The organism is Shewanella sp. SP1S2-4, assembly GCF_031932075.1.
Classification (GTDB): domain Bacteria; phylum Pseudomonadota; class Gammaproteobacteria; order Enterobacterales; family Shewanellaceae; genus Shewanella; species Shewanella baltica.
The window spans coordinates 1-57,671 of the sequence record NZ_JAUOET010000017.1; the positions used below are offsets into that span (position 1 = coordinate 1).

Consider the following 57,671-nt stretch of genomic DNA (forward strand, 5'->3'; position numbering starts at 1 on the left):
CCCTTACTTCGTGGGGGAGGCCCTGCCAACTCACCTCTAGCCTACGCCTCATATGATGTTCTTGTTCATCAGCTCGCAAATTTGCTAGCGGCTTCCTTCAGACCAATCCTCGCGGATAAGCCCTTGCCATTCGCTAGTAGTTAACGTTTAATAACAGCATGTTATTGAACGGTGACCTTCCTACAGAGGACTTTCACCTCATTAGTTCATGCCCATGCTGGGCGTACACAAAGCGTTTAAGAGGGATTCATGCCGCGTGGCATTTTTTGTAAGCGATGAGTTTTATGGTGAAGGTCGTCTGCGGAAAGTTGATTTAGGCGGCATTCACCCCTTAACGCGGCGTTACCCCATAGAAATATTAATCCGAAACCAACTGATTAGAGTAAAAAACCTAACGCGTTTTTGTCCAAAAGTATGTTGCGTATGTCTTGTAAATCTACAGATTACGCGAATGCTCGAAAGGTGCGCCATGGTGATTAGCGAGACGACCGTCCGCCCCATGGACGGGGCGGTCGAGCATCCAAGGACGGACTGGCTGCGAGTCGACGAGCGAATGCCATGGTAAGCCTGTACGAGTGGATATTCGTAAACGCTAAACTTCTAACAACTGAAATTACTGATCCCAAACACTACTTTCCAACGCATTTCTGTCCCAAAGCTTGCTGGGTATCTCCTTCATACAGACTGGTTACACTAGTGCCAAAAAGGTGAGCCATGGTGATTAGCGAGACGACCGTCCGCCCCATGGACTGTCTGTGAGTCGACGAGTAAATGCCATGGCAAACCTGTGTGAGTGGATATCAACTGCATACCGTTCTATTTTTTCGAATGTTTAGGTCGTGATTTCGCGTTATTCTTTTGTAAACTTCCTTGTTATTCTGCCTCCATCAGCAAAGCGTTTGCGTCTTGTGTTAGCCGTATGATCTTGGCGTTTCACGTATCGCTTTGCTCAACTGATAGGAGAGCAGCAATGAAAGTATTAAGTCAGTTTTCCGCCAAAGCCGCGATGGATGGCGATGGTGTCAATATTCGCCGTGTCGCCGATTTTGTGACGACTAAATTTGATCCTTTCTTGATGATCGACGAAATAAAATCCGATGATGAACAAGATTTTATTGGCGGCTTCCCTGCACATCCCCATCGCGGGATGGAGACCTTCACTTATATTCGTAAGGGCGGTTTTGAGCACCGTGACCAAATGGGCAATGTGAAGGCGATTCGTGCCGGCGATGTGCAGTGGATGAGTACCGGGTTCGGGGTAGTGCATTCTGAAATGCCACTTGCCGATGCTGTCGATGGTCTGCATGGATTCCAAATTTGGGTCAACATGCCCGCCAAAGACAAGCTGCGTCCAGCGAAGTATCAAGATACTGCGGGTAGCGCGAGCGTTGAAGCGACCAATAACACTGGCGCTAGCTTAAAAGCCTTAGCGGGTGATTGGGGCTTTAAAGATCAGCCACTGATTAGTGCGGCTATTCAAGGATTAGCGGGCGAAGCTGCCATTGCTGATTTGAGCCTAGCGCCAAATGCTGAGGCCACGCTTGATTTGTCTCAACACGAATTTGTCGCCTTGTACTTGTACCAAGGTGACTTAAGCAAGGGTGAAGATTCACAGTGGTTATACCATGAGGGCGAGTTTTTAGTGGTCGATAGCCAAAGTGTGCTTAAGCTTAAAGCCGATGAGCGCGGCGCTGGGATGTTACTGTTTGCGGGGAAACCTATCCGTGAAAAAATCGTCCAGATGGGTCCCTTTGTGATGAACACCCAAGCGGAAATTCAGCAGGCGATTCGCGATTATCAAGAAGGGCGTTTCGGCCACATCGCTTAATTTGTTAAATCTGCCGCGCTGAGCTAATTCTAAACCCAAACCTAAATCTAAGTTAGCCCTAAGCCCTGTATTCCTACAGGGCTTTTTTGTAGTTGTTTACGCCTGCTATGTCTATTGCTGAAGGACTTGAGGCAAAAGCCGCGCTTTGTTGCTACAATAGCCGTGCTTTTGGGTTGAGCGAGCCTAGCGCTTTATTCTTAACTCAAGCTAGCCTGAATCTTGATAGACCAGTTAAATCGATAAGTAACGCAATTTTAGTAACCTAGCAGCCGCTTCGTTACCCACCACAGGATATTCACCTTGAGCAACTCTGATACTAAGCCTAATCCATCAATGGCTTTTTCGACTCTTAAGCTAAAACCCGAACTGCTTGAGAACCTTTCTTCTATGGGCTACAACGAGATGACGCCAATTCAGGCGCAAAGTTTGCCACCCATTTTAGCGGGGCAGGATGTGATAGGTCAGGGTAAAACTGGCTCGGGTAAAACGGCCGCCTTCGGCTTAGGATTACTGAACAAGTTAGACGTTAAACGCTTTCGTATTCAAACTTTAGTATTATGCCCAACCCGCGAGTTGGCCGACCAAGTGGCGCAGGAAATCCGTACCCTTGCCCGTGGTATTCATAACGTTAAAGTACTGACACTTTGCGGCGGTGTGCCTATGGGGCCACAGGTTGGCTCGCTGGAACACGGTGCGCACATTATTGTGGGTACGCCGGGCCGTATCGTCGATCACTTAGATCGCAATCGCCTAGATTTAAGTAATCTCAACATGTTGGTGCTCGATGAAGCCGATCGCATGTTAGAAATGGGCTTCCAACCCGCCCTCGATGCGATTATCGAACAAGCCCCGCGTGAGCGTCAGACGTTGCTATTTAGCGCGACGTTCCCTGAGCAAATTCAATCGATTGCTAAGCAAATCATGTATGACCCAAGCATGGTTAAAGTTGAAGGTAATCACGACAGCTTGAGCATCGCCCAACATTTTTATCATTTAGACGATGACAAGGCGCGTATGCAAGCGCTGCAATTATTGTTGTTAGAACATAAGCCTGAAAGCGCAGTGGTGTTTTGTAACACGAAACGCGAAACTCAAAAAGTGGCCGATGAGCTTGAAGGTTTAGGCTTTAGCGTATTGGCTTTGCACGGTGATTTAGAGCAAAGAGACAGGGACGAAACCCTGCTGCAATTTGCTAATAAGAGTGCCTGTGTATTAGTGGCGACTGACGTTGCCGCCCGTGGTTTAGATATCGATGCGCTGGATGCCGTGTTTAACTATCACGTCGCCTACGACACCGAAGTGCACATTCACCGTATCGGTCGTACTGGCCGTGCGGGCAGTAAAGGCGCTGCTTATACCTTCTATAACGATCAAGACGGTTACAAGATTGCCTTGTTAGAAGAGTATTTAGAGCGCGAAATTACCAGCGAATCACTGCCATCTGAAAGCCTGCTCGGCAACACGCCTGCAGCGCCAACCATGATCACTTTGCAGATCGATGGCGGTAAGAAGGAGAAACTGCGTCCAGGGGATATCTTAGGCGCGCTGACGGGCGAAAACGGTATCGAAGGCTCACAGGTGGGTAAAATCCAAGTGACCGATTACCGCGCCTATGTGGCCGTTAATCGTAAGGTTGCCAAGAAAGCGCTGAACAAAATTACTGGCGGCCGCATTAAAGGTAAATCTTACCGCGCTTGGCCAATGAAGTAAGCTTGGCTTAGCTTGAGTTGAATCGTACCTCGATTTAATTCACTTCACCTTTAAAGGGAATAAACTCAGGTTTATTCCCTTTTTTGTTGGGTGTGATTAATGCAATGACTGAGTCTTTTTGTTTGGTAAATGCTAATTAAGGTGGGCAGTTAAGTAACACTTTGTATTCGCCTGCTTAATTAATATGCCCCTCAGCTTGCCTGTGGTAGAAGTGATTCTGAGTAAAAAATAAATGAGCAGATTAACGGCTTTGTCAGGTGATAAGGCGTGCATCGGTTTGGAGTATTTATGTTTCGAAGGACGATTTTACTAAGCATCTTTTTGAGCGCAGCGAGCGCTGCATCAATTCAACCAGAGTTGCAACCAGAGTCACAACCAGAGCGGCAATCAGAGTCTCAGCCAGCGTCGCAACCTTTACAGCACTACATTTACATTAATCATCGTGAGGCCAACGGAGAAAACATTCGTGCCGACAAGGCGCTGCGCGATCCTCGTTTTGGCGGTGCGCAGATTGTTTATACCTGGCGCAGTTTAGAGCCTAAGCAGGGCGAATATGATTTCAGCGCGATTAAGGCCGATATTGCGTATCTCGATTCGATAGGCAAAAAATTGTGGATCCAGCTGCAAGATAAATCTTTTACGCCGAGGTTTAACGTGCCTCAGTATTTACTTGATGATCCGATTTATCAAGGTGGTGCGTTGAAGCAAAGCATGCTGAGCGCGCCAGAGCGTGATCCTAATAAACCTGTGACGGATGACGAATATGGTTGGTCTGCCAAAATGTGGGAGCCTGCAGTACGTGCGCGTTATCAGCAATTGGTGCGTCAGCTAGGCCAAGAGTTTGATGGGAAAATCACTGGTATTAACTTTAGTGAAAGCTCAATTGAAGTGGGGACTGAAAACGCCGACGGAACAACGACCTTCCCCAGTGATTTTAATCCTAAAGACTATATCGATGCGATTGGCGAAAACATGCAGGTATTAGCTGAGTCATTTCAGCATTCAACCGCTATGGTGTATTTGAACTTTTTACCAGACGAATGGCTGCCATGGAATGACAAAGGCTATATGCGAGGCTTATTTGCGCAAGCCAAAGCGCTCAATATGGGCGTAGGTGGCCCAGATTTAATGCCATATCGTAAAGGCCATATGGGGCAGAGTTACGCCTTTATTAAAGAATATCCAGCGGCATTGGTGAAAGGCATGGCGGTGCAAGACGGTAATTTGCGGCAGATTAATCCCAAGACAGGTAAAAAGAATACTGTGCCTGATCTGCTGGATTTTGCACAAAACTACCTAGGGCTCGACTACATTTTTTGGGTTGAAGATGAACCCTATTTTACGGATGAAGTCCTACAGCAGTTGCCAGATGTTAAGGCGAATTAACTTAGGTTGCTGTTTAAAGTTTTTTTAAGGCAGTTGTTTAAAGTGGCGATTGTTCAAGCGAGTTATTGGTCAAAGTGTGGATAACGCGCTAAACGTATTGTGCAGCTTGTTGAATATATAAACAAAGACAAACAAAGACAAACAAAAACGCCCAATTCCATGCGGAGTTGGGCGTTTCTTTTTAGGGCTTAATGCGGCTAAATCGCCAAGCGAGTTAGCTCAGCGTGTGCATTAATCCTGTGAATTTCTTGGACGACTCGCACCGTTATTTGGGCGACGGGTATTTTTCTTTGGGCCATTGGCGTAAGGGTTCTCACCCGCTTGGCCACGATTTTCGCCAGAACCTGAACGGCTTTCACTTGGACGACTAGCGCCAGCGCTATTGGCACGGCCATCGTTTGAACGTGGCGGACGTGGTTTAGCTGAATCAGCACGAGGTGCGCTACTGGCTTCACCGCTGTGTCTTGGGTTCTTGTCGTTTGGCTTGTGGCCGCGCGCGACGTCACCGCTGCGTTGACCGTCTTTATGCTCGGCGCTTCTTGGGGCACCATCGCGTGAGCTAGGTTGGTTTGAGCTGCGAGTGTTTCTACGGCTGGGTACTGATTTACCGCTGCTTTTTCCGCCGCCACCTAAACGTGACTCAGGCAATACATGGTTAAAGCCTTCAACCATTTCTCGGTCTAATACGCGATTGATCAAACGCTCGATATCGTTCAGCAGTTTGATTTCTTCGTTGCTCACCAGTGACACGGCTTGACCCGATGCGCCAGCGCGGCCAGTACGGCCGATACGATGCACATAATCTTCAGGCACGTTTGGTAAGTCGAAGTTAACCACTTGTGGCAATTGGTCAATGTCCAAACCACGGGCGGCGATATCGGTCGCAACCAGTACGCGAGCTTGACCATTTTTAAAGTCGGCCAAAGCTTTAGTACGTGCGGTTTGGCTCTTGTTACCGTGGATAGCGGCGGCTTTAATGCCTGCATCTTCAAGGCTTTTCGCCAGACGGTTAGCGCCATGTTTAGTGCGCGAGAATACCAGCACTTGTTGCCAATCGTTTTGCTTGATGAGTTGGATCAACAGTGCCGATTTCTGGCTCTTATCGACTGGGCAAACCCATTGTTTTACTGTGGTCGCCGCCGCGTTACGTGGCGTGACCGAAATTTCGACCGGATTATTCACTAAGCCTTTTGCCAGCTCACGAATTTCATCGGAGAAGGTGGCTGAGAACATCAGGTTTTGGCGTTGCTTAGGTAAAATGGCCAGGATCTTACGGATATCGCGGATAAAGCCCATGTCGAGCATGCGATCGGCTTCATCTAATACTAAGATTTCAAGCTGGCTGAATTTCACCGCTTTTTGATTGTACAAATCCATCAATCGACCTGGTGTGGCGACTAATACGTCGACACCGTGGCGCAATTTCGCGATTTGTGGATTGATAGGCACGCCACCAAATATCACCGCTGAGCGCAGTGCTAAATTCTTACCATAGGTTTCAACACTTTCTGCAACCTGAGCCGCCAATTCGCGTGTCGGAGTTAACACTAATGCGCGCACTTGGCCTGCTTGGGCACGGTTACCTTTACTCAGGAGTTCGAGCATAGGTAGGGTGAAACCTGCTGTTTTACCTGTTCCTGTTTGGGCGGCCGCCATCACATCTTTGCCTTGAAGCACAGCTGGAATTGCTTGAGCTTGGATTGGCGAAGGTGTGTCGTAGCCTTGTTCGGCAACGGCTTTAAGTATCGGGGCCGATAAGCCCAGGGAGGTAAAACTCATAGATTGGTCTCTTGTGGCAACGCTTTGCTGCATTTATGGTCAATAGCCAGGTCTGCTGGCGGGCGTGCAGCTTACAGGATCGGGGGCCTAAGTGCCATCGAATAAAGACTTTTACAGCGGGTTTCATTCATATTGGCACATAAATCGCTTGTCAGCGGCTTTCACTCGGTCTCGCTTATCTTTTAGGCGCAAGTTTCCTCAGTCGAATTTGAGCTTATTGAGGGCGAATCTGCGTCCTACTAAGTGCCGTTTTGTATTGCTAGAGGCTTTGGGTCGCACTTTATACTGTTATTTTTGGGGGCGGTTGAGCTTAATGGATTCTTCAAATGTACAGAATGGCTATCAGGCTGATTCAATCAGCGAAACAGGCCAGTTAAAAGTTAACTCGTCGACTCTTTTTATCTAAAAATTAGAGTGAGTTAGCGGTAGATCACGCTAGATTAATTTGAGTGGTATAAACTCAAGACTATAGGAGTAGAATTTATCAATATCTATTCTCTGCATGCTTGCGATGACTCTCGTGTTTATTTTAGGATGAGCTAACGCGGGAAACGGTTAAACGCCTCTCATTTATAGGTGGACTATGACAGCGATACAGCATATTGAACGCCTTGCTCGAGGTCGCAGTGAACAGGCCGTCGCTGTGATTAAAAATGTGCAGCAGATGTCGAACATCCCCATGCATGAGATGCAACTCGCCCTCAAACAATTACTCAACTGCGGCCGAATTGCGCTGCATTTTCACCCCGATAGAATCGACAGCCGTGGTATGACAGTGGCCGAAGGTTTGCTGCGTGATGGTCAATACCGCAGTCAGTTTGAGACCCATATTTCCAACGGTCAGTTATCCCCTGAATTAGGCGGTCCACGGGATCACTGGGAAAATCAGCTATTTGGTGATGTATACAAGGGCACTAAATCTCGGCCTAAATATGGCGCACTCGATCTGGGCATGTGGCAGGACGGCCCCGCGCCGCGTTTTGGTAGCTGTTATTTGCTGACCCACGCCAGTGTGATGGCACGTTCAACCTTTTGTTATCTCGACTCCTACCGCAATCCGAAAGAGAAGGGCACGCTATCATGCTTCGATGATGTGTTAGCGGCGCTGCTGACCGAGAGTTTTGAGCGTCACTATGCCTTAGGCAAATCCGACTTTAAGCCACTGAATGTGATTCATTATTTGGGGCATCAGCTCAATGCTTCCTTGCTGTCACGTTTCGAGCGGCCGTTATCGAATAATCTCGATCATTATATCGAGGCGCAGATCCACGGTGATGTTTCCCTCGATGAAGATATCGCTATGCTGGTGGCCGATCCAAGTTTTAAAGGCACTGATATTGGCGCCAGCTTAAGCAAGATTTGCGACAGATATGATATCGAGCTGCAATATCATGATGGTTTTAGCTTACATACGGCGCAGATCCCAAGCGATTTTCGCGGGCCGACTATGCCATCGCTGGCCAATCGAATTGCCATAGAAGACAGAGTCGATGCCTATGCCATAGGTGTGGCAGCGCGGGATTTATATCATTCACCCCAGCATTGGCGCGAACGCGGTAACCGTGCTCAAGTCGCCCACGAACTTAAGTTACTCTGGCATGTGTTAGTGAAATACGGCGCAGTGCAGTGAGTGTTACGTTTTTAAAAAACGTTTGATTGTAAGATGTGGCACTAACAAAAACAGCGAGATAACCTCAGGTTAGCTCGCTGTTTTTCTATTATATTTCAGCTTTAAGGTCGTTCTAGCAACCTGTGTCGACCTTGTTATAGGTGGGGATTCCCGTCGTTTCCCACTTGTAGTCGATATAGCAATTTGTCGCTTCGACTTGCGCTTGAGTCGGCGTGTCAAGGTTCAGTTTTTGCTTCGGTGTGGCAATGACTTGGTAGGTACCGCCAGTAGTATGGATTCGATAGGACCATTCATCGACATTGAGCCCAGCAGCCTTAAAAATCTCTGGCGGCGTAGTATAAGCGGCGCTTGGTGCTGTACCGCTGGCACTGGCTGCCCAAGGTTGGTAGTTTTCGCCACGGATCCCGTCGTAAACGACTCGATTGGTGGTGCCGCTGTTAGCAATTTCCGACTTAGCTTTGAATAGGGTGACGGCGGATTTCATCGAAGCCTGTGCACCTGAAAGCTGACTCTTATAGGCATCTGATTGTATATTAATGAATTTAGGTGCAGCAACTACAGCTAATACTCCTAGAATAATAATGACCACAACGAGTTCAATCAGGGTAAAACCGGCATTTTTATTTGGCATAGGTAGGGGATAATTAATACAAAGAGGTTCATGCTACCTAAGTTTCCCCAAACAGGCTAGTGCTAGGGAAAGTTCCGTTAACTCAGGGATTTGTTTATCTTTAGCTCGTTTTTGTGAGTCTGCTAGCAAAAGTCTGTAATAGGGTTTCATCTGCTTTAGATGCCTGCGATACTGCGTCCCTATCGGAACTTTTTAGCTGTTGCAAGCCCCCTTAAACTGAGTAGTTATCGATAGCCGATCCCCGCTACGAGTCGCTTAATTGTTTTCTTGTTGGAGCACCATGGATAAGTCGTTAGAAAAATCCCTTCTTGTTTGGCTTAAAGCCCAGAAAAAAGCCTGTGGTTTGTTCCTTAAATTGTCGTTATGGCTTGGGATGATAAGCGCCGTCGCTATGGTGGCGCAGGCTTATATTATCGCGACGATCCTGGATGGCGTGATCATGGGGCAGCAAGTCGTACCGCTAACTGACAATGCCCAAATGGTCAGTTCCAGCGTGAGTATTGATACCTATACTCCTCATTTGATTGCGTTAATCGCCTTGATGTTACTGCGCGCCTTGCTGGCTTATGGTCGTGAACGTGCCAGTTTTGAGGCGGGTAAGCGTCTACGTGGTCATATTCGCGCGGCAGTGATGGATAAGTTGACTAAGCTAGGTCCGGCGTTTATTAAAGGTAAACCCGCAGGCAGTTGGGCCAGTATAGTGTTAGAGCAAGTCGAAGATTTACAAGACTTTTATGCCAGATACCTCCCACAAATCAGCCTTGCTGGTTTTATTCCCATCCTCATCTTAGCGGCGGTTTTCCCGATTAACTGGGCGGCAGGATTAATTCTGTTACTCACAGCGCCGTTAATCCCTATGTTTATGATCTTAGTTGGCATGGGCGCTGCCGATGCCAATCGCAAAAATTTCAGTGCGCTTGCAAGATTAAGCGGCCACTTTATGGATAGATTAAAAGGCTTAAGCACCTTGAAACTCTTCCACCGTGGTGATGCTGAGCTAAAGGTAATCGCCACTGCTTCGGAAGAGTTCCGTAGTCGCACTATGTCGGTACTGCGCATGGCTTTTTTAAGCTCGGCGGTATTAGAGTTTTTTGCGGCGGTTTCGATTGCTGTGCTGGCGGTTTATTTTGGTTTCAGTTACTTAGGTCACTTAGATTTTGGCTACTATGGCGCGCATGCCAATATCAGCTCAAGTACAGATCCTCAAATAGTCGGTATTCCATTTAGCCTGTTTACTGGGCTGTTTATTCTGATTTTAGCCCCTGAGTTTTATCAACCGCTGCGGGATATGGGTACTCATTACCACGCTAAGGCGCAGGCCGTCGGCGCCGCGGAAGCCTTGATTACCTTGCTCGAACATCCTGAACCTGAGTTTGTCGGCCAAGTGCGTATAAATAGCATAGAAACCCTGAGTGCTGATCATCTTGAAGTGTTTAGTGTTGATGGCACGCGTTTACTCGGCCCGCTGAGTTTTGAATTAAAAGACAATCAACGTTTAGCCTTAGTTGGCCCAAGCGGCGCGGGGAAAACCAGTTTACTCAATGCCTTATTGGGATTTTTACCCTATAAGGGGCATTTGCTGATCAATGGCCATGAGTTATCCGCACTAGATTTAGCCCATTGGCGACAGCATTTAGCTTGGCTGGGACAGGAACCGCAGTTATTCCACGGCACAGTGCGGGATAACGTTGCCTTAGCCGACCCAACTTTGCCCGACGATAGACTGTGGCACTTGCTCGCAGAGGCCAATATCAGCGACTTCGTTAAGGCGCAGCCACTGGGATTAGATGCGCCGGTCGGTGAGCAATCTTCCGGTTTATCCGTCGGCCAAGCCCAGCGTATTGCTTTGGCCAGGGCGCTTGGGCAAAAGGCGAGTTTGTTTGTCCTCGATGAGCCTACGGCCAGTTTAGATAGTCAGAGTGAGCAGGCGGTGAGTTCTGCGTTAAATCGGGCCATGACGGGTAAGATGTGCATTATGGTGACCCACAGATTAGATCAGTTAGATCAAATGGATACTATTCTTGTGCTCGATAAAGGCTTGATAGTACAGCGGGGCGACTTTACCTCTTTGTCTAACACGCACGGCTTATTCCAAACCTTACTGCGTGAGAATATTGAGTCCGTGGCGGATATTGAACTTGTACCGTTATCGGTCAGCGGCAGTGATACTCCACTCGACAGTGCCGCCGAGCCCACTAAAGGAAAGGCCCAATGAAAGTGCTAATCCCCTTTATTCGATTGTTCTCGCGCCAGTGGCTGATGATGTCCGTGGGCTTGCTGCTGACCATTATTACCTTGATGGCAGGTATAGGTTTACTGTCACTTTCGGGCTGGTTTCTTTCTGCTACCGCGGTCGCGGGTTTGACGATAGTCACGGCCCAGTCCTTTAACTTTTTCACTCCTGCTGGCGGCGTGCGTTTTTTATCCATTGCCCGTACTGCCAGTCGCTATGGCGAGCGTTTAGCGACCCATGAGGCGACCTTTAAGCTGCTGACAGAGCTTCGCGTTTGGGCGTGGCGTAAACTCTTGCCGCTCAGTGCTAAAAATCTGCAGGGGCTACGCCGTGGCGACATGCTTAATCGCTTAGTTGCCGATATCGATACCCTAGATCATCTATATCTGCGACTGCTCACGCCTATGGCGGCATCACTGCTGATGACTGGGCTCTTGTATCTATTTCTCGCATGGTTCGATGCCAAACTTGCCCTCAGTCTTTGCCTGTTTTTAGTCGCCATTTGGCTGGTGATGCCACTGTTATTTTATCGCCTTGGACACGCGCCGAGCCGGACCATGCTCGAAACCAAGCGTCATTATCGGGTGCAATTATTGGATATGTTGCAAGGCCAAGCCGAACTCAGCCTATTTGGCGCCAACGACAGATTCAGGCAAAAACTGAATGATGCGCAGACAGAGCTGTTTCGCAGCCAAAGTGCGATGGCCAATATCACAGCGCTCAGCCAAGCCATGTTGATCCTCTCCACTGGCTCAGCCTTGATCATGATGCTGTATTTAGCCGCTCAAGGCGTGGGTGATGCCGTGCCGCCGGGCCCCATGTTTGCGCTTATGGTGTTTGCCACTATGGCCTGCGTTGAGATGATGATGCCGATTGCGGGCGCGTTTCAGCATTTGTCTGGCTGCGTATTGGCGGCGACACGGATTAATGAAATCACTGAACAAGAGGCCGATATTCAATTTGTTGCCGATACTGGCCTGAGGGCAAAATCTGGCGCATTGCAGATTGAAGATATCCACTTTGGTTATCGAGACGATCAATACGTGCTGCAAGGTTTGTCCCTTGAGATAAAAGCGGGGCAAAAAGTCGCGTTACTTGGGCCAACGGGTTGCGGTAAGTCGAGTTTACTGGCGCTGATTACCCGCGAATGGCAAGCGCAGCAAGGGCACATCAAGCTCGATGGTCTTCCTCTTTCAGATTACAGCGAGCGCGGCCTTAGGGATGCGATAACTGTGATTAGCCAACGCATCTATCTGTTTGCGGGCACTTTGCGGGAAAATTTAGTATTAGCGCTACCTGTTATCGAAGACGAGAAACGCACGGCCCACGACGCGCGCTTGATTGATGTGTTACAGCGGGTTGGACTTGGCGCTTTACTCACGGGAGATAAACCGCTGGATAGGTGGATTGGTGAAGGTGGACGTCAGCTTTCGGGTGGCGAGCAGCGCCGAATTGGTGTTGCAAGAGCGCTGCTGCGTGATGCGCCGCTGCTATTGCTCGATGAGCCAACCGAAGGGCTTGATAAGCGCACCGAACGAGAGATTTTAAGTTTACTGTTTGAATTTGCTCAGGATAAAACCTTGCTGATGATTAGCCATCGTTTAACTGCTATGGCGAAGATGGATCACATTCATCTACTCGGTCAGGGTAAGATTATTGCGTCTGGCACTCACCAGAGCTTAATTGAAGACAGTGCAGATTATCAGGCCTTATACCAAAGACTCGCTTAAGCCTCCTGTATTCAAGCCTTTAACGCTCAAACCTTTGACGTTCAATATGATGAATAGCGATATATTTTACCCATTAAAAGCGGATATAAATCGATGAACCCTGCGATGCCAGAAGCGTTAGCCCCACAAATCAATGCCCATTTTAATGGTAAATTTGAGGTCGAGCTTAAATATCGCTTATTGGATCGCCACGCTTTTTTCGCTGCCTTGCAGATGAGAAATCCTGAGATCATGCTCGAAGATAATCTTGAGCATGACTGTTACTTTGATCTGCCATCACAATCACTTAAAGTCGAGCACAAGAGTTTGTGTATCCGTGAGATGCAGCCATCGGGGATTATGTTGTGGATAGTGAAAGGACCGGAAAAAGACCGCTGTGAAGCCGTTAATATCACAGAAGCGACCAAGGCAAAGAGTATGTTGCATACCTTAGGTTATGAGTGCGTACTGGAAATTAAAAAGCGCCGCAGTATCTATTTTCTCGGTGAATTTCATCTAACAATCGATCATCTCGAAGGCTTAGGGGATTTTGCCGAGCTTGCGATTATGACTAACGATGAAACCTTGTTGCCTAAGTATGAAGCGCAATTACAACAACTCGCCGCCGATTTGGGTTTAAGTGAAACGCAGCGGGAGTTGTTATCCTATCGGCAGTTGCAGCAGGCTTTAAATGATCAGTGATGGTTCAATCTTGTTGGATTAAAAGCTTAAAGTTCATGGCTTAACGTTTAATAGCTTAAAGTTTAGCGGTGTAAGTTTAATGGCCGGATGCTAAATCTGGCTAAGCAATCTCTCGCAACAAACCGCTATGGCTAAGTTCAAATCCCTTTGAGCGTCACTGTCCATATCGCATTCAAGGTTTGTTTTAACTCGCTATCGACGACTTAAACTTAAGCCTTGTGTTTAAACTTAAGCATCGCATTTACATTCAAGCCACTTTCACAAACTCAAACGATTAAGCAGCGGTTACCCCGCTTTATTTGCCGTTAATTGCCAAATGCGTTTTAGCCTAAGCGTTGTGAAAAGGCGAGATAGCGTTTCACTTCCGCTTCAGGAAATTTCAATTCGTCACCATCTTGAACACTCGAGAGTAAATTCTCCCGAGCGAAACGTTTGATGGTCGCAGGTGTTTTATCTAACATTTTGCACACTTCATCTAAGGTTAATAAGTTATCGCTCATAGCACTCTCCCAGTATTTCAATAGAAACATAACCCAAAGAGTATAGAACAATAATTTCAACCAAGATGATACCTGCGACCTAAACCGCTAAGGTTATGATTCTATTTTATGGTTGCGTGCCGTTTCCCGCACTTGACTCTCTATTTGCAGATGCCCTTTTGCCGCTGTGATCGCCAGAACTGCGCGGGACTTAAACTCGCGGCGATATAAGGTTGCGACCACAAATAAGCTCGCCGAGATAAAGAGTATCGGGTGTACAAACCAGCACAATACTGCCATCGAAAAGTAATAGGCGCGTAAGCCATAGTTATAGGAGTGCGCCGCTTGATCTTGTACCGTCGCCATCTGTCTTGCGTAGGCTTTGAGATTGTCGTTCGAGCCATCGCTGTCTAAAGGACCCGCGCCTATCATCACGTTCACAAAACCGTATTGGCGCATCGACCAAGTAAACTGGAAGAAGGCCATCACAAAAATACTGACTAGCAAGGCGAGCTTGACTTGCACCAGCGCATGATTCGGTGGTGTGGCGAAGGGAATCGTCGCAATAACACTTTCTAGTCGTTCAACTTGCGCAAATAAGGTCAGTACACCCGCGAGCACGAACAGCGTGGTCGAGGCAAAAAAGGCAATATTGCGCTCAAGGTTGGCCAGCAGCGCCGCATCACCCACGCGCACGCCGCGGGTCATCACCTCAAGCATCCAGTAAATTCTATGCTTATGCAGACCACGGGCAATACAGTCGGTATCTTTCGCCTTACGACGGGCAAAGGCGGTATAGCCAGCCCAAGAAACGATAAACCACGCCAATGCAGAAATATCTAACAGCGAAAATGTCATAGCCACCTTATTTTAAAGTCAAAAGTAGAAGTCAAAACCATCAAGCTCAATTACTGTGTGATTATGAGGGCTTTTATCAGCCGTACGCAATCCCCCGCAAGTGCTTTGAAATCACAAGGATTAAAAATTTGAGCTAGCTCGCACTCGTTCGATATTAAAGGCTAGATATTTCATCCTGAGGTTTAGGAATACATCTTTGTGAGAGATAAACCGCAGCCAATAAAAAAGCCAGACTTAGTCTGGCTTTTTTATGTTTACTGGCGAGCGATATTATTCTTCGCCATCACCCAAAGACAGTAACGTCGCGTTACCACCGATGGCGGTGATATTGTTAGTGCGAGTCTTTTCAGTCACGAAGCGAGTTAAGTAGTGTGGGCCGCCGGCTTTTGGACCTGTGCCTGACAGACCTTGACCGCCGAAAGGCTGAACGCCAACCACTGCGCCGATTTGGTTACGGTTGATGTACACGTTACCTACGTTCACTTTATCCGCGACTTCGAGGGCATGGCCTTCGTTACGGCTGTGGATACCTAAGGTTAAACCAAAGCCTGTGCTGTTGATTTCATTGATCACGTGGGCAAGTTCAGATGCCTTGTAGCGGATAATGTGCAGGATTGGGCCAAAGTGTTCTTTCTCAAGCACTTTAATCGAATCGATTTCAACCGCAGTGGGCGAAACGAAGTGACCGTTCTCTGTACCAGCAGGCAACGGCATTTGCTTGATAAGCTTGCCGACTTGCTTGATATGGTCGATGTGCGCATCTAAGTTGGCTTTGGCGGTGGCGTCAATCACTGGGCCTACGTCAGTTTTCACTGAGCTTGGGTTGCCAATCACTAACTCATCCATCGCGCCTTGCAGCACTTCGATCACGCGATCGGCAATGTCTTCTTGGAGGAAGAGTACACGCAGCGCCGAGCAACGTTGACCTGCGCTAGTGAATGACGATGAAACCACATCGTTAACCACTTGCTCAGGTTGTGAGGTTGAGTCCACCACCATGGCATTTTGACCGCCAGTTTCGGCGATTAATGGAATAATCGCGCCATCACGGTTAGCCAGTGTACGGTTAATCAGTTTTGCCGTGCCAGTTGAACCGGTAAAGCACACACCACCGATACGTTCATCGGCCGTAATTGCGCTACCCACAGTCGCACCTGTACCCGGTAGGAATTGCAGCACCTCGACAGGAATACCTGCTTGGTGAGCGAGTTGCACTGCACGGTAACCAATAATCGAGGTTTGCTCCGCGGGTTTTGCGATAACTGTGTTACCCGCCGCTAATGCCGCTGACACTTGACCTAAGAAGATAGCCAGTGGGAAGTTCCACGGGCTAATACACACGAATACGCCGCGACCTTGGAGGAACAGTTCGTTCAGCTCTCCCGTTGGGCCAGGAAGCAGTTCAGGCTTCGCCATCATTTTCTTGGCTTGTACTGCGTAGTAACGACAGAAATCAACGGCTTCACGGACTTCGTCGATACCGTCTTGAATGCTCTTGCCCGCTTCACGGGTACAGAGGGCGATCAATTCTTCGCGGTTTTCTTCTAATAAATCCGCTAGCTTTTGCAGTGCTGATGCGCGGGTTTCAACTGGCGTACGTGCCCATGAGGCAAACGCCGCTTCAGCAGACGCGAGTGCTTGTTCTATGGCCGCATCATCGGCAAAGGCCACTTGACCCACGGTTTGGGTGGTGTCGTATGGGCTGACTATGGTTTTGTGCTCACCGGTTAAGGTTTTGCCGTTAACCAGAGGGCCCGCTTGCCATTGGGTATTTTTAAACTGTTCTATTGCCGCGAAAAATGGCTCAGATTCGGAAATGATGTTCATATTGAGTCCCTTGGAATTTTTGCGATCACTACCGAAAATATCGGCAGGTAAAACGATTCTATTGTTAGCCAGGGTTTTATAGCCCGTCAGCGTTTTTAGCGGATGCACCACTAATGACTCGATGGGGGTTTTAGGATCAACGAGCTTGTGGACGAACGAAGTGTTGGCCCCGTTTTCCAGCAGACGACGCACTAAGTAGGGCAGTAGATCCTTATGGGCACCGATGGGCGCATAAATACGTACCGATTTGGCGCCAGCTTCCGACAAAATCGTGTCGTACAGCTCTTGTCCCATGCCGTGTAAGCGTTGGAACTCATGGTGACGATCGCCCGCCATATCTGAAATCGCCGCAACGGTTTGCGCATTGTGGCTAGCAAATTGTGGGTAGATAGCGCCGCGAGTCGCATCCGATAATAAGTAGCGGGCGCAGGCGAGGTAAGAAACGTCAGTACCGGCTTTGCGAGTGTAAAGTGGGTAAGCGGCTTCGCCAGCTTGTTGGGCCCATTTCAGTTCGCTATCCCAATAGGCGCCTTTTACCAGACGTAATGGAATTTCATCTCCTTGCTCTTTCGCAAGGCGAGTTAACCAAACCAGTACGGGCAGGGCACGCTTAGAGTAAGCTTGGACCACAATGCCGAGTAATCCCCAGCCTTTTGCTGCATCTGAATTAAACAGTTTTTGGAACAGTTTCAGTGACAACTCGAGGCGATCGACTTCTTCAGCATCGATAGAAATACCGATATTTAAGCCGCGAGCCAGTTTTATCAGGCGGATAACTGTGTCGTACAGTTCAGTTAAAACGCGGTCTTCATTGGCCACTTCGTAACGTGGGTGCAATGCCGATAGCTTGATTGAGATCGTTGGGCGCGGTGATTCATTTTCGTTATAGCTTTGAGCACCGAGCTCGGTTATCGCATTGGCGTAATCGGTATAGTATTTTTCGGCATCTTTGCGCGTTAACGCCGCTTCACCCAGCATGTCGTAGGAATGGGTATAGCCTAACTTACGCTTGTCTTCGCTGTTCTTCAGGGCTTCTTTCATGTTGCGGCCCAGTACGAACTGCTTACCCATGATCTTCATCGCGGCCATCATGGCTTGGCGGATTACTGGCTCGCCGAGACGATTAACTAAGCGGCTCAGTAAGTTGCTTGGGGTGCCATCGATTTTTTTATCGAGTTTAACAATCTTACCTGTGAGCATTAAGCCCCAGGTCGATGCGTTAACGAGTACAGAGTCACTCTTGCTCATGTGCTCATCCCACTTAGCGCCTGAAAGCTTATCTTCAATCAGTGCATCGGCAGTGGCCGCATCGGGAATACGCAGCAGCGCTTCGGCTAAACACATCAGGATAATGCCTTCCTGTGTTTCTAAGCTGTACTGTTGCAAGAAGGCATCAATGCCGACCATCAACCCTTTTTTATCGAATTGACGAACCTTGTTAACCAGTTCGTGGGCACGACGAGTGACGCGCTCTATGGCTTCATCACTGGAGGGAACTAGTTGGATCAACTCTGACAAGTATTGTTCTTCATCGACAATGTAGTTGTCGCTGATCGCTTTGAACAGTTCGTCGAGATTGGCAGAATCGTAGCGGCCTGCCAGCACTTCACTCGCTTTGAACATAGTTATCGCTTCCATCTTGGCCGTTATTGGGGCGCTATTGTTGAAACAAATTGGGAGGCGCCAAACGCATTTGATATTTTGTATACAATATGAAGGTTTGCGCGCGCAGATTATACAACCAAAATGTGACGGACAACACTATAGCGTGAAAGATTGTGAAGCTTGTTTGATTGGCTTGTTAATAATACCAATCGTATTAAATATCTGTTCATTCAGCGGGAGTTCAACGCGCTTTAGACAAGGCGAAGGCTTGAAGGCATAGTGGTGCTCTGTCGAAAGCCTTAAACGCAGTATAAAGCGCGTTGAAACCCGCCCTTCGGGAGCCTCACAGGCATCCCACTCCCGTGTTGCATTGACTTAAAAGGGAATGACCATTTCTGCGTCAATGCGCCTTGGATTGAGATGCCTGTGAGGCTCTGAACTGATTAGATATTTAAGGTGATTGGTATAAGTCGATGTAACGCTTGATTGACAAAAAAGCCAGTGTTTGAAAACACTGGCTTTTGGAAGGTAAATGAAGACTTTTTGTGTGTCAGACTTACATCCAACGTTTTTTACTGCGACGTTGTGGTCTAGGTAAATACACTAAAATAATGCCTAGGATTAACCCCATACCTGCAATTAATCCGCCTTGGCGCCATAGTTCAAAACGCTCATCTTGGGCTGAGCGATCAACCGCGACTTTAAGTTCATCACGTTCTTGAGTGGTTTTGGCGAGGTTCGTTTCTAACTCGCTTAGTTTAGCCTTCAGTTCGGTCACTTCGTCGGCGTGGTTATCAGTCGAACTTAATACTCCCGCTAGTTTAGCTTTAGCTTGTGCAAGCTCAGTGGTTAACGCTGGCACTTGTTCACGGAAACTTTGAGTCGAGCTGATTAGGTTAGTTTGCACCCAACCTTCGCGGCCTTTATGGTCGATGATCTTAGAGTAATCACCTTGGGTTTCGTTGAGCAGTGTCACAGGTTGACCGGCTTCAATTGATCCAAGAATTCGGAACTCAGTACCTGGGCCACCTAAAAGATAAAGGAACACGTTATCCGAGATGTAACGGGATTGGCCTTCGGCCAGCAGGTTGGAAGACAGTAACATCATTCCTACCAGAGTCAGGAGTCTAAACACTTTTGTATTCTCATCAACGAAATAGTCTGCACATGCTAGGGATTTGAGGCCTGTAATGCAAGAGGGAAGTCATAGACTTCCCTCTTGCATTACTGCATCCATGCTATGACCATTCCCATTTCACTCTATCTTTCCTAAGACCTTCTAGTCCTAGGCGCTAATATTACTTAACTTCAGTAACTTATTTAGCGAAACCTCTTAATTAAAGATACCTTTAATCATAAAGAAGAAGATGATTGATAGGCCTGCGCCTGCAGGTAGGGTCACAACCCAAGATACGACGATATTACGCACCACACCAATGTTAATCGCTGCGATACCACGGGCCATACCCACACCTAATACCGCACCGACTAAGGTTTGAGTGGTAGAGATAGGTAAGCCTGTGCCCGATGCGATAACCACTGTCGAAGCCGCTGCTAATTCAGCTGCAAAACCACGACTTGGCGTCAGGTGAGTGATGTTTTTACCTATGGTTTGCATCACGCGCTGGCCAAAAATAGCCAGACCCATCACGATACCTACGGCACCTAAAGGTAGAATCCACCAGACTAATGGTGATTTTGATGCAATTTCACCGCCGCTGTTAACGACAGAAACCACCGCCGCTAAAGGACCAATCGCGTTGGCAACGTCGTTTGAGCCATGGGCGAAAGCCATACAACAGGCCGTCAGTACCATTAAGATCGCAAACACTTTTTCAACGTTTTTGAACTGGGTTTGACGGTCGTTTTTATCGCTCATTTGTAAACGTGAAATGGCCACTTTACCAAATAAACCCACCACAACTGCGATAGCGCCCGCTAACAGGTAAGCTTCTGCGCCACTTAAGTGAATACCCACATGGGATAAGCCCTTAAGAATGGTCACTAACGACATGATAAAGCCAGCGAATGCCATATAGAAAGGCACATAACGCTTAGCATTGCTCAATGGGTCGTCAGTGTTGAAAATAAGCTTTTGTACGCTTTGGAATATGATAAAAGCCATAAAGCCTGAGATTGCAGGGGTAATCACCCAAGAACCTACGATACCGCCTACTTTACCCCATTCGACCGATTCAGTACCGACACCGACTGCCGCGAAACCTATGATGGCACCGACGATAGAGTGAGTTGTTGATACTGGCCAACCTAAAGCTGACGCAACCACTAGCCAAATACCTGCCGCTAAAAGCGAACCTATCATGCCGTAAACCAGCAATTCTGGGGTGTTTGTAAAGTAGCTTGAATCAATGATCCCATTACGGATCGTGCTGGTGACTTCGCCACCGGCTAAATAAGCGCCCGCAAACTCAAAGATCATCGCGATAATAATCGCTTGTTTGATCGTAATTGCGTTTGAACCTACAGAGGTTCCCATCGCATTGGCAACGTCATTGGCGCCAATACCCCATGCCATGAGAAAACCAAATGCAGCCGCAACGGCAATAAGCCACGGGCCATTGGTGACTAAGACGTTAGCCACCTCAATACCTGCATCAACCATATTGATACCTTGATAACCTTATTTGTTAAACGCGAGCCAGCATAAGCTCAAGACGTGAACCGACGCGTTCGGCAAGATCTGCAAGACCACCGACCCATTCAATCGTTTTGTAGAGGAACATCACATCGACAGGATTCAATTCAGATTCCATGGCGAATAACTGACGGCGTAACTGAATTTGTAGATCGTCAGTATCTTCTTCGATGATATCGAGTTCGTTGATCATTTTTGCCACTAAGTCGACTTCACGACCACGGAAACCTGTTTCTAACAGATCTTCGAGTTCATTAATGACTTGTTTTGCTAGTGCTACCGCATCGATACAGCGTTGTAGATAAGCAATAAAAGGGACTTGCATGACCTGAGGGATTAACAGCTGACGGCCGATAACACGACCAGAAATATCTTTTGCTTTGTTGGCAATCTTGTCTTGTTGAGTTAAAAGTTCCAATAAATCTGTACGTTCTACTGGCATAAACAAACCGCTTGGCAGAGTCAGGCGGATTTCACGCTTCAGTGAATCTGCTTGCTTCTCGGCTAAACTAATTTGCTTACGTAATTGAACTGCACTGTCCCAGTTACCTGTGATAGTGGCTTCGAAAAAGGGGACGAGTAACGATGCGCAATCGTGTACTTTGTCCATGTGCTCTTGAAGAGGCTTAATTGGCGATTTTGCAAACACGCCCAAAATAGAGTTTACTGGCATTGCCGTTTACCTATTTAGATTGTTCCATTATTGGAAAAAGCGGGCGCATGTTAACCTATGCGTCCGCGTATTGAAACTGTGTTTTTTCAGAAAAAACGACAGCTTTATTCTAACGGGTTATATATCAACTGCAAAACCAAATCCTACGGGATTTTTATGACACATTTGTGACATTATGAACTAAAGATGACGCATCAATGAAAGTTTGATGACAAAATGAGCGGTAACGCAATGAATGCTGAGATTGAATTAAAACTGTTTTTCCTGTCGATATATCAAGAATCCCTGATAAATAAGTTAGATAGTCTCGATAATGCCGTCCCCCAAGGTAAACGTCGTTTGGCGAATGGTTACTTCGACACACCTGACTTACAACTGCGTCAGTGGGACATGGGTTTGCGGGTGCGCGGTTACGATGCACATAGAGAGCAGACCATAAAAACCGCTGGGCAAGTCGTGGGCGGGATTCATTCGCGGCCCGAATATAATGTGACTATCCAAGCCGATAGCCCAGATTTAAGTCTATTCCCAGCCAGTATTTGGCCCGCCGATGCGGATTTAGCCGCCACACAAGCCCAGTTGACCTGTATATTTCACACCGATTTTTATCGCCGTGCTTGGCATGTCCAAATTGATAATAGCTTGGTCGAAGTGGCGTTAGACATAGGTGAAATCACCGCCAATGGTCAGCAAGAAGCGCTGTGTGAGCTCGAGTTTGAACTCCTCAGTGGCGATACTGAGGCACTACTTAAGCTGGCTATGCAAGTGGCGAGCGTGGTGCCTGTGCGGTTAGGTAAAGCCAGTAAAGCACAGCGCGGCTATCGATTAGCGGGTAAAGCTAAGCCGCTCGATTTAAACGCATTGGAATTTTTGCCACTGACAGAGTCACATGATTCTTCTTCACAGGATTTAAGTGCAAACTGCCAAATCCTGCTTGAAACCGCGCTTGAGCGTTGGCAATTATTAGAAAGCATGATTGCAGAGGAAAGCGAACCCGAAGCCTGTGTGGCACTGTGGTGGCGAATGCGTGCCTGTATTCGTTTGCTGCGGATGACCTTAAGTCAGTTCAAGTTATTGAATGTGAAACTCTCTAGTCAATTCATGTCGATTGAAAAACAGCTCGATTTTATCGAGCAAGCACAAGCGCTGACTGCCTTGCTTGGAAGCCAAAGGGGCTTGTTCGCAAAGCTTGGTCAACATGCTCAAGTTAACGCGCGCCTTATGGTGCAACTGACAGAGATGAATCTGAAGGGACGTTTACTCTCCCTGTGGCAACAAACTGAATATGGTCAATTACAGCTGGCGATAGTTGAACTATTGCTTAAGATCAGTGCAGGTGAAGTGGACATCAGTAATCAGCCTAGCTTACGCCAGCATGCCGACCGCGCCCAGCAAGCCTCTTGGATGGCAATCGTGGAGGTAATGCCACTCAATAGTGTCATGACCAGTGCAAATTACCTGCAAGTGGCTGCAGTGCTTGATGAGAGCATCTTAGTCGGTCACGCCTATGGCAGTTTATATGAGGCGAAATCACGGGATGCATTTCGCGCACCTTGGCAAGATCTGGTGCTCGGGATTAAAACCTTAGCCTGCTACCGCGCGGTGCAGGATGCGAGCCGAGCGTTGGATATTGATTTAACTGAATGGCTGGAAGATAAACAGCAAAGTTTGTTATTTGCCATGGAGTCGACGCGTCGTAATGCGATGCAGCAACAGGGCTATTGGTAGGGTTATGTTTATAACGTTGAACTAATTCTAAGTCTATTGACTGGCGCAGCACTGATTCTAGCTCGGCACTGAAAAATACTAAGGGCTCAATCCACATTGGATTGAGCCCTTTCTTTTGCAGATTGTTAGCCCATTCTTCGCTAAATCAGTTGTTTCTGTTTTCGATAACTTGCTTCAGCTCTGCAATTTTTGCGAGCATTTGCGCTTGGTTCTGTTCCATCTTTTGCTGGTTTTCTTCCATTCTCGCTAAGGCTAATTCGAGTTCTGACTTTATTTCGGCTTTATGGGCCTCTTGGCGCTCCTGTCGCTCAGTTTCATCGGGCGCGACAAATACCGACGCCATATAACCTGAGATGACCCCAAAAAAGCTCACGCCGCTGACAATCACAATACCGCCTATGATATGGCCAGCTGTCGTCACCGGATAATAATCGCCGTAACCGACGGTCGAGATAGTGACTAACGCCCACCAAATCGCTTGTTCTGCGGTTTGGATATTAGCGCCTTCGGTGCCGCTCTCGACGATCAAAATGATCACTGAGGCTAAGGTTAGAATCGTCACCATGGCGACCAGCAAACTGGCTAAGGTCGCTTGTTTACGTTGTTTGATCAGTGGAAGCAGCAGTGAACGACTCATGCGGATCAGGCGAATTACCCGCAGGATTTGGAACAAACGTGCCATCCGCAGGGCTTCAATTGCCGGAATGCTGGCAATAAAATCAATCCAATGGTGTTTAATGAAAAAGCGTTTATCGCGAGCTCTGAACAACCCAATAAAGAAGTTGATCATGAAAATCATACAAATGCTGGTATCGACGAAAAAGAGTAAGCGATAGGTTTCGCTATCGAGGCGGCCGAAGGTCATGACGAGCACTATGATCACCGACAGCAAGGATAGCAACATCATCGCCATTTCGAATGGAGAAGGGCTGCCAAGGGTGCGAAGTGACCATGGGGTTTTATCTGTCATGCCAAACATGATCCCTGTTAAGTGCGGCGAATGTCTCAACTAAAGTAAAAGACTTTAGGCTGTGAGTAAATTGTCTAAGCCAATAAAATCGAATTTCGTCAATTAATTGTACAGGCTATATATTCAATAGCCTGTGCAATGTTTGTGGGAGTTATTTCTTATCTACAAAGTGAACTAAATCGTCGAGGACTCGGCGTTTAATTTCTAGCTGCGAATCGGCGCTTAAACCATATTTTTCTGCCAGTTGTACATAGTCATCGGCATTGAGTGACACAGTAAGACGTGGACGCGTTGGTCGTTTCGACACGCTTAGGCCCAAAATCGTGCGAATTTGATCCGAAGGGCTCACTCCTGCATCTAACGCGGCTTTACGAATTGAGTATTGAAATTTTTCATCGAGATCGAAGGCGACTTGCGTTGCTTTCGCGGCCTGTTGGTTCTTTAACCATTGCTCGGGGAGAGGGTGTTTGGTCTTACTCATGGCGTATTACCTATTGCTATCAACCGTTTCTAGCGCTTATCTGTGAGATTGTATTGGGATTATTGATAAAGTGCGAGCGCGCACTTTATCTTATTTTTGGCTTATTTCGCTGGCCAGTATTCCCGAATATCCGTCAGTGGACGATATAAGGTCAAGACAACATCTGTATCGCCACCTTCGTAAACTTCCACTTCGACGGCGCGGCTTTCATCGTCATCGAGCAGTAAATAGTACTCGAAGGGCTCACCCGTGGCGCCATTGGCGTCTTGTGGTGGCCTTTGGCCGCGGTAGTCCTGACGATGGAAATAGCCAAAAGCGGCAAACGTCACTTGGTGATATTGCTTTCCAAGCCATTGTTGCAGTTTTTCCGCTAAGTCGGCTGGTAATTCTTTCGTGGTTAACTCGGCATGACCCGGTTCATCGAACAGGGCGCTGAACTGCTCAAGATCGAATAATTGTTCCACTTGGGCGCGGGAAATTTTAATCGAGAAGGCGAGATAGGTTTCGTCGTCTTCTTCGATGCTTAGAAAGAGTGTGTCGCTACCATGGCCTTTAAGTAACCATTCGGCTTGCTGATTACGTTCAGACTCATAAGTATGTACGGCTTCGACCCTCAATTGTTGACCACGAAGTTGTGGCGGCAGGGCAAAGCTGTCATCAATTGAGATCATGTCGCCCACATTGAGCTGGGATGGGTGATTGAGCTCGCGCTGTGGCGCTGCTTTCTTACCAAAAATACTATTGAAAAACCCCATAGTGACTCCTGCTGACTATGCTCGCGTGCGGCTTCAAATCGATTGGCTGCGGATCGTAACGGGCGATAGTGGTCAATTATTTTATGCGGATGAAACAAAAAAATGCCGAGGTCAGTAGGGGGTGATGATCCCACTGAGACTCGGCATTCGGTCAATCATTGCTTAGCTTTTACGTGCTTTGATTCGGTCTAGCACAGCATTTGCATTCGACTTTTGCTCACCAATACCGGCTTCGGCTAGCTTAGATTGCAGTGACTTGTCACTGTTTTCATCGGCTAAGGTTTCTGCCGCTTTCAGGCGGTCGTCAAACTGCTGCTGACGTGCCTTGATGCGCTCGAGTGAATCTTTAGCGTTCAGCAGCTTAGAGTTGCTAGACGCGAACGAATCAGTAATGGTTGCCGTGGCTTTTTGCACGCTTTCAGTGGTTTTAACCATGCTCAGCTGACGTTGATAATCAGACAGTTGGCGCTCGGTTTTCTTCACTAAGTCTTTCAAACGTGCAGCATGGGCGCTAAAGCTATCGTTGGCGCTTTGTTGCTCAGACAGCTCTTGATCTAACTCGGCAATCTTCTCTGCAATTTCAATTGCTAAGGCTTCATTACCTTTGTCCAACGCTTGAGTCGCATAACCTTCGTGTTCGGCAATCGAACGTTTCAGGCGGTCGATTTCACGGCTGGCTTGCATTTCTTTCGCCATGACATCGGTCAGTTCACGTTTAGCATTGGTTAAATGCTTTTCTGCGTCACGGATTTCCTGTTCGAAAATACGGGTTGAGTTTGCGTCAACGATGCCTTGACCCACTTCGGTAGCACCACCACGAAACGCTGTTAAAATTTTATTCAGAATGCCCATTTTGTGGCTCCTTATTTCAGATAATCGACCATTTCATCGATAACTTCTAAACAGTTATCGGATAAAACTGATAATTCTTGCTCGATTTCGAGCATGCTAGATTGTAGTGATAGCGCACCGTAAACTACGTATTTGTCATCAATTTTTGCAAAGGATGACAGAGGCATTGGAATGTTGAGCTCTAGCATGGTTTCAAACATTTCACTGCGACGATCTTGGTTTACTTCGTTCTCGCCCCACAGGTAGCTGATGCAGAGCACTTGGTTGTCCGTCACCGATACAAATACCGGGATTTCTTCACGGCCAACCACATTCACTTGCAACACTTCGACTTCACCATCGATTGGATAACAATCAAATTGAAAGCCAGTTTGGCTGGTGTTGCCAAGACTGTTGAGGTGATTGGCAATGGTATGGATATTCATATTTGTCCTTATTGACATATTATGTCTGTGTTCAAAGATAGCACTGGGACATAATATGTCAAGCACTATCTCATCCTATTAAAAAAGATTCAGTCCCTGATTCTCGGACCAATCTTGCAAATGGTAGTGATACAGCTGCAACGAACCCAATTCATTGGGTTTTATTTTGGCGGCATCTTGATAAAAATTTGCTGGAAACTCAAAGGCACCATCCACTAAACCTAAGGTGAGCCAGTCATCTTTGATGGGCAGCTCAGTTAACTTAGCTAATCTGTGTTGTGCATCGAGTCCGCCTGCGGTGGCGATACTCCAGCCCCATTCGCCAAAACTGGGCACATTATGGTGGTACTGTTTGACGTCAAATCCTGCCAATGCCAAGGTTTTTGCTACCGAAATAAAGGCCTTAGGGGCATGGTAAGGCGATGTTGACTGTACAGTCAGAGCGCCATCACTGCTCATAAGTTCCTTTAATTTACGGTAGAAATAATCCGAATACAGCTTATTAAGATCGGGATGGCTCGGATCGGGCAAGTCCACGATAATTGCATCGTATTTCACGCCTGTTGCAATCAGCTTATCGACGCCATTAAATGCATCGTCGTTGATCACAGTGACACGGGGATCGTTTAGCGCATTGCCGTTGAGCGTCAACATAGCGCGGCTCAAACGCTCGGGCATATCCGTATCGGGCGACTTAAATAATTGCACTAGGCCGACATCGAGATCGAGCAGCGTCACTTGCTCAGGCTCCCAGCGCAACACTTGCTTAAGACCGAGTCCATCGCCGCCGCCAATGATCAACACCTTGTGATGACGGGCACTGGCTGCGAGTGTGGGATGCACGAGAAACGCATGGTAGATGTGTTCGTCTATGCTAGAAAACTGTAAGCGACCATTGATGTATAACGCATAAACGGGCGGCAGACCGTTACCGCGCAGTCGCTCGGTGAAGGTCAACTGTTGGAAGCGTGTCGCCTTGGCGTAAACCACCTTGTCTTTATAGAGCAAATTATTAAATTCTTGTTCCCAGCGTGGGCCGTGGATGGCTAACACGAGTAAAATGCCTGTCACGATAAAGTGCCCAGTCAAAAGCAGTTTAGGGCGGCGGATTTTAGGCCAGAAGCGCCAGATAAACACAAAACCCGCCAACAGGTTAAAGCTGGCAGTTAAGGCGGCGGCAAGTTGGATATCAATGGCAAGCATAAAGCCCACCCAAATGGCGGCACCTATGCCTGCACCTATGTAATCGGCGCCGTAAATGGTCCCCGCATTGTGCAGCAAATGCTCGTCAGAAAGAGACTGGCGCACTCTGGCGATCAGTGGGATTTCCATACCTATCATCAGGCCCAGCAACACGCCCCACACATAGGGTAGGTATTCGCTGAGTTTTTGTAGCGAGCCTATCATGCCGCCTTCGGGCAGTTGATCTGGTGGTAAACCTAAGGTGTTGGCAATCATCAAGGGCAGTTGTTGGCCGAAACCAATCACCGCCGCTGTGATTAAAATGGCGAGTGAGCCGCAGAGTGCGACTGTGAGTTCTAAGATCACAAAACCGGTAAAGGCATCACGGATCTTACGTGCGGCGAAGGCACCTAGCCCCATGGAGACTATCATCAAGCCAATCATGGTGTAGATGGCGGCTTCTAATGCGCCTAAAATGCGCCCCGCATAGTGGGATAAAAGATATTCGTAAATCAGGCCGCAGCCTGCTAATACGGCCATGATGCCCAATAATAGGACATCGTCGAACCAACCTAGGCTGCTAGGTTTAGCCGCCGAGGGGGTTAAGCTGGTTTCTTGCATTCGATTAGGCCATCAGTGCCGTGAGGATAAGTGCGATAGCGATACTGATCGCCATTTCAACGGCGGCGATGCCGATATTGTGTTGTCTTTCCACTTCATCGGCTAAATCGATACGGGCTAATACCAGTTTCTTCACGACAAACAGCAGTAAGGAAAGCGCGATCAGCATGATGACTGAGAACACTAACCAACCGATCACGTTAGTCACATAAGCCGTTGGATTAAATATAATAAAGTGGCTGGCAGCGTTAAAGCTCAGCGCCATTGCTATCATATAACCCGCATGACGCAGTGCTAATGCCGTATGACCTTGTACTAAGGCTTGCTGCATTGACGAGTCTTGATTGCGGCTCGCAAAACGGTTTTCACGCCAGCGCGTCAGTAGCACTAACATCAACTGCGAAATCGCAAAGGCGCTGAAGATAGCGATAAAGGTATCTAGGGTTAAGTCTTCTGCCCATAACAACACGGCGCGGATGATAATCGCTGTGGCGATGGCAGCACTGGCATCGACAATCGCGACAGACACATTACCTTTGATTATTTGCTCGTTCTTATCGAACTCGTTTAACGCAATCTTATCGTGGAGGAAACGACCCAATTTTATCAGCACTAAGCCGAATAAACCGTAGGCGCTCATGCCAATGGCTTCATTCAGATAAGAATGCGCAGCAGCACCAGTGATAGCGCCCGTTAGCACTATACCTAGTGCGGCAACGGCGCCCGCGGTACTGATACCGAAGGCAAAGTTATCACGCTCCGCCAGTTCCTTACTGCTGTTAACTTTAACGCTCCAACCTTGCAAATAACGCATCAGCGTTAGCAAAATCACGGCTATGGTGAGATCGATAGCCAGAATGATGGCTAGCTCTGGTGTGATACCGAAATCCTGAAATAGTGTCATTGGAAATCCTTAGTTACTTGCCCCGGCGCACACTGCGGGTCGTGCGATTACTGGAATTACGGAAACTGCTGTCTTTAGCATAGTTAGAGCGGAACTTACTACTCGAACTCTTGCTTGCGCTCGTGGTGTTGCTGGCCTTGGGCGTGCTGGTGCTTTCACGGGATAACGCCGTGCCACCGGTACGCGGTTTGGCATAAGGGCTGTCGAAGCGCTTACCTTGGGAATCGAAACGTTTTTTCGTTTGTTCGAAGGTCTTATTTTGCGCATCCGCTTGTTTGGGTGAGGTATAGCGATAACGACCTACGTCATTGTAATAGCTATAACCTCGGTTACCCGACCAACGATCGTAGGAAATAGGGCGATTGAAGACATTCGAAAACATCGAATACATGCCATACCAAGCCCAAAACGACGTGCCGCTCGAATCGGTTTGCCAGTTACCGTAAGACGGATTACCAACGAGCTGACTGCCTGGACCAAAATCTTCGCCGCCATTGGCTAATGTTGCGGCCTCACGGCTAATCGCATTCACGCGGGCCAGTTTGCCGTCGGACATATCGGCGACCACGTTGACAGGGTCGGACAACATATCGTTAAACAGGCTGGGATCTGCGGCTTGATAAAGATTTTCCGCTTCGGCCAGCTGTTGATCGAGATCGGCAAAGTTACTCGCCACTTTCGACTCATCTAATCGACGTTTCAGCGAGGTATACATGGGACCTTGGGTGCCAGAATCCTTTGCTAATTCATCAAGTAATGGGGCTAAATCAGGTTTCTGCTGCTTTAACAGTGTGGTGTATTGTTTTAAGAGGTTAGCGTTACGCAACTGCCCGTCATCGATCATCGTAGTGAGCGTTGCGAGGCGTTGCTGCGTGAGTTGTTGATACTTCGCGATTTTATCCGGTCTCTCATCGCCACAACCCGTCAGCGACAGCATAACGGCTAAAAACAGTATCGATGTGAGAACACGGGTTAGCATTCCTGCCATGTTTTCTCCAAATGGTAATGAAATAAAACTCAAATACTTGCAGGCAATAATAATCTGCTTGCCCAATATGCCTGCTGCGCAGGTTATAGTACCCTTAAATGCCACAGATAAAAGGGGATACCTTTATTTGTGTGCTACATCAGGTAGCTGCAAGTCTCGTCGAACATAACATGATGTGGCGTCAATCTATATCATTTACGACATAATATGTCGATAGCTAAATTTGTTAGGGATTATTATGACCATGCAAAAAGACAGTAATAAGTCATTGTCTATTCTCGTTAATCAAACCGCTGAGCACAACTGGCTGCGGTTAGAGGAAGTATGGTCCGAAGGACTCGTGCAATTAACACCTGCCCAGCAGCAAGAACTCAAAACGGTTCTAGGGCTCAGTGATTACGTGGCGGCCCAGTTATGTCGACATCCCGAGTGGATAAACAGGCTGTTTACCGGCGAGTTAAGCCTGATTGAGCGTAAAAACTTCGATCTTGAATTACACGAAGTCCTAAGCAGCGCCACAACTGAAGAGATGGCAAAAGCCAGCTTGCGGCGGTTTCGTAATTATCAAATGGTGCGCTTAGCTTGGCGTGACTTTTTAGACTACGCCAGTTTAGAAGAATCTCTGCTCGATCTGTCGGCGCTTGCCGAAGCGTTAGTCATTTGCGCCCGCGACTGGCTCTATAAAGATATGTGCGCCCAATACGGCACGCCGATGGACAAAGAAGGCAATGCACAGCCATTGCTGATTTTAGGCATGGGCAAATTAGGCGGCCGCGAGCTTAATTTCTCCTCCGATATCGACTTGATTTTCACTTTCCCTGAGCACGGTGAAACCGTTGGTGGGCGTCGCAGTTTAGATAATCAACAATTTTTTATCCGCATGGGACAAAGGCTAGTGAACTTGCTAGACCAAGTTACCGTCGATGGTTTTGTGTTCCGCGTGGATATGCGTTTGCGCCCCTACGGAGAAAGTGGGCCGCTGGTGGTGAGTTTTAGTGGTCTTGAGGATTATTACCAAGAACAGGGCCGAGATTGGGAACGCTATGCCATGGTCAAGGCGCGTGCGCTCGGACCTTGGAGCCATTTCTCCGATGAATTACACAGCCTGCTCAGACCCTTTGTGTATCGCCGCTATATCGACTTTTCAGCGATTGAATCCCTGCGAAAAATGAAGCAACTCATCGCCCAAGAAGTGCGACGTCGTCATTTGACCGACAATATTAAACTCGGTGCGGGCGGTATTCGTGAGGTCGAGTTCGTGGTGCAGAGTTTCCAATTAATTCGTGGCGGCCGCGAGCCTGCACTGCGCCAGCAGAGTTTATTCGGTGCTATCGATACGCTCTACAGCTTAGGGCAGTTTGAATATTTGGCGGTCGATGAGCTTAAACACAGCTATTTATTGCTGCGCCGAGTCGAGAATTTACTGCAAGCCATAGACGATAAACAAACCCAAACCTTGCCGAATAATCCGCTGGATTGGGCGCGATTGTGCCATGTGCTCGATATGGCCAACGAGGTTGATTTACGGACTCATATTGAAGCGGCAATGAGCAAAATCCATCGTCACTTTAAAGCCACAGTGGGCGGTGAAGAAGGCGAAGAAAAGGCCGAGCATTGGACAACGCAGCTGTGGCATGTGCAAGATATTGATGATGCCGTCGCGCTATTGGCCGAACAGCAAATCGACGATGACAAGCTGTGCCCTATGCTCAGCAGTTGGCGTGAGACTGTCACTAAGCGTTCCATTGGTCCACGCGGGCGGGAAACCTTAGATAAATTAATGCCAAGATTATTGGAAGAGTTGATTAATCAACAGAGTCCATCGGCTGCCTTTGAGCCCGTGTCTAAGGTGCTTGAGCAGATTTTAACTCGCACCACCTACCTTGAGCTTTTATGTGAAAACCCTGGCGCACGGCAACAGTTAGTGAGCCTGTGCTGTGCCAGCCCTTGGATTGCCGCGCAGTTAGCTAAATTTCCCATGCTGCTCGATGAGCTTATCGATCCGTCGCAGCTTTATGACACAACCTCCATCGATGATTATCCTAGCGAGCTGCGTCAGTACATGTTGCGGGTGCCCGAGGATGATATGGAGCAGCAGATGGAAGCGCTGCGACAATTTAAGCTGTCACAACAACTTAAAATCGCCGCCGCCGATGTCACTGGGGTTTTACCTGTGATGCAAGTGAGCGATCACTTAACCTTTTTAGCCGAAGCCATCATAGAACAAGTGGTGATGCAGGCGTGGCAACAGGTTTCCGTGCGTCACGGCGTGCCCGCTCACCTTGAGGGCAATGACACAGGTTTTGCCGTTGTTGGTTATGGCAAGCTCGGCGGGATAGAGTTGGGTTACGGCTCCGATCTCGATTTAGTTTTCCTGTGTGAAAACAAAGCAGATAACAGCCAGACCAATGGTGAACGGCCGATTGAAGTCGGCCATTTCTACCTCAAACTCGCCCAGCGTATTCTGCATTTGTTCTCGACTCGCACCACTTCGGGTGAGTTGTATGAAGTGGATATGCGCCTGCGTCCTTCCGGCGCCTCGGGTTTGATGGTCAGTGAGATTGAACGCTTTGGCGAATACCAAGCTAACGAGGCGTGGACGTGGGAACATCAAGCCTTAGTGCGCTCGCGTTTTGTTTTCGGCGACAATAGTTTAGCGGTCAAATTTAGCCGAATTCGTGCTGCGATATTGGAAAAGCCACGGGATAAAGCTGAGCTGCAAAAAGCAGTACGTGAGATGCGTCAGAAGATGCGTGATCACTTGCTCAAAGCCAGCTATGGCATGTTTGATCTAAAACAGAGTCCCGGCGGTATTGCAGATATCGAGTTTATCGCCCAGTACTTAGTGCTGGCTAATGCCCATGAGTATCCTGAGCTGACGATTTGGTCTGACAATGTGCGGATTTTTGGGGTGTTGGCTGAGCTTGAACTCTTACCTATGATGAGTGCCCAGCATTTAACCCAAACCTATTGCTTACTCAGGGATGAAAATCATCGCCTGACTCTGCAACAAAAGGCGGGGCTGTTACCTGTGTTGGAGGTTGAGGAACATGCCGAGCGAGTGCTCAATATCTACCGCGCTGTGCTTGAATAGTACAGTCATCTAAAGGGAGTAAGGCTGAAACGAATATCAGCCTTAACACCGCAAGAATGCCCAATTTAGGCTAGAGTTTAATGAGAGCAGTTAGCAGAGAGCACCATGCAATTACCTACTATCCCTGAAAACGAGCTGCAACGTTTGGCCACGTTACGCGCACTCAATGTGCTCGACACCGATGCCGAAGAACGTTTCGATCGTATCACTCGGCTCACGCGCAGAATTTTCTCTTTGCCGATTTGTGTTGTGACCTTAGTGGATGCCGAGCGGCAGTGGTTTAAATCTCGCCAAGGATTGGAGGTGACTGAAACACCACGGGAAATTTCATTTTGTGGCCATGCGATCAATCAAGACGATATTTTTATCGTAAACGACGCCCTCAAAGATCCGCGCTTTAGTGACAATCCACTGGTGACCGAGCAGCCGCATATTCGCTTTTACGCTGGCTATCCCTTAACCATTCATAGGCAATATCGGGTAGGAACCTTGTGTTTAATCGGCACTGAACCGCGAGATTTTACAGCTGAAGATATTGAAACCTTGACGGATTTAGGTGAAATGGTAGAGGCGGAATTACTCTCTATCGCGCAAAACACCTTAGATCCTTTGACCACGATTTCGAATCGGCGTGGATTTGAGTTACTGGCCCATCAGGCGCTGGCGAGTTGTCGACGTACCGAATCTGAGGCGGCCTTACTCTTCTTCGATCTCGATTTCTTTAAGGAAGTGAATGACAACTTTGGTCACCTCAAGGGCGACCAAGTGTTATACGATTTTGCCCATATCTTGATGACCGCTTTTAGGGAGTCGGATGTGATTGCAAGGCTTGGCGGTGATGAGTTTGTGGTGCTATTAAGTTTTGTGCATAGAGATACAGTCGATCGCGTGATTGAGCGTTTTAAGCAATTACTTGAGCAATATAATCAACAGCATCCTAAGCAACATAGCTTAGCGACCAGTATTGGTATCGCCCATTGGACGCCAGATTCTGATGTGAGCTTAGAGGATCTGTTAGATTCCGCCGATAAAGCCATGTATCAGGATAAGGCCGCGCACCACAGTGATGCGCCTTAAATGATGTGCACTAAATGATGCGCCTTAAATGATGTGTGCTTAAGCAAGATGAAAAGGGAGACAATTATGTCTCCCTTTTCATTGATTTTTATTCGGCGAAGAAGTACTAAGCTACGCCATTAAGCCGTAATGAGCATGACCCAGTGTTGATATAAAGGTAAGCCAATTAACACATTAACCGGAAATGTAATGCCGAGTGAGGCCAGCATAGCCAGTCCAATATTGGCTTCGGGTATTGCGGCTCGAATGGCCGCAGGCGCTGCGATATAAGATGCACTGGCACTTAATGCCGCTAGCACTAAAATACTGCCAGAAGGTAAGTCCAGCCATAATCCTACGGCAATACCGCACCAAGCCAATACAAAGGGCGTTACGGCGGCGAACACTAATAAGCGCCATTGTTTTAGTGGTAGCGGCAAACACACTTTAGCCGTTACTAAGCCCATTTCCAGTAAAAATAATGCCAGTAAAGTTTTGAATCCGCCTAAGAGCACAGGTGTGAGCGGCGCAAGCCCCGTTGGGCCGTAAAGCCAACCTATCACTACGCCACCAACGAGTAGTACAACGCCACGGCTGGTTAACGCTTCGTGCAATACGCTCGATTGAGTTTCATTCTTTGGTGATGATTCAATTGCTTTTTTGGCGCTTAAATACCTGTGTAGCCAGAGCATCACGACGATCGCCGGCAGTTCTAGCAGCACGAGATACAGGGTGGTTTCTGGTCTTAATATCAACCCTGATTTTTCCACCATAGCCATCACCACCGCAAAGGTTCCCGCGCTAACGGAGCCGTAATGGGCGGCAATGCTAATGGCATCTGTGTGACCAATGCGAACCAGCCGAGTTAACACTGGGTATAGGGCCAATGGGATAATGAAGCCTAAAGCAACAACCGCTAACAGCTCAGTGAGCACTAAGTTTTGGGTGTGACCGTGGAGCGCCATTCCGCCCTTTAAGCCCAAAGTGATCATTAACAGTATGGATAGGGTTTCGTAGATAGCGGGGGGGACTTTAAGATCTGACTTCACTAGGCCAGCTAACAAGCCTAAGGCAAAAAAGGCAATGACAATATCGGGCATAAGTATCTCATTAAGTATGATTTTTAAGCCGTAAAAAACAGGCTTAATTGTCGGGTGATCCTGATGGCTGGTGATTTTGGACCTAATTGGTTATATTGAAAAATAAATTGTTTACCACTTAGGTATAGATGATTGTCTATGGATAAGCGTTCGTCATCGACTCAGCTTAAATTGCGGCACTTGAGTTTCCGTTTGCTGCAGGTGTATGTACAAGTGGTGCGGTTAGGCAATATTTCCGCAGCGGCGAGGGCCTTGCATTTAACCCAGCCCACAGTGTCATTACAGCTTAAAAAGCTAGCCGATGTGTTAGGTGAGCCGTTACTCGAGAGTCGTGATGGCCGTATGTTACCGACCTTGATTGGCAATGAACTCTACCGCGCCGCCTGCGATACCTTGAGTCGTTTTGAGGATTTCGATGCCTTTATGCAGCAGGCCAAAGGTGGCAGCGTCGGGCATATTAATATCGGTATCGTCACTACCGCCAAATACGTGTTACCACGGATTTTAGGGGCTTTTTATCGGCAGTTTCCGCAGGTTAAAGTGACCTTAAACATAGGTAACCGTGCCCATGTTTTGGGCCGATTTGAGCGCCAAGAAGATGATTTATATCTGTTTAGTCATCCACCTAGTGGCGATAACGTGCTATCTGCGCGGATCATTAAAAACCCGCTGCAACTGATTGCGCCAAAGGATCATTGGGCGGTGGGCCGTGAGCAAGTGAATTTTAACGATCTCAAAAATGAGCGTTTTATCGTGCGCGAGCCAGGTTCTGCCACCCGTTTAATGTTTGAGTCTTGGTGCAGCGGTCAAGGCATCACGCTTAGTGACACTATGCAAATTGAGAGCAATGAGGCGATACGCCTAAGCGTCGCGTCGGGCTTAGGCTTGTCGGTGATTTCGGCGCACACGCTGCAAGAAGGGCGCGAAAAACCGGCTATTTTGCCAGTGATGGGTTTTCCGCTCGAAAGTAACTGGTATCTGGTTGGCCGCAAAGATCGCCGCTTGCCCTATGCTGCCATGCAGCTGGTGGACTTTATGGCGGCGCATTTGGCCGAGTGTATCGAGCCCGAATGGGTTGCCGCCGATATCAGTGAACTGGCTATGCACTTTAATCAGGCGCCGCAAACTCGGTCTTAACTGAGTGCATGTTTTTGATACTGAATAGTTTTATTAAGTTAGAGATGTGGTTATAGATTGAGGATAACGTCTTTTCGCACACCTTGTGCAGTTACCCTCAGCTCCCATTGTAAAACGAGATTTGACCTCAAATCGAAAAGCGAGGCTTTTGGCCTTAAATCGAGACGACTTTACCTGGTGACTTTATACCTTAAAGCGCGTCAGTAGGTTGTTCAGTTCAACTGCTAACCTTGATAGTTCATGCGCCGATGCACTGGTTTGCTGCGCTCCCGCGGCGCTTTGGCTGGCGAGATCGCTAATGTTCACAATGTTTTTATCGACTTCACGGGCGACTTTGGCTTGTTCTTCTGCGGCGCTTGCGATGACCATATTGCTGTTATTCATCGTACTGATTTGAGCGTTAATCGTGTTTAATGCATCCCCAGCGAGCCTTGCGACAGCGAGTGCTTGCTCTGCCTTTTGGCCACTGTGCTGCATCGATAGCACAGCGGTTTCGGTGCCGTGCTGGATCTTGTTGATCATGTCTTCAATTTCACGGGTCGAAGACTGAGTACGGTGGGCTAGCGCGCGCACTTCATCGGCAACCACCGCAAAACCACGGCCAGTATCGCCCGCTCGTGCCGCTTCAATGGCTGCGTTGAGGGCCAGTAAATTCGTTTGTTCTGCAATCGCGCGGATCACATCTAAAACTTTGCCAATATCGACAGCTTGCATGGCTAAGGTTTGGACAATTTGCGAACTTTGCGTCACATCCTGATTCATGTCGATAATGGCGGCGACGGTTTGATCTACTTGTTTTTTACCTAATTCAGTATTGCGGGCGGTTTCTTCTGAGGCTTCTGAAGCGAGGACTGCGGTATTGGCGACTTCATCCACCGCCGAACTCATCTCGGTAATTGCGGTTGCAGCCTGTTGTATTTCATCATTTTGTTGTTGTATACCGCGGGATGCATCTTCAGTCACAGAATTGAGTTCCTCGGCGGCGGAGGCGAGCTGGTTAGAGGAGTTTGCGATGTGGGATAAGGTATCGCGCAGGTTCTGCTGCATTTTTGCTAGTGCTTGCATCAGTTGACTGGTTTCATCTTCGCCATCGGCACTAATTTTCTGTGTTAAATCACCGCTTGCGACTGTCACTGAAATGTCTACCGCTTCTTTCATTGGCTGCACAATGCTACGGGTTAATAATGTGGCCACGATAAATGCGGCAATCAAGGAGGCTATTATCACTACGCTGTTGAGTAGCTTACTTTCTTCGTAGGCTTGTGCGGTGAGTTCGCCTTGTTTGCCTGCATATTCGGTATTTAAGTCGCCAATGCTGATAAGCGTTTTAGTTATTTTATCAGCTTGTAACGTCATCACTTCATCCATGATCCGTTTAGCTTCAGTCGTGTCATTGGCCTGCAGCTTACTGATCATTTGATCTTGATTCTGTAAATACAGCTCTAAATTATGACTAAAATCCTGATAGAGGGCTTGCTTACCAGGCAAACTAATTAAAGGCTCGTAGGCCTTTTGATCCGTTTCAATGTTCTCGCGAATTTGCCTTAAGGTTTCGAGCCCTTTGTCACGCTCAGCAGCTGAATCGGCGAGTAACAGACGAAATGTAAATACCCTAGCGCGCATCACGTTAAGATTGATGCTAGAAAGGGTGACGAGTGTCGGTAGGGTATTTTTTTCAATTTCTTCAGAGGAGGCGCGCATAGATGACATAGTTTGCAGCGACATGAGCCCCTGAAGTAACAAGACTAGGCCGAGTAAGCCAAAGGCAGTAATGAGTCGTGAGCCAATCTTAATTTGTCGTAACCACATAAGCGAGTCGTCCCTGTATTTAAATGAGTTCCGTCTAAGGTCGTTCTTACTGCTTTTGAGCTAATACTTTTTAATCACTGCTGTCGAGCCATGAAGCTTGAGCCAAAAGGCTGAACTCATGCTTGCTAACGTTAAACTAACTGTTATCGCGCCGAGTCGGAACTGTGAGTTTTTGGTTTAATACACTATAGATTATATTCTCTAACTTTTTCGTTTTGGATTGTAAATTTAGCCGATTAAAAGCGACTGGCCGTAAATTAGTAAAACTTAAACTATGTTGTACCGTACCTTAAATATTGGCGTTAGCAAACTGTATTGCCCAATTGAGTGTGATGATGTCTGTGGTTTTATTTCGACTATCGATTAGAGTCAGGTCAGTTTGAATAAAGGTATGAACGTGATTACTATTTTAATTTTAGATAGTTAAAGTGAATTTTTGCTGGTTTAATCAGGCTCTAATAAAGCAATTTAGGTCGTTAGCTTTATGTTCAATATCAGCATTTAAAGAGAGTATTCAAGCCGTTAGTATTCTTTTTGTATAAAACCTTTGTAATCGACTGTTCCTTTAAGCGTTTTTATTTCTTGTGATCAGGATTGTTCGATAATAAATGGATAAATGAGACGTAAACGATTGGTGCTTATTTCTTGTCTCTTTTCTTATCTCTTTTCTTATTTATGCGAAGCGATAAATAATCAATTGTTTTTCGGTAATTCATGTCGGCTCATTTCTATTAATCGGCTGTAGGTGCGGCGGAATTCAAAACTAAGTGCGCCACCTTGGTAGAGTTCGCTCAGTGGCACGTCGCAGCTGAGATAAAGGCTGACATTTTGATCGTACAACTCATCAATTAAGCTGATAAAACGTCGCGCAGGGTCGTCGTTGGCGGCGTAGGAGAGTTGGCGCTCGCCCGTAGTTGCGGCTTGGTTTTCTCCTGTGCCGTCCTCCGTGCCGCGGGCACGGATCCAGCCTTTCACTTCGCCGCCTAATTTGGGAACGCCGCTCACCATTAAGATCTTAAATCGACTGGCGATTTCGATGTAATCGAGTTGGGATCTCGGGCCGTCACACAGGGCATAAAAGTCGAACCAAGCAACAGCGTTGTCTATGGGCTCTAAAGCGGCGCGGATCACTGGGATTTCACGGTTGCAGATGGTGAGGCTAGCATTACTCATTTTGCTATCACTAATGTCAGAACCGTTAATGCCAGTACTACTAATGCCAGTATCGCTAATGCCAATAGCGCTCATACTGGGGGCATTTGGCGTTAACTTATTCACTAGCTTGTCAAAAATCTGCTCAAAATCGAGTGTTCCGGTAATGCCGATATTGTGGGAAATCGAGGCGTTCATTTCAGCGCTATCAACGGCAATCTCGTTGTTTAATGCGGCATTGATGGCGTGCATCCTGTGGTCTTGGTTGCCAGCGAGATGCAGCATTTGCGTGTGCGTTTGCAGCAGTTGAATGCAAGGTAAAAATCTGTGTCTGGCTAAGCCGTTTTCATATAAGCGCTCAATAGGAATATTAGAGGTCGCGACCAGCACCACACCTTGTTCGAATAGGCACTCAAATAGCCCTGCGAGTATCATGGCATCGCCAATGTCTGAGACAAAAAACTCATCGAAACACAGCACCTTGCACTCTTTCGCGAGATTTTTAGCAATCAGGGTTAGTGGATCGCGTTTACCCGAATGCTCACGCAGTGCATTGTGTATCCGTGCCATAAAGCGGTGGAAATGCAGTCTTAACTTGCCATCACTTGGCAAACAATCGAAAAACAAATCCATCAGAAAGGTTTTACCCCGACCGACATCACCCCACAGGTACAAGCCTTTGATGGATTGTGAATGGGACAGGCGTGCTGAATAGGCTTGTGGCATCAAGTGTTTAAATAACATATCGAGCGCCAACACCGCCTGTTGCTGCGCCGGATCGTCAACTAGATTTTCGCTCACTTTGGCGCGATACACTTCCAGTGGCGTCATCATTGGCGTTATCGATTGCGAGCTAGCGAAGTTTGAATGAGCCATGTCGGGGTCTCGTTGGCGGTTGTTTAAGGTGTTTACTGCAGTCAGTGTGTGCTTTAGCTTTGATTAAGTGCGATATCAGCGCTCGCCTTTTGAGGCATCATGCTACTCATGCTTAGGTACTCGGGAGCCATATTGCAAGATGCTCAGGGTAGCATAGTCGCTGGCGTGACTTAAATCCCGCTCTGAGGCTTAGGTCAAATACTAAACAAAACCAGTGCTTTATTCTTGGGGACTTTTACCTTAACATCTTTGTCACAAAAATAATGATATGGAATGAATCCTATGGCTAGCAAAGGCAATGGCATTACTTTTATCAGTGCACAAACCTCGATTGAGGGTGACATCCAGTTAGAGAGCACGGCATTAATTGCGGGTAAATTGCAGGGCAAGATTGGTTCAGCGGGACAAATTAAGATCGAACTTGGCGGCGAGATCTCCGGTGAAGTCAGCTGTGATGAGTTGCGGGTGTGCGGCGTATTTAGTGGTCGAGTCTGTTGTAATAAGTTGATTATTACCAGTTCTGGTGTGGTTGACGGTGAAGTTGCAAGCCATCAGATGGAGATTTACGAAGGCGGCCAGTTTATTGGTCAGCGCATTAAAGGCCCTGAGCTTGATGCCTTGCCTGACATGCTAAAAGCGATCGCTCCTGCGGCTCAACGCTCGGATGCGCACCTATATGCCAGTGAGAGCGGTTCATTAAGAGGCGATAATCGGGCGATTCGCCCTTGGTTGTATGTTGCTGCGGCAACTGTCGTCATCGCCTTGGGCTTTAGTTTTGGACCCGAGCCATTGCGTGAGTGGTTACCTAATGTCAGTGATAGCACGCTCAACACTGAAGTGTCCCCTGTGACTCAGGAGCTAGATGCTGCAAAGGCCGCCAATCCATTACTGACTGAGCAAACGACTGCGCCAGATACCGCGAATGCCGACAATACGGTGGCGGTATCCGCAGATCCCGATCCGCTGGCTTTGTCGCAGGATTCGGCGATGGAAGATTTACAGCAAATGGAACAAGGCCATGCACAGATGGCGCAGGGTGATAATGGCACCGCACCTACCAGCGAGAATGCAGGCAATAAGCTCTGATTACTAAGCGAAAGCTCGAATCAATAAGCTTGAATTTATTAGCTTGAATCAATTAGCTTGAATCAATTAGCTCGAATAAATAGGTACTCGCATCCTTGGGTCGAGCATTTGGTGTTTTTTGTTCGACCATTCTTATTTGCTCATCGTTGCTAATGCTTATCGCCCAATATCCTGCTCAATCCTACTCAATATCTCTTCAAGTATTGCTGCTAGTTCCCTCAGAAGCGCTTAACGGCGCTTTGCTTTTATTGATGGCTTCTATGCTTAATTTAACGTTATAAGGGCAAATTCGTCCTATTTTTCTGCTATTTCACTCATTTGTTAACATTCAGCGTTCGCTAATATTCCTGTCATATTTTCATTGAGTTATCTCTCATTCTTACCCGTTTTGTGCACTTCAAGCCGTTTCCCTTGAGTTAAGTTCATTTTGTTCATGAACTTTATGATTTTTAGTCACCTTAAGTCCCTTAATGAAGATTAAGTGCGTTAAATATCTTTAACGAAATGTTAACGATACATTTCCTCCTCTGGGCGAGGAAGTAGTCCGTCACAGACCTGACACAATTCTAATAACACAGGCATTCCCACAGGGAATGGCAGACTGCAATACAGGAGGCATTGATGCCTAGATTGACCTTACTTGCCGCGGCAACCGCTGTGGCCTTTACTGGTTTTGCGAATGCGCAAGACTTAACGCCACAAGAGCTTCAAGCACAACTCACCCAATTGACTCAAGAAGTTAACCAGCTAAAACAACAGCAGGCAGCGAATGCCACTGCGACTCCATCTAAGCCTAGCGCGCCAGCTTTTGAGATAGGTGGTCGCATTCAACTCGATTACAACCTCTTCAATGGTGCCTATAACGCCGAACATAACGGCAGTAGCGCGCAGGATATTTTCCCCCGCAGAGTACGTACCTTTGTTGAAGGCGAATTACAGGATTGGGATTACAAGCTACTGCTTGAGTTTGCTGAAAATACCGCTGAAATCGTCATGGCTCGGATGCGTTATTCGGGTTTTGAGAATGGCCCTAAACTGCAATTTGGTAAGTTGCGTGAGGATATCAGCCTTGATGCGCTCACCAGCAGTAATCACATTGCGCTGATCGAACGTTCTAGCCTCGCCGATACTATGTCGCCGTACTTCCGCTGGGGTGTTTCTGCCTATCAATATTTCCCCAGCACAGGTTTACGTTACGCCTTGGGTGTTTATAAAAACGATGCCTTTGGTAGTGATGGCAAAGATGAAACCGATGATTTGAACTATGCCCTGAGCTCGCGAGTGACTTGGTCACAGGCCAAAGAACCGGGCCAAGTGTTACATGTGGGCTTGTGGTACTCAGCGCGTCAAATGGGCGGCGATGACTTGTCAGCCAGCTTTGCCCGCGGCGAACTGCGCGAGACGAATACTCGCCTGATTAACTATGTCGCCGGTGGTGAAACCGCAGCGATTGATAATCTAAACCAAGCGGGTTTAGAACTGGCATTTCAACATAAGGCTTTGTTGTTGCAGGGCGAATACGCCCAGCGCAGTTTAAACACCCAAGATCCTCAGTCAGTGCTCGATGGTGAGCGTTATCAGGCGTATTACCTGCAGGCGAGTTATTTCTTAACGGGCGAACAGCGCAGCTATTCCAAGGGCAGCGCGGTGTTTTCCCAGCCTAAGGGCGTAACCGATGCATGGGAATTGGCGGCACGTTTTTCTAGCGTGGATGCAAGCTCCGACTTCCAAGGTACTAAAGCTCAGACCTATACCTTAGGCGTGTCTTACTACTTCAATCCAAAAATCAAAGTGATGGCTAACTACATCCATTCTTCCGTCGATGGCGCAGGCACGATTGCCTTAGTCGGCAATGAAGATGTGGGCGATGCCTTCGCTGCCCGTTTGCAATACGTGTTTTAGGAGTAATGAATCATGTTGAAAATGAAATCTTTAGTCATGAGTGCGCTGTTACTCGGTGCCTCTGGCATGGCGAGTGCTGATATCCACTTTATCATTCCTGGCGGTCCAGGCGGTGGTTGGGATACTACGGCGCGCGGCGTCGGTGAAGCCTTAGTGAAGTCGAAAATCGATGGTAATGCCTCTTTTGAGAACCTCTCGGGTGGCGGTGGCGGTCGTGCGATTGCTTCTATGATCAAATCGAAAAACAAACAGGGCGATATTTTACTGGTTAACTCGACTCCGATTGTGCTCCGTGCACTTTCAGGACAAATCCCGTTTAGTTATCGTGATTTAACGCCGGTTGCAGGCATAGTCGCCGATTACGGTGCCTTTGTGGTGCGTAACGATTCACCGTTGAAAACCTGGGACGATGTGTTGGCGGCCTTTAAGGCGGACCCACAAAGATTCAACATCGCTGGCGGCTCGGCGCGCGGCAGTATGGATCACTTAGTTGCGGCGCAAGCGATTGCGGCGGCGGGCTTAGATGGCGGTCGTTTACGTTATGTTCCCTACGATGCGGGTGGTCAAGCTAAGGCCGGCTTACTCTCGGGCGAAGTCGATTTATTGTCGACGGGATTCAGTGAAGCGTTAGAAATTGCAGGCAGTGGTCAAGGGCGGATCCTTGCGATGACAGCACCTGAAATCGTTGCCGAGCATCCAGAGGTTCCGACGATTAAATCACTCGGTTATGACATGACGTTTACTAACTGGCGCGGTTTTTTTGCGGCGCCTGATACGCCTAAAGCCAAAGTTGATGAGTATGTGGCCAAGTTTGCGGCGCTGATTAAGACGCCTGAATGGGAACAAGTGCGTGCCCGTAATGGTTGGATCAATCTGTTTGAACCCCAAGCCGAATTCATTAAGTCATTGGAAGCACAGGAGCAACAGCTTAAAGCCACTATGTTGCAACTGGGCTTTATTAAGTAAGGAGTGACAGATGTTGAATCGTGATCTGCTTGGTTCCTTGCTATTTGTCGCCGTGTTTACCGGATATGGCGTGCTGGCATGGCAAATTCCCTTATTGCCGTTTGAAGAATTTGAAGTCGTGACGTCTTCCACTATGCCGAAGATTTATGCTGCCATGGGGCTGATGTTTAGTCTGTTTTCTCTGGTTGCCGTCTTGCTGAAAGGAAACACGGTTCAACAGCGAGGGGCGCTGCTGACTAAAGCCGCCTTACAACAAACCGCGGCGCTGATTGTGCTGATGGTCTTGTATGCAGCCGGACTCGAACCGTTGGGGTTTGTTGTCGCTACCTTATTGTTTTTGGTCGCTGGATTTTGGTTGATGGGAGAGCGCCGCTTTAAGATTTTGCTGCTCGCCTCTGTGCCCGTGGTGTTGGTGTTCTGGGTGTTGATGACGCAAGTCTTAGGTATTTACTTGGCCTCAGGTTCTCTTTGGAGTTAACTATGTTCGATGCAATGTTTATTGGTCTATCGACCGCGTTTGAATTGCAAAACCTCATGTATGTGGTCTTAGGCTGCTTGGTCGGCACAGTGATCGGTATGCTGCCGGGATTAGGGCCGATCACGGCGATCGCCCTGATGATCCCTGTGACTTACAGCATTGGCCCCAGTTCAGGGATGATTTTAATGGCGGGCGTATACTACGGCGCTATTTTTGGTGGGTCGACATCATCAATTCTGATCAACGCCCCGGGTGTGGCAGGAACGGTTGCGACGTCATTCGATGGTTATCCAATGGCGCAAAAAGGCATGGCGGGCAAAGCATTAGCGATTGCGGCCTATGCTTCGTTTACCGGCGGCACTATCGGCGCCATCATGTTGATGGTCGCGGCGCCATTACTAGCGCAAGTATCACTGAGCTTTCAATCGGGCGATTATGTGGTCTTGATGTTCCTCGGTTTGACGGCCATCGCGGCGTTTTCGAATCGTGGCGATTTCCTCAAGGCTATGATGATGACTCACTTAGGTTTGTTGCTCTCGTCAGTGGGGATCGATCCTTTCTCGGGGATGGAACGTTTTACCTTCGGTCAGCCAGATTTACTCGATGGCATCAGTTTTCTGTTAATCGCCATGGCAACTTTTGCCCTGTCGGAAGCGTTAATGAATGTGATTAAGCCGCCTAAGGCGACCGAAAACATCAATTTTTCGGCGCAGCCGATTGGCAGCACTCGTTTAACCAAAGAGGAAGTGAAAGAGATAGCGCCTGTGATTGGTCGCTCGTCGATTTTTGGTTTTTTGATTGGGGTATTACCGGGCGCAGGCGCAACGATTGCCAGCTTTATGGCCTACGGCACTGAGCGTAATTTATCCCGCGGCGCGAAACGCGATGAGTTTGGTAAGGGCTCGATTCGCGGTGTTGCGGCGCCTGAGTCGGCTAACAATGCGGCCTGTACTGGCTCATTTGTACCCTTATTGACCTTAGGTATTCCGGGGTCGGGTACCACGGCCATCATGCTCGGTGCATTGATCGCTTATGGTATTCAACCTGGCCCTATGTTGATGCAAGAGCGTCCAGACGTGTTTTGGTCTGTGATTATCTCTATGTATTTCGGCAATATTATTCTGCTGGTGCTGAATTTACCGCTGATCCCTTATTTTGCCAAAGTGCTGGCTTTGCCTAAGTCGATTCTGACTGTGATGATTTTGTTCTTCAGTTTGATTGGGGTGTATTTGGTCTCGTTTAACACTTTCGATCTGTTCTTGATGATAGGTTTTGCGATTGTCGCTATGGTGCTACGTTTGCTGGCATTCCCAATGGCGCCGCTGCTACTGGGCTTCATCCTCGGTGATATGATTGAGCGTAACTTCCGCCGTGCTATGATCGCCTCCGATGGTTCTTTGAGCTTCCTGTGGGAACGCCCGCTAACACTGACTATCTTGATTGTGGCGATCGCTATGCTAGCTGTGCCATTGATCGGTTTTATTCGTAGTCATCGTAGTGATAAATTGGCGAAAGCCTCTTAATGTAAAGGTACGCTAATGAGACGCCCTAAGCGCTTAGAAACGTGGTTAATCAGTGGGGTGACTTGCCTGAGTTTGTTGCTGTGCGCCTTATTTGGCGGCATCAGCTATCAAATTTTGAGTCGCAGTATTACTGAGCAATCGGGAGCTAAGGCATTAGGGCTGGCCCATGCGGTCGCGACACGGACCGATGTGATTACCGCTTTGCAAACGGGGCATTCAAGTCCCCAATTACTGGCCGCGATAGAAGGGATCCGTCTAGCGTCTAAGGCCGATTTTATCGTGGTGGGCGATACCCATAAATACCGTATCGTGCACCCAGATTCAGATAAAATTGGCAAGAAGATGGAGGGCGGTGACAGCCAAGCGGCATTAGAAGGGGAGTCTTATATCTCCGAGGCGCAGGGCAGTTTAGGTCGTTCTATTCGCGGTAAAGTGCCAGTGTTTGACGAGCAAGGCCAAATTATCGGCTTGGTTTCGGTGGGTTTTTTAAGTCAGTCCGTGGGCGCGTTAATCGATAAACGTATTCCTGAAATCATCATGACAGTCCTAGGGGTGTTATTGATGGGCGTGCTGGTGGCTTTTTGGATGGGACGGCAAGTACGGGAAATGTTGTTCGGCTTGCAACCTGCTGAAATTGGCCGTTTATTCGTCGAGCAGGACGCGATTCTTAACACAGTGCGAATGGGTGTGGTGGCATTGGATGCCGATGGTCGTATCCGCAAGTTGAATCAAAGGGCGCGGGAGATCTTAGCCTTATCTCCGACCTGCCAACCTAATACTCTGATGTTGAATGATTTATTGCCGCAGCACGCCGATTTTCTACTGACGAACCAAAACAAAACCATCAGGGGATTCGAGTTATTTGCCAATGAGCAATGGCTGGTGATGTCGCGGGTGCCGTTTCAGGTACGGGATCAAAATGATGGCTTGCTGCTGACGATGCGCCCCGCCGATGAAATTGAGCGCTTGAGCCAGCAACTCGCCAAAGTGCAAGAGTTTGCCGAAATGCTCAGAGTGCAAACCCATGATTACTCAAATAAACTCCATACTCTAGGCGCCTTGTTGCAACTCAAAGCCTACGACAAAGCGGTCGAATTTATCGGCCAAGAAAGCCAAGGTTGGCAGGCTCAAATCCATTTATTACTGTCGCAAATCCATGAGCCGACGATCGCTGGATTACTCTTGGGTAAGTACCACAAGGCGAAAGAGCTCAATATTGAGTTTCAAATCAGCCCAGATAGTCAACTTAGCGATGTGCAAGACGCCATTATGCTTGAGCGGATGGTGTCGATTATGGGCAACCTTATCGATAATGCCATTGAGGCCGTGCACAGGGCGAACAATCATAAGCCCCGCCGCGTGGTCGTGACCTTAGATGAAACTGCCTCTAACCTGATTTTTGATGTGGAAGACAGTGGCGATGGGATTTCTAAAACCGAGTACAGCACGATATTCGATCCAGATTACAGCTCTAAGCAGGGGGCGCAGCACGGTGTGGGCATGTATATCGTTAATACTTACCTGTGTGCCTGCCATGGCAGTTTAGAGTTCGCCGACTCAGATTTAGGTGGCGCGCGTTTTTCTGTGTATATTCCCACTAAACCTTTACCTGAAGTCGGTACCGTTTAATGCATACAGTGATCATCGTTGAGGATGAAGTCGAAGTTGCCCATTTGGTCGCGCAATATTTGTTCTCAACCAATCGTTATAAAGTGATTGGCATGGCCAGCGATATCAGTACAGCGCGGTCTTTACTGGGCGCCATCACACCAGATCTTGTACTGTTAGACGTGTATTTACCCGACGGTAATGGTTTGAATTTACTGGCAGAATTACGCAGCCAAGGGATCCGCAGTGAAGTGGTATTACTCACTGCGGCCAAGGAAGTGCAGATTTTAGAAAAAGCCATGCAGCTGGGCGTGTTCGATTTTTTGGTGAAACCTGTACTCTTGAGCCGGTTAGACCAAGCCTTGAGTCGATTTGAGAGTCGCCAGCTTAAACTTTCTGCCACGGAGGAGCTTACTCAATCCGTGGTCGATGCCTTTATGGAAGTGCCGACAGGGACGACCAAGGCTGCTGCTCGTTTGCCAAAGGGGGTCGACCAATTGACCCTACAGAAAATCCGTGAAGTGTTTGATGCTAAGCCACAAGATAAACTCACGGCGCAGATGGTGGGTGAAAAGCTAGGCGTTAGCCGTTCTACTGCGCGGCGTTATTTAGAATTTTTGTTGGAATGCAATGAGCTGGCGGCGGATCAGAGTTATGGTTCCATCGGCCGCCCCGAACGTTGCTACCACAGAGTGCGCTAGTCTTCTGTTCAGCTTTTGCTTTTTTGCATTAAGAATTTAGTCCACCTTGACCCTTTCAAGCTGCCACTCTGGCAGCTTGGAGGTTAAGTCTGGGATTATTCTATCGATATCGCCCCGCAAGATAATCAATGGCTCACCGCTAAATGCCCCGTTGGCTAACTGCTGCAACCTTTTTGGCGTTAGAGCCTGCAACTCTGCATTTAGCTGTTGCACATCAACTTGGGTTAATCCTGTCGCAAGTTGTTGGAGATATTGGTTTTCACGCTGAATGCTGTTGTCTTGGCTGAGTAAATCCTCACCTATCAAATAGGTTTTAAGTGCATTGATTTCGCCTTGGCTGGCACTTTGGGTTTTAACGAGCGCGAGGTGATCAAGTATGCCCACCACAAACGCACCCGTATGTTCTATGGCTGTGCTGCTGTAAAACTTGATGCTACTGGATAGCGGTGCATTGGCACATTGACCGTAAATGCCATAGGTGAGGCCGCGCTTTTCCCGCAAATCATAATAGAGTCTGCCCGAAAAACTGCGTCCCATCAGCGCGGATAAACTGCGACAGCTTAAGGCGACTTCCTGTGAACTGAGTTGACTCGTCTCGGACATATCGCCTAACTCACTATCAATGGTATGACCTATGGCATGATTTATGGAATGGTCTATGCGATAGTCTATGCGATAGCCTAGGCGGACTTGAGTTTGCACACTTCCCGGCGCATCGATAAGGTAAATCTTTTGGGTTTGCTTAGGTGTGGTTGTTTCTAGCTTATCTGCTTGCGGTGACGATTTAGACAAGGATTTAGGTAAGGATGTCGTCAACAGAGGCCACAGTTTTATGCTGCCTTGAAGATCAAATTTGGCGTTTTTAGCCTGCATATTGGGTAGAAACAGATGCCATTGTGCTTGCGATGCCGCCTGCTGCTGGATCTGTTGCAGCTGCTTTAGGTTAAGTGAATCGAACAGCTCATCATTATTGAGCACTTTATTGTAGGGATGTTCAGGCCCGAGCAATTTCTCGCGCCACAGTTTATCTATCTCGGCGCCACTAAAGGCATTCAAGTGCTTATTGAGCTTGAGTTGGCGGCGAATATTGTCAATATCGACGGGGGCGGTTGTTGCATCAACAAAGGTATTGGGCTGCCAAAATTGCACTAGCAAGCCGAAGATATGATTAACATCGTCGGGGCAGGTGAGGCTTAGATTTATGCTGTGTAAGCTAACGCGAATACTGAAGGTCTCAAGGCAGGGATCTGCGAGGCTAATCGCCAGTGCGCGGGCTTTCTCTTGTAAGGCAATCTGTAAAATATCGGGATTATTGAAGGGAGCCTGCGGACTTATCGCCGCTAAACTGATCCTGTTGCTTAGACTGTTACTGCTTAGAGCATGAGTGCTTAGACAATTGCTGTTTAGATCATGATTGCTTTGCACTGAAGCAAGTCTATGTAACTGATAGGGTAAATCCAACTCGGTATGAACTTCATCGCTAAACATTGGATCCGTTGCGGGGATGATGATGCCGCTTTCTGGTAAATGATTGTCTAAAGGATAGGGCGTGTTGAAGCTCGCTAAGCTCGGTGGTTCAGTCGGTGTAAAGACGATTTGCGTTTGCTGACAGGCACTCAGTAATAACGCCATAACGCAGCACATTAAGCTTTGTAGTTGCTTAGGTCGTCCATGAGTCGCAGTTAGATTCATCATAATACCGCATCCTCTAGGCTGTCGCTCATATCACTAGGCAGCCATTCCAGCAGTGTTTTTCCCCAGCGAATATACCAAGGTGGCAGTAGGTCGACCCGTACATAGTTTTGAGTAAAATACTGTGCCGCAACTCTTTGGATATCGCCTGCCGTGACTGCGTTAATCCGCTGCCACTGCGCGCTAAAGGGATGGTCTTTATCTTGAACAGAGGTTGCCGAAAGCTGCGTGGCTAATGTTTGAGTATCACTGAGTTGTTGTAATCGATTGTTTAACCACACTTGTTTAAGTGTGCACAGGCTGGTTTCATCCAGAGCCTCTTGCTGTGTTTGTGCGACAAGTCCGAGTACTTTTTCCACTAAGGCATCGAGTGAAGTACGAGCGCGAGGAACCAAGACAATATTGGCAATCCCATGATTTTCTAGCTCAAAGGGCAGGGAATAGCTGAGCATCTGCGCAGGATTATGCTGGCTAAGTTTAGCGATTGCACTGGCGGTATTTTGAAATAAATAGCCTTCGAGCAGTTGAATCGCTGCCGCATCGGGATGATCTTTACCTACGGTATGCCAAGCGAGCAATAATCCAGGCCAAGGTCCGCGTTCATCGACTAACTCAGCATGCATTTGTTTAGGCTGGATGTTCAGCTCAGTGAATCTAGGCTCAGTCGTCGCTGGTTTAGGCCAAGTCGCAAAATCTTGCTCAATCCATTGCAGGGTTTGTGGACTTAACTTGCCGACAAGGGAAAGCTGCATCGCGTCGGGGCGATAATAAGCACGGTGAAAGGCGGTTAGGCTTTCAGGTGTGGCTTGCAAGATATCCTCGCGACTACCAATAATACCGTGTCCGTAGGGCGTGCCTTGCACTTGGTCGAGTAAGAACGCCATCGCGCTGCGGACATAGGGCTGATTATCTATGGTTTGGGCCATTTCCTGTAGTACGGTTTCCTGCTGATTTTTAACGGTAGTGGCATTAAGGCTTGGACGGATAAAGCGGTCGGCTTCGAGATACAGCCCCAGTTCTAATGCTGGGCTTGGCAGCGTCACATAGTAATTGGTGTAGTCAAAATGTGTGCTGGCATTAAAACGTGCACCTAAGGCACTGAGCTGCTGGGCATAGGTATCGCCGGGGGCATTTTCGCTGCCCTTAAATAACATGTGCTCAAACAGATGGGCATAACCGCTCTGACCTTGGGCTTCGTTGCGGGCACCTAAATTAAATTGGCTGGCGATTGTAACTGTTTGTTTATCAGCCATGGGCAGTAACCGCACCGTCAGGCCATTTTCGAGAGTGTAGGTTTTTAGGTTCGCTTCGAGCGCGTATAAGGCTTGTGCATCATGCTCGGCGCGACATTGTGCCAGCAGCGAATTGCTAAAAGCACTGGTCGCAAGGGCGATAAAAAAGGCGATGTGAGTTCTCATAAGTGCATCCTGCCGAGCATATTTTTTGAATTCGTTAAATAACTCATCGAAGCTGAATGCCGTTACCAAGTGGCGATTAACCCATCAACAGGTATCGATACCGATTGCGATGTGGTTAGCGACTGCTCGGATTTCATCGAAATCAGTTGAATAGCATTCAGTTTTTAAAAAGAACTGCTATGATGGCACAGTTCTTTTTCTGGCATAAGTACAAGATATGGTAAGCAGATCCCCGTTCGAATCCTTTCAGTGGAAAAGCGATATTTTTAACTGTGAAAGCACTGATATTGATAATTTTTATCTGCTGCTTGAGCAGGAAATGACCCGTTTGGGCATGGTTGAGAAGAATTTGGGTGAAGTCGGTAAATACAAGGTTAGCTTGTATCAGTCTCCCGCCGCTAAGTCAGGCTTACCTTCTTTATTGATCAGCGCAGGATTTCATGGCGAAGAATCTGCAGGCCCTTGGGGTTTGCTACATTTTTTGAGTGAAGCTTCAGCAGACCTATTTGAACGGGTGAACTTGAGTTTATTGCCCCTCGTTAATCCAACTGGATTCAGCCGCGGCCATAGATTTAACAAGTACGGCGAAAATCCAAATCGCGGTTTTGTATTTGAGAATGGTAAACCTAAAGCCAATGAACATACGTCGGTGGAAGGTAAGTTGTTGTTAGATCATGCGCAGTTACTGATTGCCGCTTGCCGTGACGGTATTTTAACTTGCCACGAAGATGTCTTGAGCCGTGAAGCCTATGTGTATTCTTTTGAGCCAAGCCAAGTGCCAGGACGCTTTAGCCTCGATTTGCGCGATACCTTAGGCGGTTATTTCCCGATTGCTATGGATGGCGAGATTGATGCGTGTCCTGTGAAGGATGGCTTGATCTTCAATCACTTCGATACGTCGTTTGAAGCGTGTTTAGTGCGAAGTGGTGCCCGTGTCGGTGCTTGTACCGAAACGCCAGCGCTGCAAAACTTCGACCAACGCGTATTGGCAAACAGTGCTGCTATGACTCACTTCTTAGCCCTATGTGCACCTTTATGTGATTGATCTTGTTATTTTATTAGGTGTTTAATCATCTAATAAATGACAAAAAAATACCCGCTGATAGCGGGTATTTTTTTAGGTGATATTTGCCAGTGAATTATTGATTAATTCGCATCGGCACACCAGTACGTTCATCGAGCAGCTTTTTGATCACAGAAGAATTAGTGTCAGCTTTAGCGATAAACTTGGCGATATCTCTTGGTAATGAAATCGCGACTGGCTCATTGGATTCAAACTCAGCCACAGTGCGAGACAGAGGTTGATGCACTGCTAAGTAGCGCTTACCGTCTGGCTCTTCGGTTGCTTTAATCGGCTGGTTCACGAATTGTACGCGGGTGCCCACTGGGACATTCTTGAACAAGTGCTCGATATCTTCATGGCGTAAACGCACACAACCTTGACTCACACGTAAACCGATACCGAAACTCGCGTTAGTACCGTGAATCGCATACAAGTTTCCTATATACAGTGCATACAGTCCCATAGGGTTGTCTGGACCCGCTGGCCATACTGCTGGCAGGATTTCACCCTTAGCAGCATATTCTTTACGAATGCGTGGCGTCGGTGTCCAAGTTGGATTGGCACGCTTACGTTGTACTGAGGTCACCCAGTTTTCTGGCGTGTCTTTACCAATCTGGCCAATACCAATAGGCAGGACTTCAACTGTCTTTTTGCCTTTTGGATAGTAGTACAAACGCATTTCGGCCACGTTGATCACTATGCCTTCACGGGGAGCGTTAGGCAGGATCAGTTGTAATGGAATTAACAGTTGGCTACCTGGCTTTGGCAGAAATGGATCTACACCTGGGTTAGCTTCGAGTAAGTTACTGAGACCGAGCTGGTATTTGGCAGCAATATCTTCGAGAGTGTGTTTACCCTCTGGAACCGTATAATACTGGTTCTCGCCAATTAGCCTGCTTTGGGCGGCTGGTAAAGGATATTCCGTTGCTAAAGCGGACAGACTAGGGAAAACCAAAGTCAATAATAAAGCTGTGGTGCGAAGCATACTCATAAGCGGATACTACGATTCCTGTTAATAAAAAAGCGTGTTTAACGCAGCTTTCTCTCTTAAAACGAGAGCGGCAATTTGACGAGCAAAATGCACTGGCGCGCGAAGCTCGCATCCTTCCTTATTTTGGACATTATTTCAACTGAAATATGATCCGTACAGCGTATTTATCGCTTAATTTTTGTTTTAACGGTTTTCCTTGGCGACTAAGATTATCAGTATTTCGGCTTATAGTTAAAACCTGTGTCTGTACAATTGCCCTATGTGCTGCAAATCCCTGATCTAAGCTGCTGTGTTGCAACGCTTCTATGGTGATTGCTCCGTCTAAAATATTGACGTGATGCAAAGTGTCTTCTTTGATGGCGAATTAAGGGTGGCTGAATTGATGGGTTTTGCGAAAACAGCGTTTGCGAGACTTTTTTAAAGTACTTTTCTAACGGGGTGCTGCTCAACCTGACAAAGTCCGCCTAGCTGAGCTGATTGTCGGATAAATGGAGTGAAAACAATTGGCTTGAGGGTGATGTTCGAATATTCGCCGTTTCAGTCGACATTGTTTTGTCTGGCGCTGAATTCACTATGATAACCCTATTTTATACAGGTTTACGAGCTTGATTTAGCTTGAATGATTTAAGTTTACGTTTAGCTTGTTGTTTTTAACTATTTGATATTTATTTATTTTAATTTTTATAAGTCGTGTGAAAATGTTCTGCGGTTCTTTAGGTTTTACGTTAGCCTTTATCTCAAGGTTAATGCAAAGTTACATTTATGGCGTTTTCTATGTAGATGATTGAAATTTAATATTTAACGCTCCAATAATTCGCTATTTTTGTGCTAATATAAAATCATAAAATTGTAAGTTGAGTCATTTTTAACCTCGGTGATTTGTCTATCGTTTAACTAAACAACCTGTATAAGGAGGCGTTTGTGGATGCAAATTCCATCAATAGTTTTTTTCTGATTGGCGCCTTGCTAACTGCAGTGAGTGTTTTACTCAGTCCTATGTCTTCCCGTTTGGGTATCCCGATTCTTTTGATCTTCCTCGCCGTGGGTATTTTGGCCGGTGAAGATGGCCCTGGCGGCATACTGTTTGATGATTATTCCACCGCTTATTTAGTCAGTAACTTAGCGCTAGCTATCATCTTACTCGATGGTGGAATGCGTACCCGTGTCGCCAGTTTTAGGGTGGCGCTGTGGCCTGCTTTATCGCTAGCGACCTTTGGCGTTGCTATTACAACCAGTATCACTGGAATGATGGCCGCATGGCTGTTTGACTTGCATTGGTTGCAAGGTTTGCTGGTGGGCGCGATTGTGGGCTCGACCGATGCCGCCGCGGTATTCTCCTTATTGAAAGGGCGCAGTCTCAACGAGCGGGTTGGGGCAACCTTAGAAATCGAGTCTGGTAGTAACGACCCTATGGCGGTGTTTTTAACCGTGACGCTGATTGCGATTCTCGCCAATGTGGACACTGAGATGTCCTTCAGCTTTATGTTTATCAGCTTTATTAAGCAATTTGGTCTGGGTATTTGCTTAGGTTTAGGCGGCGGCTGGATGTTGTGGAAGCTGGTTAATTTGAGCAAATTAGCCGACGGCCTGTACTCTATTTTAGTCTTAAGCGGTGGGCTGATCATTTATGCGGCGTCCAACAAACTTGGCGGCAGTGGTATTTTATCGATTTACTTAGTCGGGCTTTTCCTCGGCAATAAGCCGACCCGTGGCCGCCATGCGATTTTGAACGTACTGGATGGCATGACTTGGGTCAGCCAAATCGGCATGTTCTTGGTATTAGGCTTATTGCTTACCCCTTCCGATTTAGTCGATATCTTGATCCCAGGTTTTGCGCTGGCATTTGGGATGATTTTATTTGCTCGTCCTGTCGCTGTGTGGATCAGCCTATTGCCCTTTAAGAGCTTCAGCAGTCGCGACCGCTGGTTTATTTCGTGGGTAGGATTACGCGGTGCAGTGCCTATCATCTTGGCGGTGTTCCCTATGATGGCGGGCTTACCGGGCGCTCAGTTGTACTTCAACTTAGCCTTCTTCGTTGTACTAGTCTCGTTACTGGTTCAAGGTGCGTCTTTGACCACTGCGGCGCGTTTAGCTAAGGTGGAACTGCCCCCAAAGCCGTTGCCCGTTTCGCGTTCGGGAGTTGAAATTTACCCGAGCAGCGAATGGGAAGTGTTTGTTTATCGTTTGAGTGAAAGTAAGTGGTGTATTGGTGAACCGTTAAAACGTTTAGCTATGCCAGATGGAACACGAATTGCGGCGGTATTTAGGAATGACACTTTACTGCATCCGTCGGGCAGTACTCGCCTCGAAGCGGGAGATATACTCTGTGTGCTGGGTCAGGAGAAAAGTTTAGAAGCCTTGAGTAACCTCTTTAGCCAAGCGCCTGAAAATAAAGAAGTGCAACGCTTCTTCGGTGATTTCTTTATTGAAACAGACGTTAAGCTTGCGGATCTCGCACCAATTTATGGCTTGAGCTTAGATAATCTCGCCGATGATATGACAGTCGCCGATCTGGTAGTGTCACAGCTTGGCGCTAATCCAGTGCTGGGCGATCAGTTCCAATGGCAGTCGTTGCATTGGGTGGTGGCGGGGCTGTATGAAGGCAAAGTCACTAACGTGGGTATTCGTTTACCGACCGAGCATTCGCTGTAATCTCATGCGCTAGATGCTTCTTGCCGTAGAGAGTTGAAGTTGAAAGTTGTCATCGACAATTGCCATAGAGAGTTGAAGTTGAAAGTTGTCATCGACAATTGCCATAGAGAGTTGAAGTTGAAAGTTGTCATCGACAATTGCCATTGAAAGTTATCATCGACAATTGTAATCGAAAGTCGCCATAAAAAATGCCAGCTTATTTGCTGGCATTTTTGTATTCAAAAACGGAATGAGTTACTGATATAAAGATTTGTCCGTTGGATCTGGGCGGGTTTTAAAGCGGCGATGCAACCACATATATTGGGCGCGGTTTTTATCTATGATGGATTCGATAATCTTGTTACCGCGAATGGCATCGGCTAATTCATCTTCGCCGGGGAAATTATCCAGCGGTGGCATCACTTCAATCCGATAGCCCTCATCACCTTCAGTACGTTCCACAAAAAAGGGTAAGACTTTGGCTTTGCCGAGTTTGGCTAACGTGGTGGCCCCCGTAATCGTTGCCGCATCTGGCATGGCATAAAACGGGATAAATACCGCGCTGGAGCGGCCAAAGTCTTGATCGGCCGTGTACCAAATCACATCGGGATTACGCAGGCAGCGCACCATTTGGCGCAAGTCGCGTTTAGAAACAAGCCCTTTATTCGAGCGTAAACGGCCTTTAACTTGGAGGTATTCCATCACAGGATTGTTGTGTGGGCGATAAACCCCCACGCCGGGTTGGAATTGGCCGAAGATACGTGCGCCCATTTCCA

General features: G+C 47.7%; 43 protein-coding genes (1 of these 43 running past the window's edge). 20 read left to right on the forward strand and 23 right to left on the reverse strand.

Features of this window, described 5'->3' with window-relative positions; genetic code table 11:
- The first annotated feature begins 970 nt into the window (after positions 1 to 970).
- From Q4Q52_RS15040 to Q4Q52_RS15050, 3 genes are all read left to right on the forward strand, one after another.
- A complete protein-coding gene (locus Q4Q52_RS15040; RefSeq protein WP_311990980.1) occupies positions 971 to 1,828 on the forward strand; it encodes a pirin family protein in 858 nt (285 codons plus the stop codon).
- 333 nt (positions 1,829 to 2,161) lie between these two features.
- The gene (gene dbpA / locus Q4Q52_RS15045) at positions 2,162 to 3,538 is read left to right on the forward strand and encodes an ATP-dependent RNA helicase DbpA (RefSeq protein WP_011847678.1); all 1,377 of its coding nucleotides are present in this window, start codon (positions 2,162 to 2,164) and stop codon (positions 3,536 to 3,538) included.
- Between the two features lie 288 nt (positions 3,539 to 3,826).
- On the forward strand, positions 3,827 to 4,924 hold the full coding sequence (locus tag Q4Q52_RS15050; RefSeq protein WP_311990981.1) for a hypothetical protein: 1,098 nt from the start codon (positions 3,827 to 3,829) through the stop codon (positions 4,922 to 4,924).
- 231 nt (positions 4,925 to 5,155) lie between these two features.
- Here Q4Q52_RS15050 and Q4Q52_RS15055 read toward each other — a convergent pair whose 3' ends face one another.
- Positions 5,156 to 6,703: a DEAD/DEAH box helicase gene (locus tag Q4Q52_RS15055; RefSeq protein WP_311990982.1), complete on the reverse strand. Its 1,548-nt coding sequence runs from the start codon at positions 6,701 to 6,703 to the stop codon at positions 5,156 to 5,158.
- A gap of 583 nt (positions 6,704 to 7,286) precedes the next feature.
- On the opposite strand from Q4Q52_RS15055, the gene Q4Q52_RS15060 reads away from it, so the two are divergent.
- A complete protein-coding gene (locus tag Q4Q52_RS15060; protein ID WP_006085967.1) occupies positions 7,287 to 8,333 on the forward strand; it encodes a DUF3626 domain-containing protein in 1,047 nt (348 codons plus the stop codon).
- Between the two features lie 112 nt (positions 8,334 to 8,445).
- Here the strand turns inward: Q4Q52_RS15060 and Q4Q52_RS15065 are convergent, their stop codons facing one another.
- The gene (locus Q4Q52_RS15065) at positions 8,446 to 8,964 is read right to left on the reverse strand and encodes a type II secretion system protein (protein ID WP_011847675.1); all 519 of its coding nucleotides are present in this window, start codon (positions 8,962 to 8,964) and stop codon (positions 8,446 to 8,448) included.
- A 280-nt stretch (positions 8,965 to 9,244) separates the two neighbouring features.
- Here Q4Q52_RS15065 and cydD point away from each other — a divergent pair, with 280 nt between their 5' ends.
- The 3 genes from cydD (at position 9,245) to cyaB (ending at position 13,608) form a co-directional block, all read left to right on the forward strand.
- Positions 9,245 to 11,179 carry a heme ABC transporter permease/ATP-binding protein CydD gene (gene cydD / locus Q4Q52_RS15070; protein WP_311990983.1) on the forward strand — a complete coding sequence of 645 codons (1,935 nt, stop codon included), beginning with the start codon at positions 9,245 to 9,247 and terminating at the stop codon, positions 11,177 to 11,179.
- The gene (gene cydC / locus Q4Q52_RS15075; RefSeq protein ID WP_311990984.1) at positions 11,176 to 12,927 is read left to right on the forward strand and encodes a heme ABC transporter ATP-binding protein/permease CydC; all 1,752 of its coding nucleotides are present in this window, start codon (positions 11,176 to 11,178) and stop codon (positions 12,925 to 12,927) included. Before cydD ends, cydC begins: the two co-directional genes overlap by 4 nt.
- Before the next feature lie 93 nt (positions 12,928 to 13,020).
- A complete protein-coding gene (gene cyaB / locus Q4Q52_RS15080) occupies positions 13,021 to 13,608 on the forward strand; it encodes a class IV adenylate cyclase (RefSeq protein ID WP_006085963.1) in 588 nt (195 codons plus the stop codon).
- A 323-nt stretch (positions 13,609 to 13,931) separates the two neighbouring features.
- Here cyaB and Q4Q52_RS15085 read toward each other — a convergent pair whose 3' ends face one another.
- The 6 genes from Q4Q52_RS15085 to Q4Q52_RS15110 all read right to left on the reverse strand — a co-directional run bounded on the left by Q4Q52_RS15085 (position 13,932) and on the right by Q4Q52_RS15110 (position 21,706).
- A complete protein-coding gene (locus tag Q4Q52_RS15085; protein ID WP_006082937.1) occupies positions 13,932 to 14,108 on the reverse strand; it encodes a helix-turn-helix domain-containing protein in 177 nt (58 codons plus the stop codon).
- Between the two features lie 93 nt (positions 14,109 to 14,201).
- On the reverse strand, positions 14,202 to 14,945 hold the full coding sequence (locus tag Q4Q52_RS15090; RefSeq protein ID WP_311990985.1) for a DUF599 domain-containing protein: 744 nt from the start codon (positions 14,943 to 14,945) through the stop codon (positions 14,202 to 14,204).
- Positions 14,946 to 15,215: 270 nt separating this feature from the next.
- Entirely contained in the window at positions 15,216 to 18,410 is a 3,195-nt protein-coding gene (putA, locus tag Q4Q52_RS15095; RefSeq protein ID WP_311990986.1) for a bifunctional proline dehydrogenase/L-glutamate gamma-semialdehyde dehydrogenase PutA, read from the reverse strand.
- 523 nt (positions 18,411 to 18,933) lie between these two features.
- Positions 18,934 to 19,482 (reverse strand): TIGR04211 family SH3 domain-containing protein, encoded by a 549-nt coding sequence (locus tag Q4Q52_RS15100; RefSeq protein WP_311899035.1) that lies wholly within the window; start codon positions 19,480 to 19,482, stop codon positions 18,934 to 18,936.
- 228 nt (positions 19,483 to 19,710) lie between these two features.
- Positions 19,711 to 21,000, reverse strand: coding sequence for an inorganic phosphate transporter (locus Q4Q52_RS15105; RefSeq protein ID WP_220592105.1), 1,290 nt, complete (start codon positions 20,998 to 21,000; stop codon positions 19,711 to 19,713).
- A 25-nt stretch (positions 21,001 to 21,025) separates the two neighbouring features.
- Positions 21,026 to 21,706 (reverse strand): TIGR00153 family protein, encoded by a 681-nt coding sequence (locus tag Q4Q52_RS15110; protein ID WP_105251552.1) that lies wholly within the window; start codon positions 21,704 to 21,706, stop codon positions 21,026 to 21,028.
- Positions 21,707 to 21,937: 231 nt separating this feature from the next.
- Here Q4Q52_RS15110 and Q4Q52_RS15115 point away from each other — a divergent pair, with 231 nt between their 5' ends.
- Complete coding sequence (locus Q4Q52_RS15115; protein WP_311991017.1) at positions 21,938 to 23,434, forward strand: CYTH domain-containing protein; 1,497 nt, start codon at positions 21,938 to 21,940, stop codon at positions 23,432 to 23,434.
- 145 nt (positions 23,435 to 23,579) lie between these two features.
- Here Q4Q52_RS15115 and Q4Q52_RS15120 read toward each other — a convergent pair whose 3' ends face one another.
- The 8 genes from Q4Q52_RS15120 to Q4Q52_RS15155 all read right to left on the reverse strand — a co-directional run bounded on the left by Q4Q52_RS15120 (position 23,580) and on the right by Q4Q52_RS15155 (position 30,612).
- A complete protein-coding gene (locus tag Q4Q52_RS15120) occupies positions 23,580 to 24,404 on the reverse strand; it encodes an ion transporter (protein WP_106651766.1) in 825 nt (274 codons plus the stop codon).
- A gap of 151 nt (positions 24,405 to 24,555) precedes the next feature.
- Positions 24,556 to 24,885, reverse strand: coding sequence for a hypothetical protein (locus Q4Q52_RS15125; RefSeq protein WP_106649567.1), 330 nt, complete (start codon positions 24,883 to 24,885; stop codon positions 24,556 to 24,558).
- A 101-nt stretch (positions 24,886 to 24,986) separates the two neighbouring features.
- The gene (locus tag Q4Q52_RS15130; protein ID WP_220775920.1) at positions 24,987 to 25,640 is read right to left on the reverse strand and encodes a DUF4178 domain-containing protein; all 654 of its coding nucleotides are present in this window, start codon (positions 25,638 to 25,640) and stop codon (positions 24,987 to 24,989) included.
- Between the two features lie 162 nt (positions 25,641 to 25,802).
- Entirely contained in the window at positions 25,803 to 26,492 is a 690-nt protein-coding gene (locus tag Q4Q52_RS15135) for a PspA/IM30 family protein (RefSeq protein ID WP_006082926.1), read from the reverse strand.
- An 11-nt stretch (positions 26,493 to 26,503) separates the two neighbouring features.
- Entirely contained in the window at positions 26,504 to 26,917 is a 414-nt protein-coding gene (locus tag Q4Q52_RS15140; protein WP_006082925.1) for a YjfI family protein, read from the reverse strand.
- Positions 26,918 to 26,995: 78 nt separating this feature from the next.
- Positions 26,996 to 28,720, reverse strand: a complete 1,725-nt coding sequence (locus Q4Q52_RS15145; protein WP_311990987.1) for a polyamine aminopropyltransferase — start codon at positions 28,718 to 28,720, stop codon at positions 26,996 to 26,998.
- Positions 28,721 to 28,724: 4 nt separating this feature from the next.
- Positions 28,725 to 29,624, reverse strand: coding sequence for a DUF350 domain-containing protein (locus Q4Q52_RS15150; protein WP_006085958.1), 900 nt, complete (start codon positions 29,622 to 29,624; stop codon positions 28,725 to 28,727).
- Positions 29,625 to 29,637: 13 nt separating this feature from the next.
- Positions 29,638 to 30,612, reverse strand: coding sequence for a hypothetical protein (locus Q4Q52_RS15155; RefSeq protein WP_259512845.1), 975 nt, complete (start codon positions 30,610 to 30,612; stop codon positions 29,638 to 29,640).
- A 238-nt stretch (positions 30,613 to 30,850) separates the two neighbouring features.
- Between Q4Q52_RS15155 and glnE the strand changes: the two genes are divergently transcribed.
- Positions 30,851 to 33,706 carry a bifunctional [glutamate--ammonia ligase]-adenylyl-L-tyrosine phosphorylase/[glutamate--ammonia-ligase] adenylyltransferase gene (gene glnE, locus Q4Q52_RS15160; protein ID WP_311990988.1) on the forward strand — a complete coding sequence of 952 codons (2,856 nt, stop codon included), beginning with the start codon at positions 30,851 to 30,853 and terminating at the stop codon, positions 33,704 to 33,706.
- 105 nt (positions 33,707 to 33,811) lie between these two features.
- Positions 33,812 to 34,783, forward strand: a complete 972-nt coding sequence (locus Q4Q52_RS15165; protein WP_242326082.1) for a diguanylate cyclase — start codon at positions 33,812 to 33,814, stop codon at positions 34,781 to 34,783.
- Positions 34,784 to 34,902: 119 nt separating this feature from the next.
- On the opposite strand, the gene Q4Q52_RS15170 is transcribed toward Q4Q52_RS15165, so the two are convergent.
- Complete coding sequence (locus Q4Q52_RS15170) at positions 34,903 to 35,862, reverse strand: sodium-dependent bicarbonate transport family permease (protein ID WP_311990989.1); 960 nt, start codon at positions 35,860 to 35,862, stop codon at positions 34,903 to 34,905.
- 138 nt (positions 35,863 to 36,000) lie between these two features.
- Between Q4Q52_RS15170 and Q4Q52_RS15175 the strand changes: the two genes are divergently transcribed.
- Entirely contained in the window at positions 36,001 to 36,999 is a 999-nt protein-coding gene (locus Q4Q52_RS15175; RefSeq protein ID WP_311889667.1) for a LysR family transcriptional regulator, read from the forward strand.
- 183 nt (positions 37,000 to 37,182) lie between these two features.
- Here the strand turns inward: Q4Q52_RS15175 and Q4Q52_RS15180 are convergent, their stop codons facing one another.
- Both Q4Q52_RS15180 and zapE read right to left on the reverse strand, forming a co-directional pair.
- The gene (locus Q4Q52_RS15180; protein ID WP_311990990.1) at positions 37,183 to 38,808 is read right to left on the reverse strand and encodes a methyl-accepting chemotaxis protein; all 1,626 of its coding nucleotides are present in this window, start codon (positions 38,806 to 38,808) and stop codon (positions 37,183 to 37,185) included.
- 693 nt (positions 38,809 to 39,501) lie between these two features.
- Complete coding sequence (gene zapE / locus Q4Q52_RS15185; protein ID WP_311990991.1) at positions 39,502 to 40,836, reverse strand: cell division protein ZapE; 1,335 nt, start codon at positions 40,834 to 40,836, stop codon at positions 39,502 to 39,504.
- 282 nt (positions 40,837 to 41,118) lie between these two features.
- Here zapE and Q4Q52_RS15190 point away from each other — a divergent pair, with 282 nt between their 5' ends.
- The 7 genes from Q4Q52_RS15190 to Q4Q52_RS15220 all read left to right on the forward strand — a co-directional run bounded on the left by Q4Q52_RS15190 (position 41,119) and on the right by Q4Q52_RS15220 (position 49,100).
- Positions 41,119 to 41,922 (forward strand): polymer-forming cytoskeletal protein, encoded by an 804-nt coding sequence (locus Q4Q52_RS15190; RefSeq protein ID WP_311990992.1) that lies wholly within the window; start codon positions 41,119 to 41,121, stop codon positions 41,920 to 41,922.
- 621 nt (positions 41,923 to 42,543) lie between these two features.
- Entirely contained in the window at positions 42,544 to 43,824 is a 1,281-nt protein-coding gene (locus tag Q4Q52_RS15195) for a porin (protein ID WP_311990993.1), read from the forward strand.
- Between the two features lie 12 nt (positions 43,825 to 43,836).
- Positions 43,837 to 44,790 carry a tripartite tricarboxylate transporter substrate binding protein gene (locus Q4Q52_RS15200; protein ID WP_006082913.1) on the forward strand — a complete coding sequence of 318 codons (954 nt, stop codon included), beginning with the start codon at positions 43,837 to 43,839 and terminating at the stop codon, positions 44,788 to 44,790.
- 10 nt (positions 44,791 to 44,800) lie between these two features.
- Entirely contained in the window at positions 44,801 to 45,268 is a 468-nt protein-coding gene (locus Q4Q52_RS15205) for a tripartite tricarboxylate transporter TctB family protein (protein WP_006085948.1), read from the forward strand.
- A gap of 2 nt (positions 45,269 to 45,270) precedes the next feature.
- Positions 45,271 to 46,791, forward strand: a complete 1,521-nt coding sequence (locus Q4Q52_RS15210) for a tripartite tricarboxylate transporter permease (RefSeq protein WP_311990994.1) — start codon at positions 45,271 to 45,273, stop codon at positions 46,789 to 46,791.
- Between the two features lie 15 nt (positions 46,792 to 46,806).
- Positions 46,807 to 48,420 carry a sensor histidine kinase gene (locus Q4Q52_RS15215; protein WP_311990995.1) on the forward strand — a complete coding sequence of 538 codons (1,614 nt, stop codon included), beginning with the start codon at positions 46,807 to 46,809 and terminating at the stop codon, positions 48,418 to 48,420.
- The gene (locus Q4Q52_RS15220) at positions 48,420 to 49,100 is read left to right on the forward strand and encodes a response regulator (RefSeq protein WP_311990996.1); all 681 of its coding nucleotides are present in this window, start codon (positions 48,420 to 48,422) and stop codon (positions 49,098 to 49,100) included. Before Q4Q52_RS15215 ends, Q4Q52_RS15220 begins: the two co-directional genes overlap by 1 nt.
- A gap of 36 nt (positions 49,101 to 49,136) precedes the next feature.
- Here the strand turns inward: Q4Q52_RS15220 and Q4Q52_RS15225 are convergent, their stop codons facing one another.
- Together Q4Q52_RS15225 and Q4Q52_RS15230 are read right to left on the reverse strand one after the other, a co-directional pair.
- Positions 49,137 to 50,795 (reverse strand): insulinase family protein, encoded by a 1,659-nt coding sequence (locus Q4Q52_RS15225; protein ID WP_311990997.1) that lies wholly within the window; start codon positions 50,793 to 50,795, stop codon positions 49,137 to 49,139.
- Complete coding sequence (locus Q4Q52_RS15230) at positions 50,792 to 52,210, reverse strand: pitrilysin family protein (RefSeq protein WP_311990998.1); 1,419 nt, start codon at positions 52,208 to 52,210, stop codon at positions 50,792 to 50,794. The genes Q4Q52_RS15225 and Q4Q52_RS15230 overlap by 4 nt, the downstream gene beginning before the upstream one ends.
- A gap of 217 nt (positions 52,211 to 52,427) precedes the next feature.
- On the opposite strand from Q4Q52_RS15230, the gene Q4Q52_RS15235 reads away from it, so the two are divergent.
- Positions 52,428 to 53,255 carry a M14 family metallocarboxypeptidase gene (locus Q4Q52_RS15235; protein ID WP_311990999.1) on the forward strand — a complete coding sequence of 276 codons (828 nt, stop codon included), beginning with the start codon at positions 52,428 to 52,430 and terminating at the stop codon, positions 53,253 to 53,255.
- A 94-nt stretch (positions 53,256 to 53,349) separates the two neighbouring features.
- On the opposite strand, the gene Q4Q52_RS15240 is transcribed toward Q4Q52_RS15235, so the two are convergent.
- Positions 53,350 to 54,264 carry a L,D-transpeptidase family protein gene (locus Q4Q52_RS15240; protein ID WP_006082904.1) on the reverse strand — a complete coding sequence of 305 codons (915 nt, stop codon included), beginning with the start codon at positions 54,262 to 54,264 and terminating at the stop codon, positions 53,350 to 53,352.
- Positions 54,265 to 55,185: 921 nt separating this feature from the next.
- Between Q4Q52_RS15240 and Q4Q52_RS15245 the strand changes: the two genes are divergently transcribed.
- Positions 55,186 to 56,916 (forward strand): potassium/proton antiporter, encoded by a 1,731-nt coding sequence (locus tag Q4Q52_RS15245; protein ID WP_006082903.1) that lies wholly within the window; start codon positions 55,186 to 55,188, stop codon positions 56,914 to 56,916.
- Between the two features lie 234 nt (positions 56,917 to 57,150).
- Here the strand turns inward: Q4Q52_RS15245 and Q4Q52_RS15250 are convergent, their stop codons facing one another.
- Positions 57,151 to 57,671 carry the 3' portion of an LpxL/LpxP family Kdo(2)-lipid IV(A) lauroyl/palmitoleoyl acyltransferase gene (locus Q4Q52_RS15250; protein ID WP_011847652.1) on the reverse strand. Its footprint extends 406 nt past the window's final position, so 521 of the gene's 927 nt are visible here — the last part of the coding sequence; its start codon lies off the right edge, out of view; it ends in the stop codon at positions 57,151 to 57,153.

Excerpts from the sequence above, each read along its gene's own strand:
- Q4Q52_RS15040 (WP_311990980.1), top strand. The coding sequence starts at position 971 with ATGAAAGTATTAAGTCAGTTTTCCGCCAAAGCCGCGATGGATGGCGAT.
- dbpA (WP_011847678.1), top strand. The coding sequence starts at position 2,162 with ATGGCTTTTTCGACTCTTAAGCTAAAACCCGAACTGCTTGAGAACCTT.
- Q4Q52_RS15050 (WP_311990981.1), top strand. The coding sequence starts at position 3,827 with ATGTTTCGAAGGACGATTTTACTAAGCATCTTTTTGAGCGCAGCGAGC.
- Q4Q52_RS15055 (WP_311990982.1), bottom strand. The coding sequence starts at position 6,703 with ATGAGTTTTACCTCCCTGGGCTTATCGGCCCCGATACTTAAAGCCGTT.
- Q4Q52_RS15060 (WP_006085967.1), top strand. The coding sequence starts at position 7,287 with ATGACAGCGATACAGCATATTGAACGCCTTGCTCGAGGTCGCAGTGAA.
- Q4Q52_RS15065 (WP_011847675.1), bottom strand. The coding sequence starts at position 8,964 with ATGCCAAATAAAAATGCCGGTTTTACCCTGATTGAACTCGTTGTGGTC.
- cydD (WP_311990983.1), top strand. The coding sequence starts at position 9,245 with ATGGATAAGTCGTTAGAAAAATCCCTTCTTGTTTGGCTTAAAGCCCAG.
- cydC (WP_311990984.1), top strand. The coding sequence starts at position 11,176 with ATGAAAGTGCTAATCCCCTTTATTCGATTGTTCTCGCGCCAGTGGCTG.
- cyaB (WP_006085963.1), top strand. The coding sequence starts at position 13,021 with ATGAACCCTGCGATGCCAGAAGCGTTAGCCCCACAAATCAATGCCCAT.
- Q4Q52_RS15085 (WP_006082937.1), bottom strand. The coding sequence starts at position 14,108 with ATGAGCGATAACTTATTAACCTTAGATGAAGTGTGCAAAATGTTAGAT.
- Q4Q52_RS15090 (WP_311990985.1), bottom strand. The coding sequence starts at position 14,945 with ATGACATTTTCGCTGTTAGATATTTCTGCATTGGCGTGGTTTATCGTT.
- putA (WP_311990986.1), bottom strand. The coding sequence starts at position 18,410 with ATGGAAGCGATAACTATGTTCAAAGCGAGTGAAGTGCTGGCAGGCCGC.
- Q4Q52_RS15100 (WP_311899035.1), bottom strand. The coding sequence starts at position 19,482 with ATGTTACTGTCTTCCAACCTGCTGGCCGAAGGCCAATCCCGTTACATC.
- Q4Q52_RS15105 (WP_220592105.1), bottom strand. The coding sequence starts at position 21,000 with ATGGTTGATGCAGGTATTGAGGTGGCTAACGTCTTAGTCACCAATGGC.
- Q4Q52_RS15110 (WP_105251552.1), bottom strand. The coding sequence starts at position 21,706 with ATGCCAGTAAACTCTATTTTGGGCGTGTTTGCAAAATCGCCAATTAAG.
- Q4Q52_RS15115 (WP_311991017.1), top strand. The coding sequence starts at position 21,938 with ATGAATGCTGAGATTGAATTAAAACTGTTTTTCCTGTCGATATATCAA.
- Q4Q52_RS15120 (WP_106651766.1), bottom strand. The coding sequence starts at position 24,404 with ATGACAGATAAAACCCCATGGTCACTTCGCACCCTTGGCAGCCCTTCT.
- Q4Q52_RS15125 (WP_106649567.1), bottom strand. The coding sequence starts at position 24,885 with ATGAGTAAGACCAAACACCCTCTCCCCGAGCAATGGTTAAAGAACCAA.
- Q4Q52_RS15130 (WP_220775920.1), bottom strand. The coding sequence starts at position 25,640 with ATGGGGTTTTTCAATAGTATTTTTGGTAAGAAAGCAGCGCCACAGCGC.
- Q4Q52_RS15135 (WP_006082926.1), bottom strand. The coding sequence starts at position 26,492 with ATGGGCATTCTGAATAAAATTTTAACAGCGTTTCGTGGTGGTGCTACC.
- Q4Q52_RS15140 (WP_006082925.1), bottom strand. The coding sequence starts at position 26,917 with ATGAATATCCATACCATTGCCAATCACCTCAACAGTCTTGGCAACACC.
- Q4Q52_RS15145 (WP_311990987.1), bottom strand. The coding sequence starts at position 28,720 with ATGCAAGAAACCAGCTTAACCCCCTCGGCGGCTAAACCTAGCAGCCTA.
- Q4Q52_RS15150 (WP_006085958.1), bottom strand. The coding sequence starts at position 29,624 with ATGACACTATTTCAGGATTTCGGTATCACACCAGAGCTAGCCATCATT.
- Q4Q52_RS15155 (WP_259512845.1), bottom strand. The coding sequence starts at position 30,612 with ATGGCAGGAATGCTAACCCGTGTTCTCACATCGATACTGTTTTTAGCC.
- glnE (WP_311990988.1), top strand. The coding sequence starts at position 30,851 with ATGACCATGCAAAAAGACAGTAATAAGTCATTGTCTATTCTCGTTAAT.
- Q4Q52_RS15165 (WP_242326082.1), top strand. The coding sequence starts at position 33,812 with ATGCAATTACCTACTATCCCTGAAAACGAGCTGCAACGTTTGGCCACG.
- Q4Q52_RS15170 (WP_311990989.1), bottom strand. The coding sequence starts at position 35,862 with ATGCCCGATATTGTCATTGCCTTTTTTGCCTTAGGCTTGTTAGCTGGC.
- Q4Q52_RS15175 (WP_311889667.1), top strand. The coding sequence starts at position 36,001 with ATGGATAAGCGTTCGTCATCGACTCAGCTTAAATTGCGGCACTTGAGT.
- Q4Q52_RS15180 (WP_311990990.1), bottom strand. The coding sequence starts at position 38,808 with ATGTGGTTACGACAAATTAAGATTGGCTCACGACTCATTACTGCCTTT.
- zapE (WP_311990991.1), bottom strand. The coding sequence starts at position 40,836 with ATGGCTCATTCAAACTTCGCTAGCTCGCAATCGATAACGCCAATGATG.
- Q4Q52_RS15190 (WP_311990992.1), top strand. The coding sequence starts at position 41,119 with ATGGCTAGCAAAGGCAATGGCATTACTTTTATCAGTGCACAAACCTCG.
- Q4Q52_RS15195 (WP_311990993.1), top strand. The coding sequence starts at position 42,544 with ATGCCTAGATTGACCTTACTTGCCGCGGCAACCGCTGTGGCCTTTACT.
- Q4Q52_RS15200 (WP_006082913.1), top strand. The coding sequence starts at position 43,837 with ATGTTGAAAATGAAATCTTTAGTCATGAGTGCGCTGTTACTCGGTGCC.
- Q4Q52_RS15205 (WP_006085948.1), top strand. The coding sequence starts at position 44,801 with ATGTTGAATCGTGATCTGCTTGGTTCCTTGCTATTTGTCGCCGTGTTT.
- Q4Q52_RS15210 (WP_311990994.1), top strand. The coding sequence starts at position 45,271 with ATGTTCGATGCAATGTTTATTGGTCTATCGACCGCGTTTGAATTGCAA.
- Q4Q52_RS15215 (WP_311990995.1), top strand. The coding sequence starts at position 46,807 with ATGAGACGCCCTAAGCGCTTAGAAACGTGGTTAATCAGTGGGGTGACT.
- Q4Q52_RS15220 (WP_311990996.1), top strand. The coding sequence starts at position 48,420 with ATGCATACAGTGATCATCGTTGAGGATGAAGTCGAAGTTGCCCATTTG.
- Q4Q52_RS15225 (WP_311990997.1), bottom strand. The coding sequence starts at position 50,795 with ATGATGAATCTAACTGCGACTCATGGACGACCTAAGCAACTACAAAGC.
- Q4Q52_RS15230 (WP_311990998.1), bottom strand. The coding sequence starts at position 52,210 with ATGAGAACTCACATCGCCTTTTTTATCGCCCTTGCGACCAGTGCTTTT.
- Q4Q52_RS15235 (WP_311990999.1), top strand. The coding sequence starts at position 52,428 with ATGGTAAGCAGATCCCCGTTCGAATCCTTTCAGTGGAAAAGCGATATT.
- Q4Q52_RS15240 (WP_006082904.1), bottom strand. The coding sequence starts at position 54,264 with ATGAGTATGCTTCGCACCACAGCTTTATTATTGACTTTGGTTTTCCCT.